Annotated in this window: 56 protein-coding genes and 1 pseudogene (1 of these 57 only partly in view); 12 read left to right on the top strand and 45 right to left on the bottom strand. The window is 55.7% G+C overall.

The features are described from left to right. On the bottom strand, positions 1–763 hold the 5' portion of the coding sequence (locus tag ACQKQA_RS13465) for a putative 2-dehydropantoate 2-reductase (protein WP_427557936.1). Its footprint begins 194 nt before the window's first position; only the first 763 of its 957 coding nucleotides appear in the window; its start codon is at positions 761–763; its stop codon lies beyond the left edge, outside the window. Continuing rightward, positions 763–1,149, bottom strand: coding sequence for a thioredoxin family protein (locus tag ACQKQA_RS13460; protein WP_427557933.1), 387 nt, complete (start codon positions 1,147–1,149; stop codon positions 763–765). The genes ACQKQA_RS13465 and ACQKQA_RS13460 overlap by 1 nt, the downstream gene beginning before the upstream one ends. Between ACQKQA_RS13460 and ACQKQA_RS13455 the strand changes: the two genes are divergently transcribed. Beyond that, positions 1,148–1,591: a PilZ domain-containing protein gene (locus ACQKQA_RS13455; protein WP_427557930.1), complete on the top strand. Its 444-nt coding sequence runs from the start codon at positions 1,148–1,150 to the stop codon at positions 1,589–1,591. The two genes, ACQKQA_RS13460 and ACQKQA_RS13455, sit on opposite strands and share 2 nt — an antisense overlap. Before the next feature lie 132 nt (positions 1,592–1,723). Continuing rightward, positions 1,724–2,800: a 3-deoxy-7-phosphoheptulonate synthase gene (locus ACQKQA_RS13450; RefSeq protein ID WP_427557927.1), complete on the top strand. Its 1,077-nt coding sequence runs from the start codon at positions 1,724–1,726 to the stop codon at positions 2,798–2,800. A gap of 60 nt (positions 2,801–2,860) precedes the next feature. On the opposite strand, the gene ACQKQA_RS13445 is transcribed toward ACQKQA_RS13450, so the two are convergent. Next, positions 2,861–3,142, bottom strand: coding sequence for a GNAT family N-acetyltransferase (locus tag ACQKQA_RS13445; RefSeq protein ID WP_007931380.1), 282 nt, complete (start codon positions 3,140–3,142; stop codon positions 2,861–2,863). Between the two features lie 671 nt (positions 3,143–3,813). On the opposite strand from ACQKQA_RS13445, the gene oprI reads away from it, so the two are divergent. Then, entirely contained in the window at positions 3,814–4,065 is a 252-nt protein-coding gene (oprI, locus tag ACQKQA_RS13440; protein WP_003448337.1) for an outer membrane lipoprotei OprI, read from the top strand. Positions 4,066–4,190: 125 nt separating this feature from the next. On the opposite strand, the gene ACQKQA_RS13435 is transcribed toward oprI, so the two are convergent. The 3 genes from ACQKQA_RS13435 to ACQKQA_RS13425 all read right to left on the bottom strand — a co-directional run bounded on the left by ACQKQA_RS13435 (position 4,191) and on the right by ACQKQA_RS13425 (position 6,232). Continuing rightward, on the bottom strand, positions 4,191–5,159 hold the full coding sequence (locus ACQKQA_RS13435; RefSeq protein ID WP_427557923.1) for a L,D-transpeptidase family protein: 969 nt from the start codon (positions 5,157–5,159) through the stop codon (positions 4,191–4,193). 117 nt (positions 5,160–5,276) lie between these two features. Further along, complete coding sequence (locus tag ACQKQA_RS13430; protein WP_016967430.1) at positions 5,277–5,570, bottom strand: hypothetical protein; 294 nt, start codon at positions 5,568–5,570, stop codon at positions 5,277–5,279. Between the two features lie 56 nt (positions 5,571–5,626). Then, a complete protein-coding gene (locus tag ACQKQA_RS13425; RefSeq protein WP_427557962.1) occupies positions 5,627–6,232 on the bottom strand; it encodes an arylesterase in 606 nt (201 codons plus the stop codon). A gap of 10 nt (positions 6,233–6,242) precedes the next feature. Between ACQKQA_RS13425 and ACQKQA_RS13420 the strand changes: the two genes are divergently transcribed. Further along, a complete protein-coding gene (locus tag ACQKQA_RS13420; RefSeq protein ID WP_427557919.1) occupies positions 6,243–6,926 on the top strand; it encodes an ABC transporter ATP-binding protein in 684 nt (227 codons plus the stop codon). Beyond that, a complete protein-coding gene (locus tag ACQKQA_RS13415) occupies positions 6,926–9,430 on the top strand; it encodes an ABC transporter permease (RefSeq protein ID WP_427557916.1) in 2,505 nt (834 codons plus the stop codon). Before ACQKQA_RS13420 ends, ACQKQA_RS13415 begins: the two co-directional genes overlap by 1 nt. Positions 9,431–9,446: 16 nt before the next feature. On the opposite strand, the gene greB is transcribed toward ACQKQA_RS13415, so the two are convergent. Then, entirely contained in the window at positions 9,447–9,920 is a 474-nt protein-coding gene (gene greB / locus ACQKQA_RS13410) for a transcription elongation factor GreB (RefSeq protein ID WP_044464323.1), read from the bottom strand. A 558-nt stretch (positions 9,921–10,478) separates the two neighbouring features. Between greB and ACQKQA_RS13405 the strand changes: the two genes are divergently transcribed. Further along, positions 10,479–11,108: a response regulator transcription factor gene (locus tag ACQKQA_RS13405; protein ID WP_007931372.1), complete on the top strand. Its 630-nt coding sequence runs from the start codon at positions 10,479–10,481 to the stop codon at positions 11,106–11,108. A gap of 73 nt (positions 11,109–11,181) precedes the next feature. On the opposite strand, the gene ACQKQA_RS13400 is transcribed toward ACQKQA_RS13405, so the two are convergent. The 3 genes from ACQKQA_RS13400 to ACQKQA_RS13390 form a co-directional block, all read right to left on the bottom strand. After that, a complete protein-coding gene (locus tag ACQKQA_RS13400; protein ID WP_427557912.1) occupies positions 11,182–11,490 on the bottom strand; it encodes a class I SAM-dependent methyltransferase in 309 nt (102 codons plus the stop codon). 245 nt (positions 11,491–11,735) lie between these two features. Beyond that, the gene (locus ACQKQA_RS13395; protein WP_427557909.1) at positions 11,736–12,170 is read right to left on the bottom strand and encodes a DoxX family protein; all 435 of its coding nucleotides are present in this window, start codon (positions 12,168–12,170) and stop codon (positions 11,736–11,738) included. A 102-nt stretch (positions 12,171–12,272) separates the two neighbouring features. Continuing rightward, complete coding sequence (locus ACQKQA_RS13390; protein WP_427557906.1) at positions 12,273–13,694, bottom strand: transglycosylase SLT domain-containing protein; 1,422 nt, start codon at positions 13,692–13,694, stop codon at positions 12,273–12,275. A gap of 236 nt (positions 13,695–13,930) precedes the next feature. On the opposite strand from ACQKQA_RS13390, the gene ACQKQA_RS13385 reads away from it, so the two are divergent. The 3 genes from ACQKQA_RS13385 (at position 13,931) to ACQKQA_RS13375 (ending at position 16,818) form a co-directional block, all read left to right on the top strand. Further along, a complete protein-coding gene (locus ACQKQA_RS13385; protein WP_427557903.1) occupies positions 13,931–14,737 on the top strand; it encodes a TatD family hydrolase in 807 nt (268 codons plus the stop codon). Positions 14,738–14,822: 85 nt separating this feature from the next. Beyond that, complete coding sequence (locus ACQKQA_RS13380) at positions 14,823–16,304, top strand: methyl-accepting chemotaxis protein (protein ID WP_427557900.1); 1,482 nt, start codon at positions 14,823–14,825, stop codon at positions 16,302–16,304. Between the two features lie 151 nt (positions 16,305–16,455). Continuing rightward, positions 16,456–16,818, top strand: coding sequence for a terminase (locus tag ACQKQA_RS13375; protein WP_427557897.1), 363 nt, complete (start codon positions 16,456–16,458; stop codon positions 16,816–16,818). A 7-nt stretch (positions 16,819–16,825) separates the two neighbouring features. On the opposite strand, the gene ACQKQA_RS13370 is transcribed toward ACQKQA_RS13375, so the two are convergent. The 3 genes from ACQKQA_RS13370 to ACQKQA_RS13360 form a co-directional block, all read right to left on the bottom strand. Continuing rightward, a complete protein-coding gene (locus ACQKQA_RS13370) occupies positions 16,826–17,623 on the bottom strand; it encodes an acyl-CoA thioesterase (RefSeq protein WP_427557894.1) in 798 nt (265 codons plus the stop codon). 107 nt (positions 17,624–17,730) lie between these two features. Further along, positions 17,731–18,498 (bottom strand): CHAD domain-containing protein, encoded by a 768-nt coding sequence (locus ACQKQA_RS13365; RefSeq protein WP_427557957.1) that lies wholly within the window; start codon positions 18,496–18,498, stop codon positions 17,731–17,733. 143 nt (positions 18,499–18,641) lie between these two features. After that, a complete protein-coding gene (locus tag ACQKQA_RS13360) occupies positions 18,642–18,920 on the bottom strand; it encodes a hypothetical protein (protein WP_427557891.1) in 279 nt (92 codons plus the stop codon). 254 nt (positions 18,921–19,174) lie between these two features. On the opposite strand from ACQKQA_RS13360, the gene ACQKQA_RS13355 reads away from it, so the two are divergent. Beyond that, entirely contained in the window at positions 19,175–20,215 is a 1,041-nt protein-coding gene (locus ACQKQA_RS13355) for a patatin-like phospholipase family protein (protein WP_427557888.1), read from the top strand. Between the two features lie 25 nt (positions 20,216–20,240). Here the strand turns inward: ACQKQA_RS13355 and ACQKQA_RS13350 are convergent, their stop codons facing one another. The 6 genes from ACQKQA_RS13350 to kdpF all read right to left on the bottom strand — a co-directional run bounded on the left by ACQKQA_RS13350 (position 20,241) and on the right by kdpF (position 28,306). Next, the gene (locus ACQKQA_RS13350; RefSeq protein WP_427557886.1) at positions 20,241–20,936 is read right to left on the bottom strand and encodes a response regulator; all 696 of its coding nucleotides are present in this window, start codon (positions 20,934–20,936) and stop codon (positions 20,241–20,243) included. Between the two features lie 113 nt (positions 20,937–21,049). Further along, entirely contained in the window at positions 21,050–23,701 is a 2,652-nt protein-coding gene (locus ACQKQA_RS13345) for a DUF4118 domain-containing protein (protein ID WP_427557883.1), read from the bottom strand. A 52-nt stretch (positions 23,702–23,753) separates the two neighbouring features. After that, positions 23,754–24,305 (bottom strand): potassium-transporting ATPase subunit KdpC, encoded by a 552-nt coding sequence (kdpC, locus tag ACQKQA_RS13340; RefSeq protein WP_427557880.1) that lies wholly within the window; start codon positions 24,303–24,305, stop codon positions 23,754–23,756. Between the two features lie 83 nt (positions 24,306–24,388). Then, positions 24,389–26,488 carry a potassium-transporting ATPase subunit KdpB gene (kdpB, locus tag ACQKQA_RS13335; RefSeq protein ID WP_427557877.1) on the bottom strand — a complete coding sequence of 700 codons (2,100 nt, stop codon included), beginning with the start codon at positions 26,486–26,488 and terminating at the stop codon, positions 24,389–24,391. Positions 26,489–26,498: 10 nt separating this feature from the next. Beyond that, positions 26,499–28,208 (bottom strand): potassium-transporting ATPase subunit KdpA, encoded by a 1,710-nt coding sequence (gene kdpA / locus ACQKQA_RS13330; protein WP_427557874.1) that lies wholly within the window; start codon positions 28,206–28,208, stop codon positions 26,499–26,501. Positions 28,209–28,216: 8 nt separating this feature from the next. Beyond that, positions 28,217–28,306: a K(+)-transporting ATPase subunit F gene (kdpF, locus tag ACQKQA_RS13325; protein WP_007899818.1), complete on the bottom strand. Its 90-nt coding sequence runs from the start codon at positions 28,304–28,306 to the stop codon at positions 28,217–28,219. Positions 28,307–28,681: 375 nt separating this feature from the next. On the opposite strand from kdpF, the gene ACQKQA_RS13320 reads away from it, so the two are divergent. Next, complete coding sequence (locus ACQKQA_RS13320) at positions 28,682–28,849, top strand: DUF2897 family protein (RefSeq protein ID WP_307948177.1); 168 nt, start codon at positions 28,682–28,684, stop codon at positions 28,847–28,849. A gap of 67 nt (positions 28,850–28,916) precedes the next feature. On the opposite strand, the gene ACQKQA_RS13315 is transcribed toward ACQKQA_RS13320, so the two are convergent. Both ACQKQA_RS13315 and ACQKQA_RS13310 read right to left on the bottom strand, forming a co-directional pair. Continuing rightward, positions 28,917–29,768 (bottom strand): urea carboxylase-associated family protein, encoded by an 852-nt coding sequence (locus ACQKQA_RS13315; RefSeq protein WP_427557869.1) that lies wholly within the window; start codon positions 29,766–29,768, stop codon positions 28,917–28,919. 14 nt (positions 29,769–29,782) lie between these two features. After that, positions 29,783–30,436 carry a GntR family transcriptional regulator gene (locus ACQKQA_RS13310; RefSeq protein ID WP_427557866.1) on the bottom strand — a complete coding sequence of 218 codons (654 nt, stop codon included), beginning with the start codon at positions 30,434–30,436 and terminating at the stop codon, positions 29,783–29,785. 197 nt (positions 30,437–30,633) lie between these two features. On the opposite strand from ACQKQA_RS13310, the gene ACQKQA_RS13305 reads away from it, so the two are divergent. After that, on the top strand, positions 30,634–31,200 hold the full coding sequence (locus ACQKQA_RS13305; protein WP_427557863.1) for a TetR/AcrR family transcriptional regulator: 567 nt from the start codon (positions 30,634–30,636) through the stop codon (positions 31,198–31,200). A gap of 25 nt (positions 31,201–31,225) precedes the next feature. Here ACQKQA_RS13305 and ACQKQA_RS13300 read toward each other — a convergent pair whose 3' ends face one another. The 24 genes and pseudogenes from ACQKQA_RS13300 to ACQKQA_RS13185 form a co-directional block, all read right to left on the bottom strand. Then, complete coding sequence (locus ACQKQA_RS13300; RefSeq protein ID WP_427557860.1) at positions 31,226–32,020, bottom strand: SDR family NAD(P)-dependent oxidoreductase; 795 nt, start codon at positions 32,018–32,020, stop codon at positions 31,226–31,228. Between the two features lie 223 nt (positions 32,021–32,243). Then, entirely contained in the window at positions 32,244–32,576 is a 333-nt protein-coding gene (locus tag ACQKQA_RS13295) for a ComEA family DNA-binding protein (protein ID WP_427557857.1), read from the bottom strand. Between the two features lie 110 nt (positions 32,577–32,686). Further along, the gene (locus ACQKQA_RS13290; RefSeq protein WP_427557854.1) at positions 32,687–34,681 is read right to left on the bottom strand and encodes a polysaccharide biosynthesis protein; all 1,995 of its coding nucleotides are present in this window, start codon (positions 34,679–34,681) and stop codon (positions 32,687–32,689) included. 88 nt (positions 34,682–34,769) lie between these two features. Next, positions 34,770–35,801: an MraY family glycosyltransferase gene (locus ACQKQA_RS13285; protein WP_427557851.1), complete on the bottom strand. Its 1,032-nt coding sequence runs from the start codon at positions 35,799–35,801 to the stop codon at positions 34,770–34,772. Further along, positions 35,801–36,763 (bottom strand): UDP-glucose 4-epimerase family protein, encoded by a 963-nt coding sequence (locus ACQKQA_RS13280; RefSeq protein WP_427557848.1) that lies wholly within the window; start codon positions 36,761–36,763, stop codon positions 35,801–35,803. Before ACQKQA_RS13280 ends, ACQKQA_RS13285 begins: the two co-directional genes overlap by 1 nt. After that, positions 36,763–38,016, bottom strand: a complete 1,254-nt coding sequence (locus tag ACQKQA_RS13275) for a glycosyltransferase family 4 protein (RefSeq protein ID WP_427557845.1) — start codon at positions 38,014–38,016, stop codon at positions 36,763–36,765. The genes ACQKQA_RS13280 and ACQKQA_RS13275 overlap by 1 nt, the downstream gene beginning before the upstream one ends. A gap of 14 nt (positions 38,017–38,030) precedes the next feature. After that, entirely contained in the window at positions 38,031–39,161 is a 1,131-nt protein-coding gene (gene wecB / locus ACQKQA_RS13270) for a non-hydrolyzing UDP-N-acetylglucosamine 2-epimerase (protein ID WP_427557842.1), read from the bottom strand. A 26-nt stretch (positions 39,162–39,187) separates the two neighbouring features. Then, positions 39,188–40,300: a UDP-2-acetamido-2,6-beta-L-arabino-hexul-4-ose reductase gene (gene wbjC, locus ACQKQA_RS13265; RefSeq protein WP_427557839.1), complete on the bottom strand. Its 1,113-nt coding sequence runs from the start codon at positions 40,298–40,300 to the stop codon at positions 39,188–39,190. Between the two features lie 2 nt (positions 40,301–40,302). Continuing rightward, positions 40,303–41,337, bottom strand: coding sequence for a polysaccharide biosynthesis protein (locus ACQKQA_RS13260; RefSeq protein WP_427557836.1), 1,035 nt, complete (start codon positions 41,335–41,337; stop codon positions 40,303–40,305). Positions 41,338–41,367: 30 nt separating this feature from the next. Further along, positions 41,368–42,150: an AglZ/HisF2 family acetamidino modification protein gene (locus ACQKQA_RS13255; RefSeq protein WP_427557833.1), complete on the bottom strand. Its 783-nt coding sequence runs from the start codon at positions 42,148–42,150 to the stop codon at positions 41,368–41,370. A 1-nt stretch (position 42,151) separates the two neighbouring features. Then, complete coding sequence (gene hisH / locus ACQKQA_RS13250) at positions 42,152–42,766, bottom strand: imidazole glycerol phosphate synthase subunit HisH (RefSeq protein WP_427557830.1); 615 nt, start codon at positions 42,764–42,766, stop codon at positions 42,152–42,154. Then, the gene (locus ACQKQA_RS13245) at positions 42,763–43,893 is read right to left on the bottom strand and encodes an N-acetyl sugar amidotransferase (RefSeq protein WP_427557955.1); all 1,131 of its coding nucleotides are present in this window, start codon (positions 43,891–43,893) and stop codon (positions 42,763–42,765) included. Before ACQKQA_RS13245 ends, hisH begins: the two co-directional genes overlap by 4 nt. 28 nt (positions 43,894–43,921) lie before the next feature. Continuing rightward, entirely contained in the window at positions 43,922–45,064 is a 1,143-nt protein-coding gene (locus ACQKQA_RS13240) for a glycosyltransferase family 4 protein (RefSeq protein ID WP_427557827.1), read from the bottom strand. Beyond that, positions 45,061–46,284, bottom strand: coding sequence for a glycosyltransferase (locus tag ACQKQA_RS13235; RefSeq protein ID WP_427557824.1), 1,224 nt, complete (start codon positions 46,282–46,284; stop codon positions 45,061–45,063). Before ACQKQA_RS13235 ends, ACQKQA_RS13240 begins: the two co-directional genes overlap by 4 nt. 1 nt (position 46,285) lies before the next feature. Next, a complete protein-coding gene (locus ACQKQA_RS13230) occupies positions 46,286–47,593 on the bottom strand; it encodes a hypothetical protein (RefSeq protein WP_427557821.1) in 1,308 nt (435 codons plus the stop codon). Then, positions 47,583–48,851, bottom strand: coding sequence for a lipopolysaccharide biosynthesis protein (locus ACQKQA_RS13225; RefSeq protein ID WP_427557818.1), 1,269 nt, complete (start codon positions 48,849–48,851; stop codon positions 47,583–47,585). The genes ACQKQA_RS13230 and ACQKQA_RS13225 overlap by 11 nt, the downstream gene beginning before the upstream one ends. 52 nt (positions 48,852–48,903) lie before the next feature. Continuing rightward, complete coding sequence (locus ACQKQA_RS13220) at positions 48,904–50,004, bottom strand: DegT/DnrJ/EryC1/StrS family aminotransferase (protein ID WP_427557815.1); 1,101 nt, start codon at positions 50,002–50,004, stop codon at positions 48,904–48,906. After that, complete coding sequence (locus tag ACQKQA_RS13215) at positions 50,001–50,885, bottom strand: hypothetical protein (protein ID WP_427557812.1); 885 nt, start codon at positions 50,883–50,885, stop codon at positions 50,001–50,003. The genes ACQKQA_RS13220 and ACQKQA_RS13215 overlap by 4 nt, the downstream gene beginning before the upstream one ends. A gap of 23 nt (positions 50,886–50,908) precedes the next feature. Further along, complete coding sequence (gene wbpB, locus ACQKQA_RS13210) at positions 50,909–51,862, bottom strand: UDP-N-acetyl-2-amino-2-deoxy-D-glucuronate oxidase (RefSeq protein ID WP_427557809.1); 954 nt, start codon at positions 51,860–51,862, stop codon at positions 50,909–50,911. 80 nt (positions 51,863–51,942) lie between these two features. Next, positions 51,943–53,256, bottom strand: coding sequence for a UDP-N-acetyl-D-glucosamine 6-dehydrogenase (wbpA, locus tag ACQKQA_RS13205; RefSeq protein WP_427557806.1), 1,314 nt, complete (start codon positions 53,254–53,256; stop codon positions 51,943–51,945). Between the two features lie 669 nt (positions 53,257–53,925). Continuing rightward, a complete protein-coding gene (locus ACQKQA_RS13200) occupies positions 53,926–54,963 on the bottom strand; it encodes an LPS O-antigen chain length determinant protein WzzB (RefSeq protein ID WP_427557803.1) in 1,038 nt (345 codons plus the stop codon). 420 nt (positions 54,964–55,383) lie between these two features. After that, complete coding sequence (gene ihfB / locus ACQKQA_RS13195) at positions 55,384–55,680, bottom strand: integration host factor subunit beta (protein ID WP_201189606.1); 297 nt, start codon at positions 55,678–55,680, stop codon at positions 55,384–55,386. Positions 55,681–55,860: 180 nt separating this feature from the next. Further along, a complete protein-coding gene (locus ACQKQA_RS13190) occupies positions 55,861–56,142 on the bottom strand; it encodes a hypothetical protein (RefSeq protein WP_427557799.1) in 282 nt (93 codons plus the stop codon). Between the two features lie 189 nt (positions 56,143–56,331). After that, a pseudogene (locus ACQKQA_RS13185) lies at positions 56,332–56,793 on the bottom strand (S1 RNA-binding domain-containing protein); the annotation flags it as partial. Between the last annotated feature and the right edge of the window lie 87 nt (positions 56,794–56,880).

Genomic DNA, 56,880 nt, shown 5'->3' with positions numbered 1-56,880 from the left:
GCTCAGCATAGCCGTCCGGCATGCCATGGCCACAGGCCTGGGCCCCCTGCACCACTTCACGCATCAGGGCCAGGATCAGCTCGCGGCTGTCGGCGTCGGCCATCAGCGGCGTGGTGCTGGCCTTGAGCAACACCGACAGGCCGTTATACGGCACATTCCACACCAGCTTCTGCCAGCGCGCCTGCTGCAGGTTGGCCATGGCCTGGGAACCGACACCGGCCTGGCGGAACAGTGCGGCACCCTCTTCTACTATCGCCTGGCGCTGCGACTCGTCCTGCGCCGCCGGCCCGCTGTGATACCCCAGGTTCACCGCGCCCAGCGCCTGGTGCTCGATCACCCCCGGTCCGGCACGGTGCACGCAGATGAAGCACAGCCCGCCCAACAGATGCAGCGAGTCGGGCAGCAGCTCGCGCAAGCTGTCTTCCACATCCAGGCCATTCTGCAGCAACAGCACCTTCGCGCCAGGAGCTGCGGCGCGGAGGATCGCCGGAGCCAACTCGGCATTGCTGGTGGTCTTGGCCCCCACCAGCAGCCAATCGCAGGGCGGCATGTCTTCGGCGTGGGCATAGGCCTGGACCGGGTTCAAGGTCAGGGCGCCGTGTACCGCACTATTAAGCTGCAACCCCCGCTCGGCGACCGCAGCAAACTCGCTGCGCAGCAGGAAATGCACATCCAGGCCGGCTCGCGCCAGCAACATCCCATAGAAACCACCGATCGCTCCGGTACCGATAATGCCGATTCGCGGCGTGTGGACTGCTTCCATCAAGGCAACTCCTCTGGAATTCGATTCAGCGCCTGAGCCAGGTGCTCGCTGAGCTCACCGGCGTTCAGGCGCGACTGTAAGGCCCCATAGAACTCACCGTCGCGCACCACGAACAGTGCCGGCAGGTGAAAGACCTGATAACGCTCGACCGCTCCGCCATTGTTCCCCGCGTCGATCCAGCACAACTGCTCGATCGGCAGATCGAATCCGGGCAACTGCTGCCTGGCCCAGCGACAGCTGGCACAGCCGACGCTGGTGAATACCACCAGCGAAACACCGCTCATCGCCAGCAGTCGTTGATCGATATCGAAATCAGTCAGCTCCGATTCGACCACTATACTGGGGAGAACAATGTCACATAGCCGACACTCGGAGTTCGCGTTCATGGGACGTTTCATTCCTCATCCTGACGATGTTCCGGTTGAGCTGACCTTACGCAAGCACGCCTGCATTTCGCGTCAACGGTTGCACACTATCAGTCTCGGCGGCATGGCTTGCAATTATCACCGCGCCTGGCGCCGCGGCACCGCCCTCGAAGTACGCATCCCCACACTCGGTGAAAACGCCCGGTACAACGGTTACGTCGCCTGGTGCCTGCGACGCAAGCACGGCTATCTGGTGGGAATCGCCTTCATCGACGAACAGACCCTGTTCCGCGCCCGGATGAGCGAGCAGGTCTGCCAGATCGCCCACTACTGCCACCTGCACGAACCCCAGGCCGAGCAACGACAGATCGAGGTCCTAGCCCAGCAATGGGTCGAACAGCACGCCGACGAGTTCTCCCATGACCGGGTTCAGCAGGCTTTTATGCAGCCAGCACTGGATTAAACCCGCCTCTGCCCATTGTCGAGCCCCGGTGTAACGCGCTAAGGTTCGGGCTCCCCGACGCGCTTAAATCCGCTGTGCTCCGCCGCGCGGGGATCGCTGGCGGCCGGCACCCGTGACCTGACGAGTAACACGATGGCTGATTTACCGATCAACGACCTTAACGTCGCCTCCAACGAAACCCTGATCACTCCCGATCAACTCAAGCGTGACATCCCCCTGAGCGACGTCGCCCTGCGCACCGTGACCAAGGGTCGCGAAGTGATCCGCAATATCCTGGACGGCACCGACCACCGCCTGTTCGTCGTCATCGGCCCTTGCTCGATCCACGACGTCAAGGCAGCCCACGAGTATGCCGAGCGCCTGAAAGTCCTGGCCGCCGAAGTCTCCGACACCCTTTATCTGGTGATGCGCGTGTACTTCGAAAAGCCGCGGACCACCGTTGGCTGGAAAGGCTTGATCAACGACCCATACCTGGACGACTCGTTCAAGATCCAGGACGGCCTGCACATCGGTCGCCAGCTGCTGCTGGACCTGGCGGAGATGGGCCTGCCGACCGCCACCGAAGCGCTGGACCCGATCTCCCCGCAGTACCTGCAGGACCTGATCAGCTGGTCGGCGATCGGCGCTCGGACCACCGAATCCCAGACCCACCGCGAAATGGCTTCCGGCCTGTCCTCCGCGGTAGGTTTCAAGAACGGCACCGACGGCGGCCTGACCGTCGCCATCAACGCCCTGCAATCGGTTTCCAGCCCTCACCGCTTCCTCGGCATCAACCAGGAAGGCGGCGTCTCGATCGTCACCACCAAGGGCAACGCCTACGGTCACGTGGTGCTGCGCGGCGGCAATGGCAAGCCGAACTATGACTCGGTCAGCGTCGCCCTGTGCGAGCAGGCGCTGAACAAGGCGAAGATCAAGCCGAACATCATGGTCGACTGCAGCCACGCCAATTCCAACAAGGATCCGGCGCTGCAGCCGCTGGTGATGGAGAACGTGGCCAACCAGATTCTCGAAGGCAACCAGTCGATCATCGGCCTGATGGTCGAAAGCCACTTGAACTGGGGCTGCCAGGCGATTCCCAAGGACCTGGCCGAACTGCAATATGGCGTATCGATCACCGACGCCTGCATCGACTGGGAAAGCACCGAGAAAACCTTGCGCAGCATGCACGCCAAGCTCAAGGACGTCCTGCCGAAACGGGTTCGCAACTGATTCCGTATCGCGGACACAAAAACGCCGGGCCAAGCCCGGCGTTTTTTTTGGTGTCCCCACTCAGAGTTTCGCGGCGTGGCGCTGATGGCGCTCCATGTAGCGCTCCACGTACGAGCACGACGGAATGACCGTGTAGCCCATGCGATCGGCATATTCCAACGCTTGCTCGGTCAGCGCCGCGGCAATGCCACGGCCACGCAGCGCGTTGGGTACGAACGTCCGATAAATATCCAGGGTCTGCTTACCCAGGTCCATATAGGTCAGGTAGGCACGATGACCGTCCACATTGGTCTCGAACTGATGACCAGCCTGGTCATGGTGGATGGACAACGCCTCGCTCATCACTACTCCTCGCGGGTCTGATTCTGACCCCTACCTTACCGATGTTTTTCCGGCGAAGGAACAACTACGCCACCCCGTGCCTATCTGGACACCGAGGAGAGCCTGCCGCTCTCGCATGACCGAGCACGTTTCAAATAGTAAGCACCATTGGCGCCAATGCTCAAGGGACGCTTGTGGCTTAGCTACTGACGCCTGGCCTGTTCGGCCTCGATGCCAGCCCAAACCGACTCCTGATACATGCAAAGCGCTCGTTCGAACTGCTGGGTAATCAACAACCTGAACATCGCCGGGTGTTGAGATTTAAGACGAGCTCACCCATTTAAAGTCACCTCAACATGGACAAAGATACGTGAGGCGCCCCACAGATTCTGAACAAAAGTGTAGACGATTCGATATAGATAGACTTTGGCCTACACTCCGCAAGCGCCGTGCAGAGGGGCTCTGCGACAGGTATGAGGAACAAGCGCAAGCTCCCAACTGGATGGCAAGGTTGTGTATTTTTCATACAACCCGATAAAAAGTTGCTCGAAAAAGATTCAACGCCTAGAATTTTTTTTGCTTCTTGCGCTACGTCAGTTTACTTACTACAAGTAATGGGTAGTATGTACGCCGGCCATTTCATCACTCGGATGAGATAGCTACTTAATAGAAAGTCCTTGAAGGGGAACACGATGAACAACGTTCTGAAATTCTCTGCTCTGGCTCTGGCCGCAGTTCTGGCTACCGGTTGCAGCAGCGTATCCAAAGAAACCGAAGCTCGTCTGACTGCAACTGAAGACGCAGCAGCTCGCGCCCAGGCTCGTGCAGACGAAGCCTACCGTAAAGCTGATGAAGCTCTGGCTGCTGCTCAAAAAGCACAACAGACTGCTGACGAAGCTAACGAGCGCGCTCTGCGTATGCTGGAAAAAGCTAGCCGCAAGTAATAATCCTTCGGGATTGTTATCGAGCCGACCCATGTATTGGGTCGGCTTTTTTATTGCCCGGTTTTCTTCCGGCAATAAAAAACCCGTCGACACCCAGAGGCATCGACGGGTTACTGTTCCTGCCGTTATTGCTGCATATCGATAGGCAGCGCCGACACCACAGGTGCCTTGGTCGGTACGGCGATCTCTACTGGCAAACCGTCTTCGGCCGCCACTACGTCGCGCACCACATCCCAGTTCATCCGCAGGTTATTGGCCAAGTCTTCACGCTTGAGCAGAGCGTTGATCACTGCGGTGTGTTTGTCCACGACCGACGGATTGCCCTTGTCGTCCAGCGGTGTGTGCGCCTCCAGGTAGACTTTGCCGCCGCTGACACCGAACTTATATGGATCGTTGAGGATGCGCACCGATGTTCCCACCGGCACCATGCTCGCCATTTCCAGAACGTTGTTGTTGAACATCCGGAAGCAGCCGTGGCTGGTACGCATGCCGATACCGAACTTCTTGTTCGAACCGTGGATCAGGTAACCCGGAGTCCCCAGGGTGAACTTGAACGGCCCCAACGGGTTATCCGGTCCCGCCGGCACCACGTTTGGCAGCGGGTCACCGTCCGCCGCATGCTCGGCCTTGATCGAGGCCGGCGGAGTCCAGGTCGGATTCGGGGTTTTCGCGACGATGCTGGTATGGGCGATCGGCGACCCCCAGCCTTCCCGGCCGATACCCAGCGGGAAGGTGTACACCACGTTCCGCCCCTTCGGGTAGTAGTACAGGCGATATTCGGCCAGGTTGATCACGATACCTTCGCGAGGGCCCGGCGGCAGGATGAAGCGCGTCGGCAATACCACTTCGGTGCCGGCGCCCGGCAACCACGGATCGACCCCCGGGTTGGCCGCGACCATCTCGTAATAGCCCAGGTCATAGGTCGTGCCCAAGTCGGCAAAGGTGTCTTCGTACTTGGCCTTGATCACCTGCACCTGACCGACGATATCTTCGCCTGGCGGTGGCAGAGGCAGTTCCAATGCGGCAACGGGGCCAGCCACACAAAGTGCGGCGAGCGTCAGGCAACGGGTGACGACAGGAAAGCGCGGCAACATCCGGAAAATCCTTCGCATGATCGACGAATAAAAAAGTGATTGTACACCGGCCCCCTTGGCTGCGGGAGCGACTACCGCCGCAGCGCAAGGAAGCTGCCCGGGCAGAAACTTGCGGTCTTACAGCTCGAAACGCAACTCTGGCCAGATCGGTGGCGTGCCGCGCTTTTGCGATTCGAGGATCGCGCGGCACAAGGGGCACAGGCGCTGGTCCTGGAAAATGGTCCGGTCGACACCCGACCAGCGCGGTTGTGCAGGCAGCAAGGTACCGCACAAGGTGCGATCGGCAGAGCCGCCCAGTTCCAACTGACGTGTCACCAGATGCACCCGGACTTCCTGGCAGGCGAACAGGTCGAGCTGCTCGTCAGGCTCGATCAGTTGGTAGGCAAACAGGGACCAGGCGGGACGCGGCATCGGGGGCTCCAAATCGGGGGCGCAACATTAGCCGAAACACTGCCGGTAGAAAAGCGTCAAAGCAGCGGTTTTAGCGTCGGCCAGACATTTTCCAGCAACTTGCCCTGAGCACCGACCGCAGGGTGGATGCCATCGGCCTGCATCAGCTCGGGATTACCGCCGACCCCCTCCAGAAAAAACGGCACCAGCGCGACGTTCTTCTCGTTCGCCAGCTTGCTGTACACCTCGGCGAAGGCCTGGGTGTAACGCACGCCGTAATTGGGCGGCAGTTGCATGCCCAGCAGCAGCACCTTGGCCCCACTGGCCCTGGAACTGTCGATCATCGAAGCAAGATTTTGTTGCAATTGCGTCGGCAGCTGTCCACGCAGGCCATCGTTGCCGCCCAACTCGAGAATCACCAGCTGTGGCTTATGCTCTGCAAGCAGCGCCGGCAGCCGCGCCTGACCACCTGCGCTGGTGTCTCCGCTGATGGACGCATTGACTACCTTGTCGTTGAACCCCTCGTTCTTGAGCCGCTGTTCCAGTAGCGCCACCCACCCCTGCCGGGTATCCAGGCCGAAAGCCGCGCTGATACTATCGCCAACGATCAGGACTGTACCCGCCGCTGCGTTCTGGGCCATGCACATCAAGGCCAGGCCAGCACTCAAAAACCACACACGCATCGGATTCTCCATGGGCGCAAGCATTCTCAGTGCGCGGAACCTTAGCAAAGTGGTTCCCAGCGCGGAAGGTGAACTGACCATCCTGCATGAACTCAGCCTGGAACTGAATAAAGGCGACAGCCTGGCCATCGTCGGCAGCTCCGGCTCTGGAAAATCCACCCTGCTCGGCCTGCTGGCCGGGCTCGACCTGCCCAGCAGCGGTGAGGTCACTCTGGCCGGTCGCCCCCTGAGCACACTGGACGAAGACCAGCGCGCCCGCATCCGCGCCGAGCATGTGGGCTTCGTCTTCCAGTCGTTCCAACTGCTCGACAGCCTTAACGCCCTGGAAAACGTCATGCTGCCCATGGAGCTGGAGGGCCGCCGGGATGCTCGGGCCCGTGCAACAGAACTGCTCCAGCGCGTCGGGCTCGGGCAACGCTTGAGCCATTCGCCACGCCAGCTTTCCGGTGGCGAGCAACAGCGGGTGGCCATTGCCCGCGCCTTCGCCGCCGAGCCCGACGTGCTGTTCGCCGACGAGCCGACCGGCAACCTCGATAGCCATACCGGCGAACGCATCAGCGACCTGTTGTTCGAGCTGAACAAGGAAAGCGGCACGACGCTGGTACTGGTCACTCATGATGAACGCCTGGCCCATCGTTGCCGGCGCCTGATCCGCCTTGAAGCCGGCCTGCTGGTCGCCCCCCTGGAGCCTTGATGGCACGCCTGCCGCTGTTGCGTCTGTTCAGCCTCGCCGTTCGCCAACTGCTGCGCGATGCCCGCGCCGGAGAACTGCGGGTGCTGTTCTTCGCCCTGGTGGTAGCGGTAGCCGCCAGCACCGCCATCGGTTATTTCGGTGCCCGCCTCAATGGCGCGATGCTGTTGCGCGCCACGGAGTTTCTCGGTGCCGACCTGCTGCTTGAAAGCAGCTCCCCGGCCAGGCCGGAACAGATACAACGCGGCCAGGAACTAGGTCTGCAGCATGCGCAGGTGGTTGAATTTTCCAGCGTGATCGCCACCGACAAGGGCATTCAGCTTTCCAGCATCAAGGCCGCGGACGACGCCTACCCGCTGCGTGGCGAGCTGAAAAGCGCCCCAGCCCCTTACGCGGCAGAAGAAAGCGGCGGTGGCCCGCGCCCCGGCGAAGCCTGGGTCGAAGCCCGACTGCTGACAGCGCTGGACCTGAAAATCGGCGACACCATCGACGTCGGCATGAAGACGCTGCGCCTGAGCCGGGTCCTGACCTACGAACCGGATCGCGCCGGCAACTTCTATAGCCTGACTCCCAGGGTACTGATCAACCTGAGCGACCTGAACGCCACTGGCGTGGTGCAACCGGGCAGCCGGGTCAGTTACAAGGAACTCTGGCGCGGCCCGGAACCGGCCCTGGAAAGCTATCGTCAGTCGATCAAACCGGGGCTGGCGGCGAATCAGCGCCTGCAGGATGCTCGGGACGGCAACCGTCAGATCGGCGGAGCCCTGGGCAAGGCCGAACGCTACCTGAACATGGCCAGCCTGGTGGCGGTGCTGCTGGCAGGGGTCGCGGTCGCCCTGTCCGCTGCGCGCTTCGCCTCCCGACGCTTCGACGCCAGTGCCCTGCTGCGCTGCCTGGGCCTGTCACGCCAGGAAACCATACTGCTGTTCACCCTGCAACTGGCCATGCTCGGCATCCTGGCCAGCCTCGTCGGCGCCCTGCTGGGCTGGCTTGCCCAGCTTGGGCTGTTTTATCTGCTGCATGACCTGCTGCCGGCCGACGTACCTCCCGGCGGATTGCTCCCGGCCATCGCCGGCATCGGCACCGGTCTGGTGGCACTTGGCGGTTTCGCCTTGCCGCCATTGGCGGCGCTGGGCCGTGTCCCGCCACTGCGGGTGCTGCGTCGCGATCTGTTGCCGATCCCTCCAAGCACCTGGATGGTATATGGCGCAGCCTTGCTGGCCCTGGGGCTGATCATGTGGCGCCTGAGCCTGGACCTGCTGCTGACCTTCGCCTTGCTGGGCGGTGGCGTCATCGCGGCCCTGATTCTGGGCGCACTATTGCTGCTGGCTCTACAGAGCCTGCGTCGCCTATTGGCCAAAGCGTCGTTGCCATGGCGCCTGGGATTGGGCCAACTGCTGCGGCATCCATTGGCCGGCGCCGGGCAATCCCTGGCCTTCGGCTTGATTCTGTTGTCGATGGCCTTGATTGCACTGCTACGCGGAGAACTGCTCGATACCTGGCAGAACCAACTGCCCAAAAACGCGCCGAACTACTTTGCCCTGAATATCCTGCCCGCCGACAAGCAGGCCTTCACCGACAAACTGGTGGCGCTTTCCGCACCCTCTGCCCCTTTGTATCCGGTGGTGCCGGGTCGGTTGATCAGCATCAACGGCGAACCGGTCCGGGATATCGTCAGCAAGGATTCCAGTGGTGACCGCGCCGTGCAGCGGGACTTGAGCCTGACCTGGGCGGCGGACCTGCCATCAGGCAATAAAATCACCAGCGGCGCGTGGTGGACACCACAGCCCGAAGGAGATTTGCCAGGGGTCTCGGTGGAGGCCAAGGTGGCCGAAAGCCTGAAACTCAAACTCGGTGACCGGATGACCTTCAGTGTCGGCGGCATCAATCGCGAGGCCAGGGTAACCAGCCTGCGGGAAATCAACTGGGACAACTTCCAGCCCAACTTCTTCATGATCTTTCAGCCAGGCACGCTGCGGGACCTGCCCGCCACTTACCTGACCAGCTTCTATCTGGCCGCCGGCCACGATCAGCAGGTGGTCGAGTTGTCCAGAGCCTTCCCGGCGGTGACCATCCTGCAAGTGGAAGCCTTGCTCGAACAACTGCGCAGTATCCTGGCCCAAGTCACCCTGGCCGTGGAGTACGTACTGTTGTTTGTGCTCGCCGCCGGCATGGCGGTGCTGTTTTCCGGACTGCAGGCGACCCTGGACGAGCGGATTCGCCAGGGCGCCCTGCTACGCGCGTTGGGGGCGGAGCGGCAGTTGCTGGTCAAGGCCCGCCGCATCGAGTTCGGGTTGCTGGGAGCCGTCAGCGGACTACTGGCCGCATTGGGGTCGGAGTTGGTGAGCCTGGTGCTGTATCGGTTTGCCTTCGACCTGCCCTGGCATCCGCATCCCTGGCTGCTGCTCCTGCCCGTTATCGGCGCCTTGCTGGTGGGCGGGGCGGGTGTCTATGGAACCCGCCGAGCCTTGAACGCCAGCCCCCTGACCGTACTGCGCGAGGGGTAACCCCCTCGCACGCCGTCTATTTCACGTATTCGATCTGGTTGATCCACCAGCACATTTCGCCGCCCGGCGTCTGTACCATCGCTTCGTCGCCGACTTCCTTCCTCAACAACGCCCGGGCCATGGGCGAATCGATGGAGATGTAGTCCTTCTGCCCGTAAATCTCGTCATAACCCACGATACGGAAACGCTTGGTTTCACCCTCTTCGTTCTCGATATCGACCCAGGCCCCGAAAAACACTCGGCCTTCCTGTTCTGGCGAATAAGACACCACCTTCATATCTTCGAGGCGCTTGCGCAGGTAGCGCACCCGACGATCGATTTCTCTCAGCAGTTTCTTGTTGTACTGATAATCGGCGTTTTCGCTCCTGTCCCCCAGGGAAGCCGCCCAGGTAACCTTCTGCGTCACATCCGGACGCTTTTCCCGCCACAGGTAATCCAGCTCATTTTTCAGAGCCTCGAAGCCTTCCTGCGTAATGAGCTTGGTACTCAATTGGATACATTCCCCGTGCAGCGCCTTATGGGCTGTTCGCAATATCAGGTGGGAGGAGCCGGTGCCTGTTCTGGCGACGCCGCCCATCTTGCACGGCCCATGATAAATGAACCCGTCCAACCCGTTCTACCTTGCCATAAAGCAAACAGTTAGTTCTTCCTGTATCCGGCAAACTCGTAAAACTCAACACTTACAATCTTTATCACCCCATGACAAATGCCGAACAAAAGACACTAGCAAACTATAAAAAGCCGTCCGATATTCGCCAGTTCATTCAGCGGTATATTTCTTCACACTTGACTTCGCCGCAGCAAAATGGAGGTCGCTTGCCAAGCAAGGTTCAGTAAGGGCCCGTTCAATGACCGGACACCCCTGAAGAATTCACCCCCCCTTACAAACCCTTGAAGCCCCGAGAAACAAGGCTCCTGAATGACTACCCCGAACGTCGGCAGAACATTATTCAGCCCCTACAGCAACTATAAGATTCGTCTGATTTGATTTTCAGAGGGGTCGGATAAGATACATGAAAACAACCACCTGAACATCGAGATACCTTACATGGGAAGTATCATTATCGTCGACGATCATCCATTGATTCGACTTGCCATAAGAACCGTTCTAGAGCCCCACGAACATAACATCGTCGCGGAAGCAGACAATGGTGCCGATGCCGTCCAGCTGGTACGCAAACATCTTCCGGACCTGTTGATCCTGGACTTGAACATCCCCAACCTCGACGGTTTCTCCGTTATTTCCCATATAAAGTCGGCTGGGCTGCCGATAAAGACCCTGGTGCTGACTTCCAGCAACTCCAAGAACTTCGCACTGCGCTGCTTACAAGCCGGTGCAGCTGGCTTTCTGTGCAAGAACGATAATCTGAACGAACTGGCCAACGCGGTAAAAGCCATACTGTCGGGGTATAGCTACTTCCCCGAAGATACAATCAGCACCTTGCAACAGAATACCAATGCCGCCTGCCAGGAAAGTGTCTTGATTGCCCAACTGACCGACCGGGAAATCACGGTGCTGAAACTGCTGGCAAGCGGTCTCAACAATCAGAAAATCGCGGACGCACTATTGATCAGCCATAAGACCGTCAGTACCTATAAGGTCAGGCTGCTAAAACGGTTCAACGTTTCCAATCTGGTCGCACTGGCGGAGTTGGCCAAACGCAACTCCGTGGTTTAAAGCCCTGAGTATGCAGGGAGCCTTTAGCCAGATGTCAGAGGCAGCAGAAAGCCCCAACAGCCTGGTTGATCACTTACCGACGAGTGATCAGCCCCTGCCGAGCCACGCGGGTCAGATGCCTGATGACTTCGGTGGCTTTTTCCGAGCTGGGCGCCTGTATCACCGCCAGGTCAAAACTGTCGTTGGCAAAACGGGCCAGGGATTCACCGTCTTCAATGAACTGAATCAGAAAGGCCGAAGGACCGGCACTGCGACGCGGCCAGCCATCGAGATAACGCAGCAATGTCGGCTGGTGCTTGCCGCCAAGAAGAATTTTTGGATTGCGCTGAATAAGGTTCGCCGTGATCGGCGCAAGACGTACAGGAGGGTGAAGTGCATTCATCGTGTCGTGTCTCTGCCTCAATTTTCTGCCGGGCAGGTGAGAGGCAACACCGAACCAGCGCTTTAGCGGTATTTCGAAGCCGGTTTAAAGCTTCTATCGGCGATGTTCCTGATCACCTGGCGCCCCGCAAGTAGCTGTTTAAATCGGCGCATGAGCAGCAATCCTAGAGAGCCGCTGGGGTAGTGTCAAGAATCCGCGGCAACGAAAAGGCCCGCTATAAGCGGGCCTTTGGGTGTCTATCGAAGTTACTTGGCAATCGCGGCATCAAGGGACAATTTGCCCGCCCCTTCAACCAGCACCGCAATGGTGCCGCCGAGCAGCGCCAGGCCGAACTCATAACCGTTGTTCGCCATGAACAGACCATTACCGATATGTACGGAGAGAATCGCCACCACCAAGGTGAAACTCAAACCCAGTGCAGCCGGACGCGCCAACAGACCGATAATCAGCGCCAGACCGCCAAAGAACTCCGTACCACCGGCCAACAATGCCATCAGATGTCCCGGCGCCAGACCGATGCTTTCCATCCATTGAGCAGTCCCGGCCAATCCGTAACCACCAAACAGGCCGAAGAGTTTTTGCGCGCCGTGAGCGGCGAAAATGATGCCGACAAAAACTCGCAGAACACTCAAGCCATAGCCTGCACGGGTGCTCAGTACGGTTTTGATCAGTGTGCTCATGCTGTGTAGTCCTTTGTAGTGTTGGGTTATGGGTCGCCATATTAATCGTAAAAACCAACACTAAAAGCGCAAAAATAGCGACAAACAAATCGAATTTTTCGATTATTTACGTGTAACGACCTTGCGCGCTTGCGGCTCCAATGATTCCCGCTCACGGTCAAACGCCAAGTAGTATTTGTTGACGCTATTCACGTAGCTGACGGCCCCCATCCCGACCTGCTCCATGGCGATGCGCTCTACCTGGAAGAACCATTGATTGGGATTCAACCCGCGTCGCCGGGCTTCGGTGCGCATCCCCTGCACGCGCTCCGGCCCCATGTTGTAGGCAGCCAGGACGAACGCCATGCGCTCGCGTTCGTTGAGCTTGGGGCTGGCAAAGAACTTGCGCCGGATCAACGCCAGGTACTTGGCTCCGGCCAGCACATTGTTATCGAGGGTTTGCACATTATTGACGCCGACCCTCTGGGCAGCCGACGGGGTGATCTGCATCAGGCCGGTTGGGCCGCTGCCACCTCTGGCGGTGGGCTGCAGCGCCGACTCTTTGAAGGCCAGGGCCGCCAGGTTCAACCAATCCATGCCTTGGGCATCGGCATGCTTCTGCAATACTGGACGCAGTTTTTCCAGGCGCTGGCGATCGGCACCGGTCAGCGGGTTATGCACCTGATACAGGCGCCGATAGATGCGCAAGAACGCGACGTCCTGATCCGCTGGTGCCTTGTAGACCTTCAAGAACCGATCGACGCTGGCCCGCAGCATCGAGGCGTCACGCCGTACGAACCAGTGTTCCTCCCCCGGCTCGCTGATCACCAGTTGCCGATCGAAACGCAGCTTCGGCAGGATCTTGCCCCAGCGCTCGGCAATGGGCTTCTCGACAATGGTCAGGTGAAAGATCCCACCCTGAACCATCTCCAGGACATCTTCGACTGCCAGGCTCGGGTCGACCCACTCGACCTTGATCGGCGCCAGCTTGTGCAATGCCAGTTTCTGATTGATCTGGCTCACCGCATCCCCGGCGGCGCTGCCAGTGCTCAAGGCCAGGGTCTTGCCGGAGAGCTGTTCGGGATGCGTGTAGCGCCGCTCACCCTTGATCCCCACCAGCAGCAACGGCACGTCGCTGGCAACTGGCTCACTGGGGCTTACCGCCTGACCCGGCAGCGCGTCCAGCAGTTCTCCCGGAGCGACCAGATCCCCTTCACCGCGCTGTAGCGCACCGAGCAGTTGGTCCTTGGCTTTGGGAATGATCTTGAGGCTGATCTCCTGACCGTCACGGGCATGGCCATTGAGATACTGCTCAAAGGCGCGCAGACGGTGGTATTCGACGCCGATAGCCTGCCCCTGGACTTCACCGGAGCTGTTGCGACTCTGGTTGACCAATACCCGCAGGACCCGGCTACTGCGAATCTCCGCCAGGTCGCGAAGCTTGCCTGTGACCGCCGCTTCCGGTGGACCAGCCAAGCGCGCTACGGCCGGTAGCGGCAGCAGCAACGACAAGCACAACGCTAGCAAAACCGAGGGTCGCGTCATCCGCTCTCCGGGAAGAATACTGTCCGATCTCTATGACATAAGTGAAAAATAGGGCGACAGAAACAGAGCGCCTAGAGCGCTGACAAGATGCGAAAGACTGGCACAACCCCGGCTGGCAAACCAACCGGTACTTTGCTTGCGGCATCAAGAGACAGCTTCAACTCATTGTAGTTCTTGGCTTTTCTTATAAATCTACAGCTCTGATATGCTTTCCGGCCGCAGGCGGAGATAGCACCATGCAACTCATCGATATCGGCGTCAACCTGACCAACTCGAGTTTCGCCGAGAAACATCGCGCAGTACTGGACCGTGCCTATGCCGCCGGCGTGTGCCAATTGGTGCTCACTGGCACCAGTGTCGATGACAGCGAACAGGCGCTCGAACTGTCTCGGCAACTGGACGAGAGCGGTCGCCAACTGTTCTCCACCGCCGGCATTCATCCGCATTGCGCCAGCGACTGGAATGCTGGCAGCGCGCAGCGCCTGCGCAGCCTGCTCAAGGAAACCAGCGTCAAGGCCGTGGGGGAATGCGGCCTGGACTTCAACCGGGACTTCTCCCCCCGCCCGCAGCAGGAAAAAGTGCTGGAAGAACATCTGGCCCTGGCCGTTGAACTGCAACTGCCGGTCTTCCTCCATGAACGTGATGCCAGCCAACGCCTGCTGGAAATAGTCCGCGAGTTTCGTGACCGTTTGCCGGCAGCGGTGGTGCATTGTTTCACTGGCGAACAGCGCGCCCTGTTCAACTGTCTCGACCTCGACCTGCACATCGGCATCACCGGCTGGATCTGCGACGAACGCCGCGGCACACACTTGCACCCGCTGGTCAGGGACATTCCCCGGGGCCGCCTGATGCTCGAAAGCGACGCCCCGTATTTATTGCCTCGCAGCCTGCGACCCAAGCCGAAGAACGGTCGCAACGAACCGGCCTACCTGACTGAAGTGTTGCGTGAAGTGGCCCTGCATCGAGGCGAAAGCCAGGAAGACCTGGCGGCCCATACCACCGCCACTGCCCGCGCCTTTTTCGACTTGCCCGATATTGCTTGATTCACATCAAGATTCAGCCCTCTGCATAGCGGCACACTAATGGCACCTTGCCAATACTGTTCCGCTTAATCAGAGAAGACCTTCCATGGGTGCCTGGCTCAGCAATATCTCATTGAAATACAAGTTCTGGGCGGTCAATGCAGTCGCCTTCGTGACCACCCTGCTACTGGTCCTGTACGCCGTCCAACTGGAACAACAAGCCCGTAGCCAAGCCTCACAGAACGCCTCCCAGGCCCAAGCGAATCTCCTCGGTGCCTGGCCCTCCGGGCAAGCGTTGCCCAGTGCCGGGAACCTGCTGAACTTCACTGCCGGCCAGATCCCCACCCTCGACGAACGCCCCCTGCCGGAACTGAGCCATGCCTCTGGATGGGTAGCACTCAATGACATGCCGCTGTTCGGCGACAACCCACTGATCGGCGCACAAGTGCTATCCCGGGCCGATGGCCAACAGGTCGCGGTGCTGGCCCATGGGCCGAGCCTGCGCCAGGTCTTCGGCGAGCGCTTCAGCCAATACGCGGTGGCCGTGTTCATTCTGATGCTGGCGATGCTCGGCGCTTCGCAACTGCTGATCCGCTTTCTGCTAAGCCAACTGAACACCCTCAAGGATGTGATGCTGCATGTGGAAAAGACTGGCGACCTGTCGGCCCGCGTGCCCCTGTCGTGCACCGACGAGGTCGGCCAGATGGCCGGAGCCTTCAACGCGATGCAAGCCGGTTACCAGCGGGTGGTCAACACAGTCGCCAACACCGCCCGGCAACTGGACATCGGTGCCGCGCGCCTGGCCTCGAGCATGAACGATGTACGTCACGGCATGCTGGGCCAGCAAAGCGAAACCGATCAGGCCGCGACGGCGATCAACGAAATGTCCGCCACCGTCCATCACATCGCCCAGCACGCCGGCGCCACCCGGGACCGCTCGCAAGCCGCCGATACCCTCGCCGGCAGTGGCCAGGAAGTGGTGAGCCGCGTGCAGAAATCCATCTCCGGGCTCTCCACCGGCGTGCAACAGACCGCCGAAATGATCCAGCGCCTGGCCGAGGACAGCCAGAAGATCAACGGTGTGGTCAATGTGATTCACAGCATTGCCGAACAGACCAACCTGCTGGCACTCAACGCCGCGATCGAAGCCGCGCGCGCCGGTGAAATGGGCCGGGGGTTCGCGGTGGTCGCCGATGAGGTGCGCAACCTGGCCAAACGGGTACAGACCTCCACCGACGAAATCACCCGGATGGTCGCGGCCTTGCAGGCCGGCACCCGCGACGCGGTGGACTTCATGCAGGAAAGCTCGTTCAAGGCGGACGATTGTGTACAGCAGGCCCAGGAGGCCGGTGAAGCGCTGGCGGAAATCACTGCGGCCGTGGCGCAGATGCGCGAAAGCAATACCCAGATTGCCGTGGCGGCCGAGCAGCAGAGCCATGTGGCGGAAGAAATGAATCGCGCCGTGGTGAGTATCCGTGACGTGACCGAAAACACCGTGCAACAGACCGTCGACTCGGCCACCACCAGCAATGAACTGGCGACCCTGGCCGGAGAGTTGAGCAAGGCTATCGGCCAGTTGAAGCTTTAAACCGCGGACGACCTGCGTTCCGACAGCCGTCGACCTGTTGGAGCGCAAGCCCCCCCAGCCTATCGCCCTTATAGCCAGCCTTGATTCGCCCGGCCCCGGCCAGGGACCTATCCTTGATACATAAGCTTCTTATGAATCAAGGATCCGCATCATGGGCAAACGTCACCCCAACCTCCCCGCCTGGCAATGGCGCTCCTACCCGCACAACCACCGCAACCCGACCAACCTGGTGTTGCACCTGATTGCCGTGCCGCTGTTCATCGTCGGTTTTCTGCTGCTGGTTTCAGGGGTATTCGGCCTGGACTTCACCAATATCGCCATCGGCGTGGTCGGCCTACTGGCCGCCCTGGGCCTGCAGCGTCACGGCCACAGCCTGGAGGCACAAGCCGCCGAGCCCTTCAGTGACCGCAAAGATGCAGTGCAGCGCCTGCTGGTGGAGCAATTCGTGACCTTTCCACGCTTTGTCCTCAGCGGCGCCTGGTGGCGTGCCTGGCGCGAGCGCCATCGGCACTGAGCGGGTTTCAGCCGAAAATGGTGACCGTCTGGCGGCTCAGGGCGATCAACCGGCCGTCCGCGCTCCAGAGTGCCGCGGCTGCATGCCCGTAACCGTCGCGGGCGTGCTCGATGTTCACCCGATACTTGCACCAGTCCAGGGTGTTCAATTCCAGCAGCGGCTGCACGAACTCAATGGTCCAGGTCAGGGTGCTGCCCGGTGCCGGACGGCTCAGGTGCGGCAGCAAGGCCGGCGGCCAGGCATCGACCAGCGCCAGGATATGCGCCTCGGTCAGCGGCTCTTCCTTCACATCGCCACGCAGGCGTACCCAGCCGCCCATGTCCCGTGACTTGTTGCCGGTGAACGGCATGCCGCCGATGCTCCAGCGCATCGCCAAATGGCGCATGAACTCCGGCAGTACATCCTTGACGTAAGGCAGCTCCTGGCACTCGTCCCAGTGCTTCATGGCAGGTGCTTCCTCGGCGGCGACCGTCACCTCGGACGGACGGGAGGCGCCAAAACTACCCTGGACCAGCGTCACCACCTGACCGTTCTGCATGGCACGCCCCAGCACCTGGCTGACGGCCTTGCCCTCGCGCAGCACCTCGACCTCGAAGCTGACCGCCACCTCGGGGACCACCGGGCCGACAAAGGTGATCGCCAACGAACGCACCGGGCGATCGGCAGGAACTTTTGCGCGCATGGCCTCATATTGCAAAGCCGCCACCATCCCGCCGAAACAGGCCCGCCCCTGCGCCCAGTCGGTCGGAATGGACAGCTCCAATGGGGAATGGCGGACGGCATCGAGCAAATCGGAAAAGCGCATGAGAACCTCTGAGCGAAGGAAGGACCCGAGGATCTTAACCAGCAGCGCCTCGCGATAAAGCACTTATTCCCGCCAAAAAGGCTGGCAGATAAGCCGCCAAACGCCTTTCAGCTACGGAAGCAAGCCGCGCTCAACTTATCGAGCACCCGATCGGCTTGGGCTTCGGCTGTGTGCATGGTCGTGTGCCAGACCGCAACACAAGGCAACAGATCGGACTGTCGTTCGGCCTGGGCCAGCCATTGCCAGCAATCGTGCCAGTCGCCCAGCGCCCCTTGCGCAGCCTTCAAGCGGGAGACCGCCTTGGACGACAGCGTGGCCAGTTCGGGATAAGCCTCGGCGGCGTAACGCACCCGCTTGATCAGCAAGCGCAAACGATGCCGGTCATGGGCCGGATCATGCAGGGCCTGATCCAATGCCTGCCACTGCTTGGCCAGACGCTTTTCGATGCGTTTGCGCAAGCCGCGCAACAGGTCCTGGCGCTGCGCCGCCCGCAGAAAGCGCGGGAAAGCATCGAGCACCAGCAGCAACTGCCTGAGTTCGGCACCCGCTGCCACCGTCCGATACGCGTCGGCCAACCCCGCAGTACGGCGCTCTGCAGCCTGATGGTAATCGTGCTGATGCAGGTAGGCGGCCAGTACCTCACGATCACGTAACGGTGTCGTCAATTGCCCGACCGCTGCGGCGGCGGCTTCCAGTTGCTCGACCCCGGGCAACCCGCGCAGCGCTCGCAGCAGGCTGCGCAAGCGCCGCACCGTGGTGCGCAGATCATGCAGCGCCTCTGTATCGGTCACCCACTGCAATCGTGCCTGGCATGCCAGCAAACGCACCTCAAGCCCCAACACCTGTGCCACCAACCGATCCACCAAGGCTGACATCATTGACCCTCGAAACGAATGACCCGGCACGCAGCACAAAAACTGCGGCCGGGCCCTGGCATGACTACAGGCGCGATGACGGCGCCTGCGAGACGAAAACTGAAGAGCGTTCTTCAGTCTAGCGGTAAACCGCGATACGGCGATCAGCGACCGGCACGCGACTCACGAATATAGAAACGCGCCTTTTCGGCTTTGCGGGCACAGCCCTCGAAGGCTTCGAACTGCTGCTGGGTCTTGGCACCGGTCAACAGCGACAAGGCCTTGGAATAGCTGACTGTACCGGCAAAACCTTCGGCCTTGGCCAGGTCCAGTTCATGCCAGGCCGCATCCAGTTGCGAACCGCAGCTGTCGCGGTAAGCGGTCTTGCCAGCACAACCACCGAGAACCAATGCAATCAACGGCAGACAGATCCAGGCTTTCATCAATGACACCTCAAGATAGGGAAAACAGTCGTGAACGGAAAAAACCATCGTGAACGGTAAGAACCATCGTGAACGATCAAACAACCGTCAATAATAAAAACAGTCGTAGAAGTAAGACAGATCGCCGCCGGAAAAAGTGCCTTGGCCCGCCAACGGAAATTCAGCCGCGCGAGCATACTCCGCCGGTAGTCGGTGATTGAACCGAAACCCTCGATGGGTGCATTGTGGAAACCTGTCTGGTTAAGGATCGGGTCATGAAGAAACGTGTCGCACTGGTCCTGGGCTCTGGTGGCGCCCGGGGTTACGCCCACATCGGGGTGATCGAAGAAATCGAAAGGCGCGGTTACGACATCGCCTGTATCGCGGGATGCTCCATGGGTGCGGTGGTCGGCGGCATCTACGCCGCCGGCAAACTGGACGACTATCGCGACTGGATCGAAAGCCTGGACTACCTGGACGTGCTGCGCCTGGTGGACGTCAGCTTTCGCCTGGGAGCGATACGCGGGGAGAAAGTGTTCGGCCAGATCCGCAAGATCGTCGGCGAAATCAATATCGAAGACCTGCGCATTCCCTATACGGCCGTGGCCACCGACCTGACCAACCAGCAGGAAATCTGGTTCCAGGAAGGTTGCCTGCACCAGGCCATGCGGGCCTCGGCGGCGATCCCCAGCCTGTTCACCCCGGTCATGCAAGGCAAGCGCATGCTGGTGGATGGCGGCCTGCTCAACCCGCTGCCGATCGTGCCGGTGGTATCCAGCCACTGCGACCTGATCATCGCTGTCAACCTCAACTCCACCAACCAGCGCCGTTATCAGTTGCCGGTGATCCAGCGTCCCGCTGCGTTCAAGAGTCGCTTCGACAGCCTGATCAACTCCCTGGGCTCGCACTTGCCCTTTCGCCGCAAGCAAGCCGAACAATTGCTGCTGCTCGAACAGGAAGCGCTGCGCAGCGAGGCCGCCGACGTCGGCACGCCCTGGATCGAATCCGCCGAACCCGAGGCCCAGCAACCGGCCGCGGCTCCGGAAACCGCCGGAGCACCGAAGTCGGCCACCGGCTCGTTCATCATCGACAACGTCGGCCCCGCATCCCTGCTGGACCTGATCAACCAGAGCTTCGAGGTGATGCAGACGTCGCTGGCCCAGTACAAGATCGCTGGCTACCCGCCGGATATCCTGATCAACGTGCCGAAACGGGTCTGCCGCTTCTTCGAGTTCTACAAGGCTCCGGAGCTGATCGCCCTGGGGCAGGAAATTGCCAGCGACACTCTGGACCGCTACGAGAATGACCTGAATTGAGGGAACGCCAGCGATAAGGCCAGCCTCAGCCCTCGCCCTCCAACAACCGGTACCCCACCCCGGCCTCGGTGACGATAAAACGTGGCCGGGTCGGGTCGTCCGCCAGTTTCTGCCGCAGGTGCCCGACCACGATACGCAGATAGTGGCTGTCCTCGGTGTGCGTCGGCCCCCAGATATCCTTGAGCAACTGCTGCTGGGTGATCACCCGCCCCGGGTGCCGCGCCAGTTGCGCCAGCACCGCGTACTCCTTGCGCGTCAGCGCCACCTCGGCACCGTCGAGCAATACCCGGCGATACGCCAGGTCCACAGTCAGTGGGCCGAAGCTCAAGGCCGCTTCCGCGGCTTCGCCGGCGGGCGCCTGGCGCAACAACGCGCGGATGCGCGCCAGGAACTCCTGGATGCCAAAGGGCTTGGTCACGTAATCGTTGGCCCCGCCGTCCAGCGCTTCGACCTTCTGCCCTTCGCTGGCCCGCACCGACAGCACCAGCACCGGTACGCCGGACCACTCGCGAAACTCGCGCAGCACCTGCTGGCCGTCCATGTCCGGCAGGCCCAAGTCGAGCACCAGCAGGTCCGGTTTGTTCAGCGCCGCCTGGGCCAGCCCCTCGTTACCGGTACCGGCTTCGAGCACCTTGTAGCCCTGGGACACCAGGCTGATGCGCAGGAATTTACGAATCTGCGGCTCGTCGTCGATGACCAGGATGGTCGCGCTCTGGCTCATGGTTTCGGTTCAAGACAAATAGGTGGCGCAAGAGTAGCGCAGACGGCGCTCTGTATCGTGAAGAACATGCTCGGCCCTCCTGGCCTCGTTGGGTTGACGCTTTTTACCGGCACTCAGGCCTCTCCTTCAAGTTCGGGTTGCGCCTGCAACGGCAGGCACAAGGTGATGCAGGTACCACGCCCTTCGATGCCCTCGCCCACCGTGATACGCCCGCCATGGGCGCCGACCATGCCCTGACAGATCGCCAGCCCCAGGCCGGTGCCCTGGCCACCGCGATCGCCACGGGCGGCGGTGTAGAACATGTCGAAGATCCGCGGGCGATCCTCCTCCGGAATCCCCGGTCCTTCGTCGCTCACCGCGAACAGCAGTTCACCGTCACGGGTGCCGACAGCGAGCTGCAAACGGCCCCGGGCCGGCGAAAAGCGCGCGGCGTTTTCCAGGACATTGATCAATGCCTGTTCGATCAACGCCGCATGCACATAAAGCAATGGCAGCTCGGCCGGCAACTCGGTGCTGACCTGCAACGGCGCCAGCACCACCCGCAGGCGATTCAGCGCGCTGCCAACGATGTCGGCCGGCGCCACCCAGTCCCGCGCCAGCTTCAACGAGCCATGCCCGAGACGGGTCATGTCCAGCAGATTCTGGATGTAGCGATCCAGGCGCTCGGCCTCGTCGCGCGTGCCTTCGAGCAACTCGCGACGGTCCTCCAGCGGAATCGCTTCCCCCAGCGCCAGCAGGCTGTCGATGCTGCCGCGCATCGAGGTCAGCGGCGTGCGCAGGTCGTGGGAGACCGAGGCCAGCAGCGCACTGCGCAACTGCTCGGTTTCGCCGTGCAGACGCGCCGCTTCCAGATCCTCGGCCAATTGCGCCCGGGCCAGGGCCTGGGCCAGGGGCTGGCTCAGGGCACTCAGCAGGCGACGACGCTGGGCATTCAGCTCCTCGCCTTCCTTCGGGCAGACCCCCAACAACCCCAGCGGGCCCTCGTCGACGGATAGCGGCCACCACCACCAGCGCCCGAACGGCAGGGTGCCGGTGCCCATGCCCGCCGGCTGGTCGTGCTGCCAGGCCCAGTCGGCGGCGGCCCGCTCGGACTCGGAAAACTGCAGCGGCCCTCCGGTCTCGACCTTCCAGCCACCCTGTCCGTCACGATCGACCAGGCACAGCTGCAACTCCTTCCAGCCATTGAGGTGCTGCGCCGCAGCACTGATCACCGCCTGCCGGTCGGTCGCCGCCGTGAGCTTGCGCGACAGGTCCAGCAGTTCGTTGGTTTCTTCCTGGGTGTCGCGCAAGGCCTGCAGCTGCCGACGCTGGCGCGCCGCCAGGTTGCCGGTCAGAGCCGCCATCAGCAGGAAGAACAACAGCGTCAGCACGTCTTCTTCACGCTGGATGGCGAAAGAAAAATTCGGTGGGATAAACAGGAAGTCGTAGGTCAGGAACGACAGGGCCGCGCAGACCAGCGCCGGCCCGAGGCTGCTGCGCACCGCCACCAGCAGCACCGCGGCCAGGAACACCAGGGAGATGTTCGGCAACGCCAACACACTGGCGACCGCCCACGACAGCCCCGTGGCCAGGACCGTCGCCAGCACCGCCAGAGCGTAGTCGAACCAGACCAGCGAGCGCTCCGCCCGCAGGCGCGGTTGCCCGGGTTCGTCCTCACTGTCGAGGACGTTGATTTCCAGGCCCTCGGCATTGCGCAACAGACGCGCCGCCAGGCCGCCACCGAACAACCGGCGGCGCAGGCGTTTACGCGATTGCCCCACCAGCACCAGGCTGGCGCGGCGCTCGGCGGCGTGCTGGATCAGGGTTTTCGCCACCTCGCCGGCCCGCAGCAGGACCACTTCGCCACCGAGGCGCTCAGCCAATTGCTGGGCGCTTTGCAGGCGCTGGCGCGCTTGCTCGTCGGGCACCCGGCCGTCGTCCACATGCACCAGGCTCCAGGGCAGATGCCGACGCCGCGCGACGTGGCTGGCATGGCGCACCAAACGCTCGGCCTGGGCGTCACCGTCGACCCCCACCAGCAAGCGTCCGCGTACCGCCGGCGCGGCCTGCCCGAGCCGGCGATAGCCCTGGGCCAGGTCATCATCGACCTGCGCCGCCGCGGCCTGCATCGCCAGTTCGCGCAGCGCTGTAAGGTTGGTCTGGGTGAAGAACGCATCAATCGCCGCCCGGGCCTGCTCCGGTACGTACACCTTGCCTTCACGCAGACGCTCCAGCAGCTCCCGTGGCGGCAGGTCCACCAGCAGCAGCTCGTAGGCTTCCTGCAGCACCCAGTCGGGCAGAGTTTCCCGGACCTGTACGCCGGTGATGCCACGAACCTGGTCGTTGAGGCTTTCCAGGTGCTGCACGTTGACCGTGGTAAAGACGTCGATGCCGGCCGCCAGCAACTCCTGAATATCCTGCCAGCGCTTGGTGTGCCGGCTGCCCGGGGCGTTGGTGTGGGCCAGTTCGTCCACCAGCACCAGCTTGGGCCTGGCCTTGAGCAGGCCGTCGAGGTCCATCTCTTCGAGCATCACCCCGCGGTATTCGGAACGCACCAGCGGCTGTTGCGGCAAGCCGCCGAGCAAGGCTTCGGTTTCCGCGCGGCCGTGGGTTTCCACCACGCCGGCCAGAACCTTCACGCCCTGGCGCAACTGCGTGTGCGCTGCCTGCAGCATGGCGTAGGTCTTGCCGACCCCCGGGGCGGCGCCAAGGAATACCTTGAGCCGCCCACGACCATCATGGGGCAGATCCGCTAACAAGGCGTCGGCACGCCCGGAGTCACTCATGCGTTTTTCTCTCTGAACTCAAACCATCGACCTACAGACTTGTAGCAGCTGGCTACAGGGCGAGCTTTTCCAGCGCCATGTTCAAGGCCAGCACGTTGACCACGGGCGGGCCTATCAGGGGCTGCTCGATATGCGCATCCACCAGTTGCTGCAGGGTGGCGACCGGCAGGCTACGCGCCGCCGCGACCCGCGCCAGTTGATAGTTAATTGCCGCCGGAGGCAAGTGCGGATCCAGGCCGCTGCCCGAAGTCGTCAACAACGCCAGCGGTACCGGCCCCTGCCCGGGCACCGCCAGCTTGTTGGCGTCGTCGATCACCCGCGTCGCCAGGGCCGGGTTGCTCGGCGCCAGATTGCTCGCACTGCTGGAGACCGTGGCGAACGCACCGGCCGATGGCCGCGGGTGGAACCAGGCATCGCCGGTGAAGTCCTGGGCAATCAGGGCCGAACCACGGACCTTGCCCACGCCATCCTGTACCAGGCTGCCATTGGCTTGCTTGGGAAAGGCCACCTGGGCCACACCGGTGACCACCAGCGGGTAGGCCACGCCGGTAATCAGGGTCATCAACATGATCAGGCTCAAGGCCGGACGCAATACAGTGGACATCATCAATTCCTCGATTCAGTTACTCATCCCCGCGGGGCGAGCGTGCTCGCGATGGGCGCAAGCCCGCTCCAGCAGGACGGCGGTTACACCAGGTGCAAAGCGGTCAGCAGCATGTCGATCAGCTTGATGCCCAGGAACGGCACCAGGATCCCGCCCACGCCATACACCAGCAGGTTGCGGCGCAGCAGATGGGCCGCGCTGGCCGCCTGCACCCGCACCCCGCGCAGGGCCAGCGGAATCAGCACGACGATGATCAGGGCGTTGAACACGATCGCCGAGAGGATCGCGCTCTGCGGGCTGGTCAGTTGCATGACGTTGAGCACGCCGAGCTGTGGATAAATCGCCGCGAACAGCGCCGGCAGGATCGCGAAGTACTTGGCCACGTCGTTGGCGATGGAGAAGGTGGTCAAGGCGCCCCGGGTCACCAGCAGTTCCTTGCCGATCTGCACCACGTCCAGCAGCTTGGTCGGGTCGCTGTCGAGGTCGACCATGTTCGCCGCCTCGCGCGCCGCCTGGGTGCCATCGTTCATCGCCATGCCGACGTCGGCCTGGGCCAGCGCCGGAGCATCGTTGGCACCGTCGCCGCACATGGCGACCAGGCGACCGTCGTTCTGCTCGTGGCGAATGCGCGCCAGTTTTTTCTCCGGCGTGGCTTCGGCCAGCACGTCATCCACCCCGGCCTCCGCGGCGATGGCGGCGGCGGTCAGCGGGTTGTCGCCGGTCACCATCACGGTGCGGATCCCCAGCTTGCGCAGCTCGGCGAAACGCTCACGGATGCCAGGCTTGACCACGTCCTTGAGGTGAATGGCGCCCAGCAGCTTGCCCTCGGCACACACCAGCAGCGGGGTGCCGCCACTCTGGGCGATCTTGTCGATCTCTCGGGACAGCGCCGGCGCCAGATCGCCCCGTTGCAGACCGACGAACGCCAGTACCGAATCCACCGCACCCTTGCGATAGACCCGCCCCTGATAGTCGACACCGGACAGGCGGGTTTCGGCACTGAACGGCACCGCGGTCAATGCATCGGCGCCCGGCTCCGGCTGTGGATAAAGTCCGCGCAGGTATTCGACGATGGATTTGCCTTCCGCCGTGTCGTCCGCCAGCGAGGCGAGCAAGGTGGCCTCGGCCATTTCCTGGGTGCTGACCCCTGGCGCGGCATGGATCGCCGCGCAACGACGGTTACCGAAGGTGATGGTGCCGGTCTTGTCCAGCATCAGCACATGCACGTCCCCCGCCGCTTCCACCGCGCGGCCGGACTTGGCGATCACGTTCAGGCGCACCAGGCGGTCCATCCCGGCGATACCGATGGCCGACAGCAGACCGCCGATGGTGGTCGGGATCAGGGTCACCAGCAACGCCACCAGGAACACCAGCGGCAGGCTGCCATTGGCAAAGTGGGCGAACGGCTGCAGGGTCACGACCACCAGCAGGAAGATCAGGGTCAGGCCGATCAGCAGGATGTCCAGGGCCACTTCGTTCGGGGTCTTCTGGCGCTTGGCGCCTTCCACCAGGGCGATCATGCGGTCGAGGGTCGATTCCCCCGGATTGCTGGTCACCCGCACCAGCAGCCAGTCGGACACCAGCCGCGTGTTGCCGGTCACGGCCGAGCGGTCGCCGCCGGATTCGCGAATGACCGGGGCCGACTCGCCGGTGATCGCCGCTTCGTTGACCGCAGCGATACCCTCGATGACCTCACCGTCGCCCGGGATCATTTCCCCGGCCTCGACCCGCACCACGTCTCCCTTGCGCAGATTGGCGGCGGGGATCACCTGGAAGCTGCCATCGGCCTTTTTCAACCGCGCGCTCAGGCCTTCGCTGCCGGCCTTGAGGCTGTCGGCGCGGGCCTTGCCGCGACCTTCGGCCAGGGCCTCGGCGAAGTTGGCGAAGAGCACGGTGAACCACAGCCAAAGGGCAATCTGCGCGGCGACCAGGGTCGGCACCGCGGTGTCCGGCACAAAGCACAGTACGGTGGTGAAAATCGCGGTCAGCTCGACCACCAGCATCACCGGCGAACGTTTCAGCTGACGCGGGTCGAGCTTGACGAAGGCCTGCACCAGCGCCGGGCGCCACAGAGCCGCGATCGAGGTCTTCTGTTGTTCGGCGGCGGCGTGTTTCGAAGTCGCGCCCTTGTCGCCAGCGATAGGGGTTGCCGCTTTCTTGGAAGCAGAAACGTGCATATTCATCATTCAGTCCTCAGCCCTTCATTCCAAAGGCAGCCATGCTCAGGTGTTCGGCAATCGGGCCCAGCGCCAGGGTCGGCAGGAAGGTCAGGCCGCCCACCAGCAAAATGGTCACCGTCAGCAGCACAACGAACAGCGGGCCATGGGTCGGGAAGCTGTTCTGCCCGGTCGGCGCGGTCTTTTTCAACGCCAGGCTGCCAGCCAGTGCCAGCACCGGCAGGATGTAGCCGAAGCGGCCGATCAACATGCCCAGGCCCAGCATCAGGTTGTGGAACGGGGTGTTGGCGCCAAGGCCGGCAAAGGCCGAACCGTTGTTGGCACTGGCCGAGGTGTAGGCGTACAGCAGTTGGCTGAAGCCATGGGCACCGGGGTTGCTCACCGCACTGACCGGCCCTGGCAAGCTCGCCGCGATAGCGCTCAATACCAGCACACCGACCGGCATCACCATCAGGGTCACTACCAGCAACTGCACTTCCTTGGCCTGCAGCTTCTTGCCCAGGTATTCCGGGGTGCGCCCGATCATCAGTCCGGCGAGGAACACCGCGATCAGCACGTTCAGCAACATGCCGTAGAGGCCTGCGCCGACGCCGCCGAAGATCACTTCGCCGACCATCATGTTGATCAGCGCGACCATGCCGCTCAGCGGGCTGAGGCTGTCATGCATAGCATTGACCGAACCGTTGGAAGCGGCGGTGGTGGTCACCGACCAGAGCACACTGGCCGTGGTACCGAACCGCGACTCCTTGCCTTCGAGCGGTGCGGTCTGCTCGACCGCGACATTGTTCAGGGTCGGGTTGGGCTGGTATTCGGCCCACAGCGAGGTAGCGCCGCCGATCAGGAACAATGCCAGCATGCAGGCGATGATCGCCCGGCTCTGCCGCAGGTCCTTGACGTAGTGGCCGAAGGTGAACACCAGGGCTGCCGGGATCAGGATGATCGAAGCCACTTCGAACAAGTTGCTCCAGGCCGTCGGGTTCTCGAACGGATGCGTCGAGTTGACGCCGAAGAAGCCACCGCCGTTGGTCCCCAGCTGCTTGATCGCGATCTGGCTGGCGGCCGGGCCCAGTGGAATCACCTGATCGGCGCCCTGCAGGGTCACGGCATTGACGTATTGGGCGAAGGTTTGCGGCACGCCCTGCCAGACCAGGAACAGCGCCAGCAGCAGGCACAGCGGCAGCAGGCCGTAGAGGGTGGCACGGGTCATGTCGACCCAGAAGTTGCCCAGGGTCTGCGCCGAGCGCCGGCCGATGCCGCGACACAGGGCAACCAGTACCGCCAGGCCGGTGGCGGCGCTGACGAAGTTCTGCACGGTCAGGCCGGCCATCTGGCTCAGGTAGCTCAGCGATGCTTCACCGCTGTAGGACTGCCAGTTGGTGTTGGTCATGAAACTGACCGCGGTGTTGAACGCCAGCGTCCACTCCTGCCCCGGCAGGTTCTGCGGGTTGAGCGGCAAATGGTCCTGGAACAGCAGGATCGCGAACAGCAGCAGAAAACCCGCCAGGTTGAAGGCGAGCAGCGCCAGGGTGTATTTCTGCCAGCTCTGTTCGCTCTGCGCGTCGACGCCGGAGAGCCGGTAGCAAGTACGCTCGACCGGCCCCAAAAGCGGCGTCAGCCAGGTACGCTGGCCCTCCATCACCTTGTAGTAGAACCGCCCCAGGAAAGGCGCGGGCAGCAGCACCACGGCAAAGAAGCCGAGGATCAGCCAATAGTCATAACTGTGCATAGCCGCTCCTAGTTCCGGTCCGCGCGCAACAGCGCAACCAGCAGATAAATGAACAGCCCCACTGCCAGCAGCAGGGACACCCCGTCCAGAACACTCATGGAATCTCTCCGTCGTACGGCAATCGCCGCGTGTGGAGCATTGTCCGCAGGGAGGCTGTAAAGGAACGAGGGCGAGGGTGTGGGCGAGGCATAAAGAAAGCGTAAAGAATGGCTTTACGCGGGATTTACAGCGGGACATGCACCGCGTTTTCCCTGTAGGGGCAAGCCGACCAGCAGCGCCCCTTGCGCAGCGTATTGACTCGGGACACGGCAAACGTCCCCGCCCAACTGCAGCCACAGAGGTTGATATGAGAGAGGTCAGCAGGACGGTACAGGCCTACAATGGAACCACTGCGAAACGCTATAACTCGAAGTGATATGGCAACTTGATGGGCGAAATGCCTCGCCCGTCGGTAGGCCCTCAAGGAGAACCCTATGCCCTGGTATGCCTGGTTGATTTTGGTCGTTGCAATCGGCTCGATCGTTGGCGGCTTGATGCTGCTGCGCGACACCGCCAACAAAGTGGAACTGACCGAGGAGCAACGCAAGCGCGTGGCCGAACGCAACGCCGAAGCGGACGCCAAGGACGCTCGGGACCGCTGACCGGATCGCCTGATCGAACAGCCCCGTCACTCATAGAGTGGCGGGGCTTTTTATGGCCCCAGCAGCGCTATTTCTCCCAGGCCGCCTTGGCGATATGCAGGCCGTGCAGGCCTTTGTAGGCGGCTCGCTCGGGCTGGCTCCAGCCTTCGAGCAAGGCTTCGTCGAGCCGATAAATCTCCACGCCCAACGGCCGGCAGACGCTGAGCGGGTCCTGGGCATCGGGCCCCCACATGGGCAACGACAGATCGCCGCCCGGGCAGGTCGATAAGGCACACAACAGATCGATTTCGGCAAAGAACTCCAGGTAGTCCCCCTTCTGCGCGGGGCAGGCCTTCATGAAATACATGTCGTCCTGATTGAGCCCGGTGCACTGGAAGATGTTCAGCACATCATGCACATCGAACTCGGTCAGGCCGTGGGGCAGGACCGCGCGCGTCAGGTTGGAGTGGCAGTGATGATGGAAGTCCTCGCCGGTGAGCATCCGGTTCACATAGGGGTCACAGCGGGTGCCGAGCAGATCGTGCAGGCGCCCGCCATGCTCGTCGATGCCATAGCCGGCCAGGCTGTCATCGGTGATGGTCACCAGCGGCCGCAGGAACGGCAGGTTCGACCACAGGCGATCATGGGTACTGACATGCGCGCCCTGCAGCTGCCGGGTGCGCGCCGCCCACAGACGCTCCCGCGGGTCATGGGCATTCCACAGGTTGAAGTCCCCGACCTGGGGGCCGGCCGGAGTGGTCACCCGGAACACATGCCCGGCCGGCACATGCCAGGCCCGACCCGTGCGAATCGGCACCTCGAACTGCTCGATCAGCGTGCGCCCGTCCCTGGTGTCGCGGACCCGCTCGTAAAAGGCCGTGTCCACCTGCAGGGCCGAGCCTTTGCTGACCTGATAAGCCGCGGGATAGTTCTTGTACATGTTGGAACCCTCGATCAGTGGTGGGGTGAGTGGTTGAGAATGTCGAGCAGCAGGCGCTCGGAGTCGTCCAGGTACGCCGCCAGGGTTTCTCCGGCGGCGCGCTTGTCGCCTTCGGCGAGCAAGTCGTGGATCTGCCGGTCCCGAGCCAGCCAGGGCGATTGAAAACGCTGCTCATCCGGGGCGGCACAGAACACCAGGCGCATCTGCGCCACGATGTTGGTAAAGAACTCGTCGAACAAGGGGCTGCGCATCAGCCCGACGATGTGTTGATGAAAGGCCAGGCTGTGGGTGCCCACCGAGCGCCAGTCCTCACGCTCACGGGCAAGTTCACTGGCCTCGATGGCTTCGAGCATTCGGTCGGACTGGTATTCGCACAGCGGTTTGCTGGAGGCAATGGCCTGCAACTCCAAGGTGCGGCGCACTTGAAACAGGTCGCGCACATCGTCGACTCCCAACCTGCGCACCGTGACGCCCTTGTTACGTGCATAGCGGGTCAGCCCCTCCTGGCCCAGGCGATGCAGAGCTTCGCGAATGGTGTTGCGCGAGGCGTTGTAGGCAGACACCAGGTCGTTTTCCACCAGCGCCATGCCCGGCAGCAAGCGCCCGCCGATGATATCGGCGCGCAATTCGAGGGTTATCTGATCGGCCAGGGACAATACGCTGCTCATGAATATCGCCTTGCGATTGTTGAACAATCTATGGATATCCAATAACCACTATTCATGCCAACAACTGCGAGAACGCCGACCAGGCCGCGATTTTGCCAAACACTCAATGGGAGGGACGAGGTTTCGGGCGGTAAAAGTGCCGCCACCTTCCCGGCAACCTTGGGTAAGATGGCCCTCTAGTTGTGGAGATTTTCCCGATGCGTTACTCGCAAGACCATAAAGCCCAAACCCATCAACGCATCATCAAGGAAGCCGCCGAGCGCTTCCGACGCGACGGTATCGGCGCCACAGGCCTGCAACCGCTGATGAAAGCCCTGGGCCTGACCCATGGCGGTTTCTACTCGCACTTCAAGTCCAAGGACGATCTGGTGGAAAAAGCCCTGCAGGCCGCGGCCTTGGAGCTCGACGCTCACTGCGCCATGCTGTTTGCCCAGGAACGGCCGCTGCACGCCTTTATCGACAGCTACCTGTCCGAGTGGCACCAGACATCCCCCGGCCAAGGTTGCCCACTGCCCACCATGTGCTCGGAACTGGGCCTGCGCGGACAAGCCAGCCCCACCACTGACGAAGTCCTCAATGCACGACTCGCGCAGGTAGAGGCAAACCTCGAAGAAGAAAACGCCGCCGATCAGAGCCTGGTGATCCTCTCGACCCTGGTCGGAGCCCTGGTGCTGTCCCGCAGTGTCGAGAATCCGGACCTGGCCAAACGGATACTGGAAGTTACACGCGAGCATCTGAAAAAGCAGGATGGGCAGCCGGAGTGAGCTGCCCTCTCCTGCCTCGGCGCGGTTATTTGTAACGGGCGGCAGCGCTGCTTTTCGACAGATTCGGCCCAAGGGCAAAACGCGCAGCGACGAAAGCGTCCCAGTCGGCCGAGTCAGGCAATGAAGGAATGGTGATCAATTCCCCCTGGTCAAAACCGGCCAGGGCCGCATCCACCATCTCCGTGGCCTCCATGATCATCTCCGCCGGAATGCCCTGAGCGTCGATACCGGCGCGCTCCCAGATCTCGGTGCGAGTCACCCCAGGCAATACCGCCTGAACCTGCACACCCTTGCCACTCAGCTCCGCGGCGAGCGACTGAGTCAGACTCAGGACATAAGCCTTGGTTGCGCTGTAGGTTGCATTGAAGCGCTCGGGAATCAGCGCCACCACCGAGGCGATATTGATGATCGCTCCCCTCCCCGCCGCCGAAAAGCTGGCGGCCGCCGCGGCAGCCAGACGGGTAAGCGCGACCACGTTGAGCTGGATCATCGACTCCAACTGATCCCCATCAGCCCCCGCCAGGCTGCCGTCGGCTGCAATACCGGCATTGTTCAGCAACAGGCTGATGCTCGAGTCGCCGCGCAAGCGCTGCTCGACCTTCAACACATCGGCCTTGAGCGTCAGATCGGCCTTCAATACTTCAACTTGCACCTTGTACTCGGCCTGCAGCCGGGCGGCAGCGCTTTGCAGGCGCTGCTCATTGCGCGCAACCAGCAACAGGTTGTAACCACGGGCAGCCAGCCGCTCAGCGTAGACCGCACCGATACCGGATGAAGCACCGGTAACAAGCGCAACGCCTTTGGACGAAATCGAATTCATGACAGCTCTCCAGAGAAATGCTTGGGAAGTGAAAGGCAAGGAATGGATGCGATGCCTGGGAAGCGGTTTGATTATAGTCATCATCCAATAAAATATTACATCCGTAATTTTATCGAGGCGATAGATGGAATTGAATGGCGCGCCCCTGCGAATGGGGATCCACGCGCCACAAGACCAAAAAACAAGGCCGATCATTGATCGGCCTTGTGGACGGATTGAAACGTCAGTTGACCTTCAACTTTTCACGGTTGCTTTCCAGAATCACCTTGCCGATCCCCTTGACCTCCAGGAGTTCGTCAACCGAAGCAAAAGGTCCGTTGCTCTCACGATACTTGACGATCGCCTGAGCCTTGGCCGCACCGATACCGGACAGCTCACGCTGCAAGACAGCCGCATCGGCAGTGTTCAGATCGATTTTGCCTGCCTGCTCCGACGAAGCTGCCTGCGCCGCCACCGGAGCCTTGGCCTCAGTGTTGACCGCGGGAGCCGCATGGGTAATGGAAGAAAGGCTGGTCATCAGAGCGAAGACCAGGGAGGAGAGATAAGCGATACGCATAAGTGACACTCCATGACATCGATAAGGAAAGCAGCTTTCCGAAGCTGCCCTCCTAACCTAGGTGATGCCACAGGCAAGTCAAAAGCGACTGGGTTACAACGTATGTAGACTCAGGGCTCGAGGCGACGCTGCTGGTAGATCCAGTCGACGATATCGCCATCGGGGGTGTAGCCGCTGACGGTGTCACGCAGCAACTGGCGAACACGTGCATAGTCGTCCTGATCAACTGCGTTGAGTAACTCGGTCAGTTTGATCTTCAATACATCCCAAGACAGGCAATCCTCGTTGGCACTCATGATCATGGGGTGCTGTGTGGCTGCCACGTTGTCACCGATCAGCAACTCTTCGTAAAGCTTTTCACCCGGGCGCAGACCGGTGAACTCGATAGAAATGTCGCCATGCAGGTTTTTTTCCGAACGAACACTCAAGCCGGACAAATGAATCATCTTCTCGGCAAGCTCGACAATCCTCACTGGTTCCCCCATGTCCAGGACAAAAACATCCCCTCCCTGCCCCATGGAACCTGCTTGGATGACCAACTGTGCAGCTTCGGGAATGGTCATGAAGTACCGAGTGATCTTGGGGTGGGTTACTGTCAGAGGACCGCCCGACTTGATCTGCTTGTGAAACAACGGAATGACCGAGCCGGACGATCCCAAGACGTTACCGAACCGCACCATCGTGAAGCGCGTCTTGTTCACACGTGAAACATTGGTCGTTTCACCGAACAGTATTGGCGCCAACTCTCGACTGAGTGCCTGCAATGTCAACTCGGCAAGACGCTTGGTGCTGCCCATTACATTAGTCGGACGTACGGCCTTATCAGTCGAGATCAATACAAAGTTGGCGACACCTGCCTGAAGCGCCGCCTGAGCCGTATTAAGCGTGCCGATCACATTATTGAGCACGCCTTCGGCAATGTTGTGCTCAACCATTGGCACATGCTTGTACGCTGCAGCGTGATATACCGTGTCCACATGCCAGGACTTCATAACATCCAGCAATTTATCTTGGTTCCGTACAGAACCAAGAATAGGCAAAAGGCGAGTCGACAAGGACTCTCGAGCAACTCGTTGTTCCAGTTCAGACAAGATATTGTAGAGATTGAACTCACTGTGTTCAAACAGTAAAAGCGTAGTGGGACGTAGTGTCAGGATCTGGCGGCAGAGTTCAGACCCGATAGATCCTCCAGCTCCCGTAACCAACACGGACTGCCCCTTGATGCAACGCTCGAGCAAATCACCCTGGGCAGGGACCGCATCACGGCCAAGCAAGTCAGCAATGTCTACTTCCTGAATGTCGTCGACCTTGACCCGACCACTGGCCAAGTCCATGAAACCTGGGACGCTACGGACATGTAGTGGGAAACCTTCGAGAAAGCCAAGGATTTCGCGACGACGACCACGGTTGGATGACGGAATAGCAAGGAGAATTTCCTGAGCGCCGGTGTTGTCGATCATCTGCTGGATGTGTTTGGGCTTATACACCTGCAAACCGGAAATAACCCTGCCGGCAATTCCACTATCATCGTCGATAAAAGCGACCGGGCGCATGACCCGCCCCATCCGCAAGGCAGCAACGAGTTGATTACCCGCAGCGCCTGCGCCATAAATAGCGACTTTCGGTAAACCGTCATCCCTATTGGTAAATGGAACGTGCTGCGCAGCACTGAACCAGTCACCCAAAAAGTACTGGCGCATGGCCAAGCGCAATCCCCCGATCATGATCAGGCTCAACCACCAATAGTTGAAAATGATCGAACGAGGAACGACATTCTGGTGATTACTGTACCAATAGACAACAACTCCAAGTACCAGTGATGACAAGCTAACCGCCTTGATGATTGCTATCAGGGCATCGTTTCCAAAGTAGCGCATCACCGCACGGTACATGCCGAAACGAATGAACAACGGGATAGCAACAATAGGCGCCGCTAAGAAAAGCCAGAAATGATTGCTGATAGGGTTGACCATTTCGTCGATGCCAAGACGAACGGCAAACGCCAGCAATAGCGCCACCCATACCAGCAAAATGTCGGCCGAAACTTGAAGAAGTCGCTTCTGGCGTCGCGGTAAATCTAGCAATAGTGTGCGTAACTTATTCATAACTCCGTCAGACACCTTGAACGCTCCCCTATTGACATATTTGACTGGTGTACGTCTCATGGCGCACGCATCATCTCAAGAAAAAACATCAGCTACCGAGCGTCTGGTTTTTCTCAATTTCACCTGCATGAAATTTTACAGCAAGAATTATCAGAGGGATGTACGCGATAATCAAACCCAGCGCACCATCCAGCCCAAAATAGGTAACGCAAAACGCGATAGGCCATAACCAGCCGATATTAATTACTCCGACCGCCAGAGTGACGGGCAGGTGCTTGCGATATTTTCGTGACGCAAACTGATACGCGTGACTGCGATGAGCTTCGTAAACCTTGTCACCGCGTATCAGACGCCGGATCAGGGTGAACGTCGCATCCACAACGAATACTCCTAAAAGTATCAGCCAAACCCAGAGTAATTGTGGCGAAGTCCAGGCGGACTGAATGGATACAACTCCAAGCACCATACCCAAAAAACCGCTCCCCGCATCCCCCATGAAAATGCGTGCAGGTGGGAAGTTCCAGAAAAGAAACCCGCCTACCGCCATAGCTAGTATCAGCGGAGCCCAAATCTGACTCTCGAAACCACTAAGCCAATAGAGCAGACAAGCGCCTAAGCATGCTGACATCGCCTCCACGCTAGCGATGCCATCGATTCCGTCCATGAAGTTGTACAAATTGAGCATCCAGACAAGGTACAAGGCGGCCAATACATAACCCAACCAACCTAAATCCAGACTGACCCCGAACAAAGTTATAGCAGGCAAACCGCCCAACCAGAACAACGCCCAAACCGCAGCGCAAAAATGCCCAAGCAAACGCCAACGAGCAGCAATATGGCCGTGATCGTCCATAAATCCGATCACGGCTACCAGCGCACCAGCACCGCCTATGGCGATCAGCGCTGCTGTAGGTACCAACTGCGCCCAAGCCAAAACTGGCAGTACCAACAAAAATGCGAGGACAATTGCGACTCCCCCTCCTCGAGGAGTGGGTATCGAATGAGAGCTTCGAGAGTTCGGAATATCAACAATGCTGCGGGCCAGGGCATAACGTCGCAATACCGCAGTCAATATCAACGAAGCACCAGCCACTGCCGGAATCAACCACCAATAGATCATTATATTTTACTTTCTCGAAAATATTGTGCAGTAGCTTTCAGCGCGTCATCTACAGAGATCGGTGGAGACCAGCCAAGCAGGGAGCGTGTTTTACTGATATCAACCCGCAACGACCCACACAACCGATTTGATAGAGCCTTTCTGCCCAACAATGTCGCTCCACCGCCTAACACCCAGGAAGGTATTGGCAAAAGGCGCGCCGGCCGTCCAAGAGCAAATGCCATTTTTCGCAGCAGTTGCGTTGTAGAAAGATCTTCGCCATCACTAACCAGAAAGGTCTGATTGGCGGCCGCAGGGTGATCGATGCAGGTGAGGATCAAATCCACCAGATTATCCAGAGCGACCAAACTGCGACTGTTGTGAATTGATCCAAAAGGCAAAGGAACACCTTTATCAAGCCATTGCATCATATTCCGGAAATTAGCTTTCACCCCCGGGCCGTAAACTAATACTGGCCGGATAGTAACAACTTCCATTCCGGTTTCAGCTGCGAGCGCACTAAGTCCCTGCTCGGCCTCCATCTTGGAGATCCCATAGGGATCCACTGGAGCAGGAGCATCCTCCGGTGAATAGGCGGTATTTGGCAGAGTGCCTTCTCCGTTTACCTTGATCGAACTGATAAAGATAAAACGTCGGACGCCGGCAGCTGCGGCATGACGCGCCAGATTCAGCGTACCCTCCACATTGATCTGCCGAAATGCTGCCAAGGGGTCGGCTTCCGTATCATTCATTACATGAACACGAGCTGCCGAATGTATGACAACGTCAACGCCGACAAGACTCTCCTGCCAGTCGGTGGTTCCATCAATATTGTCTACGTGGATCTTCGCAACATGCCCCTCAAGCACATTCGCCCCTTTACGTAAAGCGGCCATAACAGTGAAGTTTTTGGTAAGCAAACGGCTGAGAATTGCTCCGCCAACGAAACCGGTTGCACCGGTTAAAAATACGGATTTCGACATTACTTGACATCCTTTCGTAAAGTCCCGGCACGGAACAGCGCTTCCAAGCGCTCCAAAAGAGTAACTTTCGAAAAGTGACTCAAATAATACGAACGGCCAGCCTGCCCCATCGTTTCGCGCTGAGCAGAATCAGTCATTGCCAATCTAAGGGTAATTTGCGCAAGCCCTTGGGCATCACCAGAGGAACAAGAGAAACCGCAACCAGACTCTTCGATTATTCTCGCGGCCTCACCATTGATCATTCCTAGAACTGGTTTGCTCGACGCCAGATAAGCTTGGACTTTTCCAGGAACAGTTTTCTCGAACACATCGTTGGTTTTTAGCGAAACAAGTAATGCATCGGCACTAGCAAAGATCTCAGGCATGGCGCTTAGTGGGTGTCGCCCCAACAGCTGCACATTTTTCAAGCCTCTTGATTCGACTTGCTCGGCCAACCACTTACTCATGCGCCCGTCCCCTACGATCACCCAGCGTACTGAAGCGCTATTCTTCAATGACTCTGCTGCATCCAAAACTGCCGGCAGGTCTTGTGCTTCGCCCAGGTTTCCAGCGAAAACGACAGTGAAGGTATTATCATCGCGTTCGAGCAAATTCGATGTTTTTTCTGGGGAACCTGAAAAATCATCTTCCGCCCAACTCGGGAAATAAACCAATCGTTCTGGAGAAATTTCTTTGGTGCAGTATTGCTTTACATTGCTTAAGAAACCTTTTGACTGTAAGAGCAAGTAGTCAGCACGATTATAGATCCATGAGACTACTCTCCCAACCATAGCCAACATAGTGGGATGTCGGAGCACCCCGACAGCTCGAAGGGTTTCCGGCCAAAGGTCAAGAATCCAGATATAAACCGGAACTCTTTTCATGCGCCCAATTAAAACCGCAGGAATCGCAGCCATAATTGGAGATACCGCATACACGAAAACAGCATCGAACTTGTTTTTACGAAGCTTCACAACACCTAATGTGGAAGCGCTGATAAAAAAAGAAAGATAGTTCAGTATCAAGCTGATACTTCTTTTGCCACGTGAGACCAGCGGAACTCGGACTATACGTGCACCGAAGTAATTCTTGAAGCCCTCTGGATTGGTTTTATACTCAGAGAAAACCTTGCCTTCAGGATAGTTTGGCCATCCCGTCAAGACAGTTACCTCATGACCTTTTTCCGAAAAATCGCGAACCAAATCATTGATCCGCATATTTTCAGGCCAGAAATACTGAGTAACCACTAAAATCCTTAATTTACTTTCAGTCATTCCCACAGCTCAACTCAGTATTTTTTCCAAACTACTCGATTTACATAGTCAAGATAGCTGTGAACAATCCTCACTACTTTATCGGCCACATTGGGCATACTGTAGTCTGCCACCAGCCTCAAACTGCGTATTTCACCTCGGCTTTGACCATCCAGCACCTGCAGGGCTTGCATCACTCGCTCGATTTCGAGGCCAACCATCATCACAGCGGCTTCTTCCATGCCCTCTGGACGCTCATGCGCCTCCCGGATATTCAATGCAGGGAAATTGAGAATTGACGACTCTTCATTGATTGTACCACTATCAGAGAGTACTGCTTTTGACTCAAGCTGCAACTTGTTGTAATCCATGAAACCAAGCGGTTTTAGCAGGCGAACATTCTTGTGAAACTTTATCCCCATGGCATCGACACGTTTCTGTGTCCGTGGATGAGTGGAGACAATTACCGGATAGTCATAGTGTGCCGCGACTGTATTCAGTACTTGGACGAGCTTGCCAAAATTAGTATCTGAGTCAATATTCTCTTCACGGTGCGCACTGACGACAAAAAACTTGCTCTTCTCAAGCCCGAGTCGCTCCAGCACATCCGACGAGTCGATGCCCTCACGGTAGTAGCTAAGCACTTCAAACATCGGGCTACCGGTCTTGATAACCCTATCTGGCGACAACCCTTCACGTAGCAGGTAGTCACGCGCGATGGTGCTGTAGGTCAAATTAATATCTGCTGTGTGATCCACAATACGTCGGTTGATTTCTTCGGGCACACGCATGTCGAAACATCGGTTACCAGCCTCCATGTGGAAGGTTGGAATCTTGCGACGCTTAGCTGGAATGACGGCCATGCAGCTATTGGTATCGCCCAAGACCAGTAGCGCGTCCGGCATAATTTCTGCTAGTACACGGTCGACCGAAATGATGACATTCCCTATCGTTTCTGCGCCCGTCGTGCCGGCAGCACTCAGAAAGTGATCCGGCTTACGGATACCAAGATCCTGAAAGAAAATCTCATTCAGTTCGTAATCATAATTCTGACCTGTGTGTACCAAGACATGATCACAGTGTTCGTCCAGTGCCGAAATGACACGTGATAGGCGAATAATTTCGGGACGTGTCCCAACAACAGTCACTACTTTCAACTTCTTCATCACAATCCTCTACCTAATCATCAGCCTCAAGGGCTCAGTGGCAACGCGAAGGTATCCGGATGTTCGCGGTCAAAAATCTCATTGGCCCACAGCATCACAATCATTTCGTCGCTGCCGACATTGGTGATGTCATGTGTCCAGCCGGGGACAGTTTCTACAATCACCGGCTGCTCACCTGTAGTTTGCAGTTCGTAAAATTCGCCCGAAATGATCTGACGAAAGCGAAAGCGAGCGTGGCCCTTGATGACAAGAAACTTCTCGGTCTTGGTGTGATGATAATGACCACCACGAGTAATCCCTGGGTGAGCGGTAAAATAGGAAAACTGGCCTGCAGTGGGTGTCTTCAGCATTTCCACAAATACGCCACGAGGGTCGCCGTACTTGGGAACTTCGTAGGTAAAAGACTCTGGGGGCAGGTAACTGAGATAAGTCGAGTACAGCGCTCTGGTCAAGCCTGTTCCAACAGCCTCGCTGATCAGTGTCGAACGACTGTCACGGAACGCTTGTATTTTCTCCGCTACAGCACCGACGGTCGTGGAGTACACAGGTTGAACCTGTGCATGACGGTCTGGAGGGGTGCGACCGTCCAGAATGTCGATGAAATGCCGTATCACATCATCGACATAGACCAAATTGATCGCTGCCCGTTCATCATGAACACTGATGGGTAAACCACGTGAAATATTATGGCAGAACGTCGCTACCGCCGAATTATAGTTCGGCCTGGCCCACTTCCCAAAAACATTGGGAAGGCGAAAAACATGCAGATCAATCGCATGCTTGTCTGCCAGATCATTGAGTGCCTGCTCTGCCGCTAGCTTGCTGACACCGTAAGGATTGTCACAGTCGGCCTGCGTAGACGATGTATATACAACCGATAGCTTGCGCCCACTAGCAGCTACAGCATCACAGAGCAACTGCGTGAGATCACTGTTGCCACTCTTGAACTCTGCTGGATCCTGAGGGCGATTTACCCCAGCCAGATGGAAGACACAATCAGCCTCAGCAACCAGCGTCTTAAGCAATGCACTGTCGTCGTTTCGGCCGAAACGCAAAATCTCGATATCACTGCGCTCACGCAAATGGGCTTCAAGATTCTTGCCAATAAAGCCGTTTATACCGGTAATCAGGACCTTCATCTTCACTCCTCTGGCGTAGCATATTCGCCACGCTGGATAGCTCGGATAAAATCCAGCTTAAGTAACAATTTTTGCATGCCCGCGACATCAAGACGTTCGGTGTTATGGGAATTATAATCTTCCATCCGGGAGATTTTTTCCTCACCTTGCTCGACAAATTTACTGTAATTCAGGTCTCGAAGATCGGGTGGAACGCGGAAGTACTCCCCCATGTCCTCAGCACAAGCCATTTCTTCGCGACTCAACAGCGCTTCATACAATTTCTCGCCGTGCCTGGTGCCAATAATCTGAATAGGATGCTCAGACTTCCCAACCATCTGAGTTAAGGCTCGCGCCAGTGTCTCGACAGTGGCCGCCGGGGCCTTCTGAACAAACAAATCGCCGTTGTTGCCATGCTCGAACGCATACAAAACCAGATCGACTGCATCGGCCAGAGTCATCATGAAACGTGTCATGTTCGGATCGGTGATCGACAGCGGAATTCCCGCCCGGATCTGCTCAATGAACAATGGAATCACCGAACCACGGGAAGCCATGACGTTTCCATAACGGGTGCCACAGATAACTGTTTTCGTATCATCAACATTGCGGGACTTCGCGACCATGACCTTTTCCATCATGGCTTTTGAAATTCCCATTGCATTAATGGGATAAACCGCCTTGTCGGTGCTCAGGCAAACAACCCGCCGAACCCCATTTTGAATGGCTGCTTCGAGAACATTATCGGTGCCAATAACATTCGTCTTTACTGCTTCCATCGGATGGAACTCGCAAGACGGGACCTGCTTCAATGCCGCCGCGTGAAAGATGTAGTCCACCCCTCGAGTCGCGTTGAGGATGCTCTGATAATCTCGTACGTCACCAATATAGAATTTCAGCTTGCTGTTGACATAGCGCTTGCGCATGTCATCTTGCTTTTTCTCATCACGGCTGAATATCCTAATTTCAGCAATATCCGTATCAAGAAAGCGCTTGAGTACCGCGTTGCCAAAGGAACCCGTGCCGCCAGAAATGAGAAGTTTTTTTCCACTGAACATAATGAGTCCTGAATCTGATGCGAGCTGGTATCAGCTCGATCGCAAGGCTGAGTAGACGACATCAGCCTTCTGCTGATCGCTCGGATAACTGATGAGAACGGCTCTATAAGGGCCTTTGAAAACGAAGAAGCTACCAGCAGCCACACCGACCACGCCGCATTTGGCGACGACGCTGTGCATGTCTTCAAGAGAACCGCCACCGCCTAAAACAGTGATCGGTATATTGACCGTTTCCCGAAGCTTTGCGGCCAGGGTGAGATCATACCCCTTCATCCGCCCGTCATTTTCGATGGCGTTGATAACAATCTCACCGGCACCCAACTGCTGCAGTTCTAACGCGACTTCCAGAACGCCGCGCTTGGTATTACGCGTGCCGTTATGGGTCCAGACATCCTGGCTTTTGCTAAGCATGCGCGGCTTGTGATCAAGGACCACAACGACGCTCTGGCGGCCGATCTCTTCGGCAATCCTGGTAATCAGCATCGGGTCATCTAGCGCTGCAGAGCTGATCGCGACTTTTTCTACCCCCAGGCTGATGATTTTTTTAGCCTGCTCAGCCGTGCGGATACCGCCACCGTAGCAAAGAGGCATGCGGCACTCAGCAGCCAGATTGGCGATTTGCTTGTAATTGGGCTCAACGCCTTTTACCGAGGCATCAATGTCCAATACGATCAGCTCATCGGCCTCTTTTTCATTAAAGATTTTCACTGCATTGATCGGGTCCCCTACGTACTTGGGGTCCTTGAAGCGGACGGTTTTCACCAGACCGCCATCCTGAATCAACAAGCATGGAATGATTCTGGGCCTGAGCATCTCAAAGTTCCGCGAAGTTTTTCAAAAGGGCCGCCCCAAAGTGATGGCTCTTTTCGGGATGGAACTGCACGCCAAACACATTACCTTCGGCGACAGCACAGACAAAGTCCTGACCATAGGACGCAGAGGCAATACTGCCGCCGCCCCCTTCACAATCGAAAAAGAAAGAGTGCAGAAAGTAAAATCTTGCATCCTCTTCCAGGCCTTTAAAAAGCGGTACATCCGGCCAAGGGCGTACATCGTTCCAGCCCATATGCGGCAATGGAATTCCCTTGAGTTCGGGTACATCCGCAAATGCCTTCACTCGGCCCTTGACCCAGCCAAGCCCCGGCAACAGACCTTCATCACTGGCGGACGCAAGTATCTGCATGCCAACACAAATCCCAAGAACCGGAACACCTTGCTCTCGCACCAACCTTTCAAGGGTCGGACGCATGCCCGAAGCGTCGAGACGCTCCATCGCATGATCGAAAGCGCCAACGCCCGGGAGGATCAATCGCGTCGCACCTTCAAAGTCTGCCGGCTGCCTTGCTATCGTCACTGGAATATTCAGGCGTTTGTAGACATTGACGAACGCCTGAATATTACCCAATCCGTAATCGATGATAGTGATCATCTGAACAGTCTTCTCTCCAATCCCAAGGCGCTCATTACACGCGAACCGACACCAATGAGGAAGCGCTTGTTGCGGTAATCGCGGTAGGTTTTATTTTCGCCGTCGAAAATTTCCTGAAGCTGCTCCACAGAAAGATCAAGCTTGTTCGCCACATACTCAAACTCGCCCTTGAGAAACTGTTCATCCAGTTCAGGTCTGGAAATTCTCTCCAAAGCATCTTCGCGAGTCAGCTGACCTGTCATGATCAAGCTGGAGAAGTGAGCTCGTCGCTTCTCGTAACCAAATTTACGAGGCATCCAATAGTCTTCGTAAAAACGGGTAAAACGAGACTCATGGTGCTTGTGCTGGAATTTCTTCCAACCATATAGCTGTTCCAAGGTTGCCTCGGCATCCTTTTTGATGTAAGGAACGAGATTCAGCGGTTTGACAACCTCCATACCCAGGATCCGCTGATAAAAAATCTTATAAATTAAAATATCGGTCAAAGGGAAGCTATTGAGCTTGCGCTTGCCGAAACGTCCGTGAATGTCTTTAAAAAGGGTCTTATCGATTCCTGGATAACCGCCCCATTCTTCAGGCTCACGACAACATTCCGTAGAAAAATTCCCTCCGGTCAGTACATACTTGATTCGATGTTCACGCGCAAATTTATAAAGACCCGAGAAAAAAGCCGCATCCTGTGGCAGGTCCTGATCCGAGATCTGCGAACGGAAAAAAGACACTTGTAGGTCCTTCATCTCCTCCCAGTTGATCACATTCGTGTACAAATCAAGACCCAGCCCATCGACCAGTTTTTCGATATTGCCCACCGCCTGATCAGTGTTCCAACCGGCATCAACGTGAAAGAGTAACGGCCGCAGCCCCATCTTTACCTTGGCAACATAGGCTGCATAGGAGCTATCCAACCCTCCGCTCAGACCAATAATGCAATCGAAATCCTTGCCACGGCCATGGGCTTTGATCTTCTCGGCCAAAGCCATCAATTCGGCTTCTCCGCGCTGATCCGTGTGCCAATTAGGCAGAATACTAGTGCGGTAGTTATTGCAATACTCACACACCCCTGAATCATCAAACTTAATGTGAGGATCACTGGTGTCCATGATGCAACTGGAACAAATTTGATACATAATTTTCCCTTCCACCAAGAGTCACACCTTAAACATATAGGCGCGCTGCAAGAATTTTATAATCCAACAAGGACCGGGCAAGCTCGAAAGAACACTCACTCATATCATTCAACAATACCGGATTGGCTGCTATCCGCTCAAAAACCGTTACAAAATCAGCAGCTTCCTTTACCCAAAAGCCGTTTCCGTTCACATAAGGCTCGTGGCTTGGGTAAGGATAAAGCGCCACCGGTGCACCACAGCAAATTGCATTCTGCATGGTTGCCGATTGTGTGCCCGGCTGAAAATAGAGATTGGCTGAGCTCAAATACTTTATGAGCTCTTCTGCTGGCTTCCACCCTGCGAAGACTATCCGCGGATCCGCATCAATCAACGGACGCAGTGTTGCCAACTGGTCTGAAGGGATCGAGCCAACGATCAGAAGCTTCAAGTGGTCTGCTGCAACAGATGAGAAAGCATGAATAATATGCTCTGTTCGCTTGCCTGGTTCTAATTTTCCAGAATGGACGATTATTATATCTTCCTCTGAAAGGAGGTGCCTCGCTCTGATCTCCTTGGAGAATTTTTCTTTCTCCTCATAGGTAACGACCTGACCACCCAACGGATAAAATTCGAGTTCAGTCTTTCGCAGACCGTACATTGCCTGCAAAAAATGGCTCGTCTCATAAGAAAGATAAAGAAATTTATCAACAAATGGCTTTACACGTTCAACTATCAACCGATTAAATATACGATACTGAAAAAAACGAGAAATCCAATTTTTCCCAGAATTATGAAAATCCTCATGACTGTCTATATACAATCGAACACCCGGAGTGTTTTTCTTATACTTTGCGACTGTCAACATCTCCCAACCTGCCACACCATGAAACAGTATTACATCAGGGCGAATACTTTCGATGAGCATGTACAGCCCACTGACTTTGCGAACTTTAGATGATAAAAAATCGCTCAATAATCGGACATACTTCATTCGCACCAAACGAATACCATTATCAAGAATACGATCCTCTTCGTCTGTAGGCACCAACTCTCCGCTTTTATATTCAAAGCAGTCACTTACCACAACCACCTTATGACCATCCAGCGCATTTTGTAAGGGCAGCAAATTATCTTGATATGTCATACCTTCGGTATAATGCGAAGCTAAGCAAACGTGCAAAATTATCATACTGCTTCCTCGGCAATATACTCATCGGCATAGAGCCTCAGATATGACTCAAACATTTTTTCCTTACTGTATCGTTTCGACGAGAACTCCACACATTCCTGAGCATTACGAAATGAAGAAGAACCGCCCAGAAACTCAGAAAGAGATTTTTTAAGAGCAGCCATATCAGCATATTCAACAAAGTGGCCATACCCTTCGGGAGCAACCTCAACTGGAGCTCCCGAATCAAACCCCAAAACTGGAGTTCCGCATGCCAGACTTTCAACAGTGACAAGAGAGAAGGTTTCTTTCTTACTTGGTAATAACGTCAAAGCAGCCATCGAGTAATAGGCAGCTAACTCAGCCTGATCCGTCAACAGAGGAAGCGCTATTACATTTTCCCCAAAAGATTGAGTAAGATCGCTAACGCCAATCAAGATAAATTTTACTGGCTGCCCCACAAAGAAACTCGCCAGCTCAACAATCCAGCGCCCCCCTTTCCCCTCGGACATGAGATCAGGCGCTACGGCCAATAATACCATTTCGTCCTTCAGGCCATGTCGCGCTTTCAAAAACCCATAATCTTTTATGCAAAATAGCTCCGTATCGATACCATTATAGATAACTTCAATACGCTTCTCTCTTAAAAAAGATTGCGAAACCCTGTCAGCCAACCAAGTAGAAGGGGTAACTATGGTAATATTATCGAACCCTGTAAAAAGCTCTTTTTTTTCATTTTGCATTTCCTTAGAAAAATCAAAAATCAAACTTTTAGGGTATTCTCTTAACTGAGGACAGTTATGGCAGGTAGTTTTCCAACGCTCACAATCATTCGCATGCCCGCAGCGCCCTGTGTACATGAACTCACAATGAAAAGTCCACACAACCTTTATGCGCCTTGCTTTCAAGTAGCCTACAAAGTCAATAATATTTACGTAGTAACCATGCAGTTCGTGCAAATGAACAACATCTGGGGAAAAATCCTCCACCATTTCAATAAGCTTTCTAGTTGCAAAAGGAGAAAAATACCCTACCAACCCAGTTAGCCGAGCCAAGCCGGCATGCGCGATCACCTCCGCATTAGATGCAATTTTTTCTACATCTGAAGCATCACTTTCTACGCCCCGCCCGAAGCACACCAGAACATCATGCCCTTTCTTTTGAAGCCCGACCTTCAAATCATGAACAATTTTTCCAGTGCTTGAATGCTGATAATTAACATCAACTAGTAGAACTCTCACCTTACACCTCTCTGTTTTTAGCGCCAGAGAAAAACTTGAAAAACAAAATAATAAATACCCCACCAAAAGAAAGGAGCATCGTAAAAAAATGCCCATTGGTTAAAACTATAGCCAACGGTAAGGTTACCAAAATAGAAAATCGACCATCCCATCGAGCAGCTAATTTATTCAACACATATATCCACAACGCCAACGCCACAGCTATACATATAACACCAACTGCTCCGGCGGCCGCAACACCATCTCCGGAGAACAAGTTAGCATTATAATTATTTCCAGACGCATTATATATATATTTACCTACAAGAATACCGAGTTGAGGCCATGCCTCATCAGATGCAAAGTACTTCGGCACATCCACAAAGCTCCCTACTCCCTTGACATGACTCCAATAAGTATAGCCGTATCCACCAAAAAGATTCTCATACAAACTAATAGACAGCCCTGGAAGGGCTAATGTTCTAAACAAGAAATAAATAGCCAGCAGCGAAGCAATATTACTTACGGAGTAAAATACAGATGTAAAAAAAACAAATACAGCTAAACCAATATAAATAAATGCAGAATTACGAGCAAGACCGTCGCACTTCCTCAACATAAAAGCAAACGTCATTATAAGGAAAGGCATCAAGAATATCGTACGCTCCGCAGTAATCATGTACATCAGCAAGAACCCCGAAAAGCCCAATGCAAAATACAGCGGTCTTCTCGTACAAATTCCCAGTGCAAAAACTATCGGAGTGAATACGTTTGAAAAATATGTTTTTACATAAGAAATTCCTCCTCCAACACTACTGGTCTCACTCCGCTGGTCATAAACATTTTCGAGCATTACAAAATTCATCGATCCGTGATACTCATAAATCAAAACAAACGCCAGCAGGCACCAACCTAGCAGAATAAAATATCTACCAAAGACCGATATGGAAACCTTGATATTATTTCCCTGCGTCTTATGGCGCGCCACCAATGAAAGCAAAACAAATGCCCCCGTAAGGGCAAACAGAATAGAACTGTAACGATAAAATCCACCCTCAGTGACCAACAGACAAATAACCACCGCCGGCACAAACACCACACAGTGCAAGATCAAAACAATCACAGCCCCGGGCGTTCTCATCTTTAAGGGCAGAAAAGATGCCGTAATAATAATAAGCGCTAAGCCCACAACAACCTCGTAAACCTCAGGCTCAGCGTATGTAAAACCGTAATAACCCCAAACAGGATACAAGTATTCAACATACGCAAATAGCATAGAAGATGCGTACACCAACACCGAAATAACAAATAACAACCGTTCAACCTTCATAGGCTTGCTGCTTCTTATTTAGGAAAAACTTACCACATGCCATATCCAAAAAATACAAAATAGACATTTGACAGGTGAGACCAATCAGATACTCAAAAAACGAATACTCATGAAAAACCGCTAACCCCATAACAACGCCCGCCGTGATCATACGAAGCAAATGTATCAAGGGGAGGTATATATTTATCCTGAGTATGAGACTAACGCGATCCAGGGGAGTACTTATAAATGAAAAGAATGCAGCCACAGAAAACACTCTTGCATACTGCCCTGCACTTTCCCACTGTTCCCCCAGTACCAGAGGGTATATATAACCTGAAAACGCCACAGCCACAGCATAGATCGGAAAACCAAACAACAACAATCGACTTACCGTCTCCCACCACAAAAATCGTATATCCTTACCTTCTTGAAAATTTTGAGCTGCGCGCTGATAGAATACTTGCCCTATTGCCAGACCTAACAAGCCCGAGGGTAAGAATATAGTGCCCATAACCATGGTGAATTGGCCCAGCGTTTGAACTCCATACTGATAAGATATAAAAAATATTGGAGCTGCCCCGCTGACCGTGGAGAATACATGTGACAACACCATTGCATTAGCCCCCTTGGAATGAAGAGTGCGAGGGTGCTCCTGATCACTTTTCTTGCAAACTTCAACAGAAAGCAATTCGAACAACCGCTTTCTCAAATAGCAGATCTTCCCCAAAGCGCTGAAAAGACTAGTTACCACCAGTCCTATCGTACCAAGCGGAGAAAACAACAAACCCGACCCCACATAAGAAACCTTTCCAACAACCTCTGAAGCAGAAGAGTCCTTGAATCGCCCTTCTCGCTGAACATTATGCTGCAAACCCAATGCTATAGAGATAGAAAAAGCAGTGAGAGGTGCAAGAAGCAAATACCCTCCCAGCCCCTCCGCACCAAAAAGGGTAGCTATATCTTTACCGAACAGGTAAGCAATAACTGTAAGTAAAGCACCGGTAAAAAGCCCAAGCTTTATAATCCAGACAAATAACAATCTTGCTTGATATGAATTACTTAACAGCTGAAAAAAGTACTCGTATCGCCAAGTCATTACTCCAGTTAAAAACATAACCACTTGCAAAAATATACCCTGCAATGCAAAGTCTTGCGGATGGTATAGGCGAGCCAAAATAGGAATACCCAACAGTCCTATTACCTGAGCGACACTATTACCTGACGCCTGTAGAACTACATCGCGCCAATACCTTGACAAGGTCAACTTTTGGCTCAATTTCTCGAATCCAAAAAATTCAAAAAAGCGAAATCTGTAGCTCCCAACAAGCTCACTTGACAGACTCCAACGCACTCATTAAAGCGTTCGCTACCTGAGATACATCCTCAAGACTCAAATAAGGATGCATAGGCAAACTAAGCACCTCTTCAGCCACTCGATCGCCAACCGGTAAATGAACGGTAGCATCGCCCACAGCCGGTTGCTTATTAAGTGGAACCGGATAGTGAACAACTGTTGGAATACCCGAGTCCTTGAGGCTGGATTGAATGATAGAGCGATCAGCTACTCGCACCGTATACTGGGCAAAAACAGAAACATTATAAGGCTCAATGTAAGGTGATGTGAGAACGCCAACTTCCGATAAGGCACTAGAGTAACATTCTGCGATTGCCTGACGCTGTTCAACTTCAGCTTGAAATATTTCAAGCTTCGGTAATAAAATCGCGGCCTGGAGAGTATCTAAGCGGCTATTTACACCCACCCGAATATGGTGATACCGGCGTTCCTGGCCATGTCTGGCCACCTGCCGGATAATTTTTGCCAACTCAGCATCATTGGTAAATAGAGCACCACCATCGCCATAGCAACCCAAAGGCTTACTTGGAAAGAAGCTGGCACAACCTATCGTTGTCAAATTACAAGACTTGCGCCCCTTGTATGTTGCGCCAAAACTCTGGGCAGCATCTTCGATAACTGGAATACCATGACGAGCCGCGATAGCGTTAATAGTGTCATAGTCTGCACATTGCCCATACAATGAAACAGGAATAATTGCCTTGGTGCGCGCAGTAATTGCAGCCTCGAGCCGCGAAGGATCCAAGTTGTACGTCCTTGGATCGATATCCACATATACCGGCTTCGCCCCTAGTAGAGCGACTGTTTCTGCAGTTGCAATATAGGTAAATCCCGGAGTTATAACCTCATCACCCGGACCAATGCCCAAAGCCATTTGAGCGATCTGCAACGCGTCGGTGCCATTGGCAACACTGATGCAATATTTTGCGCCCACAAACGCAGCCAGCCTTTCTTCCAACTCGGTAACTTCTGGCCCTAAAATATACTGACCATGATCCAAAACGCGTTGAATAGCGCTGTCAATTTTTTCGCGCAAAATAACTTGCTGCGCTTTAAGATCAATAAACTCCATCATTCTTTCAAACTCTTCTTCAGGTTTCGAATGAACTTCGTGTGCGGCACAGCAAAGTTACCCGTTACTTTTTCTCCGACACCAACATCTTTTACCACTACAGACCCCAAGGTCACAAATGCACCATCACCAATGGAAATACGATTTGATATCGATGCTTTTGGCCCAATCCACACGTTATCACCCAATGTCACATGCCCCGCCAACATAGCTGCAGCTGCAATCAAACAACGCTTCCCCGACTGAACACCATGAGCATAATGGACAAGTGCATCCAGTTTAGTATCGGCACCTATCACTGTATTACGGTAACTGAACCCCTTGATAATAGTATTATTCGGACCGATCTCTGATCGCTCCTCAACAATAACCTCTCCATCATGAGCAACTGTAAGCATCCCTCTTGAGGTTCTTTTGTGTTCAAATCCATTAACACCTAACACAGCGCCCGCGCGTATTACAGCACCTCTTTTAATCGTGACATCCTCCATGATAATCACGCCAGGCTCGATAACCACATCATCTTCAACAATAACACCAACACTCGCAATGGTCGCCGAGTCGTGAATACTTGCAAAAGCAGAGACAACACTAGTACTCCTAACCTTTACTAGAGCAAGATAATTCACAAGAGTGAAAAAGTACCACTTCGGGTCATCAACCACTAATGCACAAATATCCCCTCTCAAGAGTGACTGTTCACCCTCTCTAACAAAAACAGCTTTCACCTTATCATTTGCATTAACAGTAGAAACATATTTGCTGTTATCCATAAAGGTAAGGACTGACTCGAACGCCTTAGAGTCAGCCACACCGACACCGTCAAAGCAAAGAGCATTGGATTCAAATCCAGTAGCCAATTTTATTAAATCAGAGTCAATCATCAAACAACCTCCCCGCTCAGCAACTATTGACTACTCATCGCTAGCACGAAAGGATGTGCCTCACCATCAGATGGTATGCTAATGGCTGCCTGACGAATATGTTCGACAGTTTCCACGCAATGCCTGGCGTCTTCTATGCCATAACCTCTGCCTGCCAAGATTTCTTGGTAGCTTTTTGTATGCAAATCTGTAAACCCTTCAGAAAACTCTATTTCCTGTCCGTTCGCAGTAATAGATCGATAAGTTGGTTTTTTACCTTTTACCGACTCAGGAAGATCGCCTGCGTCAATTGAAAGAAACCAACGCACTCGAGCCTTTTCATACTCAAGGTAACCGGCCGCCTTATACTCACTGACAAAGTGGACATCATTTCGCTGCAGCTTTCCAAAAATAAAATGCAACATATCATAGAAATGCACACCGATATTTGTCGCAACACCAAAAGACTTGCGAGGGTCGCCTTTCCAGCTTTCCATATACCACTTCCCACGAGAAGTTATATAAGTAAGCTCCACATCATACTTCTCGCCACCACCTTCTCTTTCAACTTTCTCTTTAAGATCAAGAATGGCCTGATGGTGCCGTAACTGCAAAATATTATAAACACGCCGACCAGTTTCAAGCTCAACTAACGCCAACTCATCAAGCACCTCAGTACTTGGCACCAAGGGTTTTTCGCAAATAACATCACAACCTAGTCGCAAACCTGCAACTATATGAGAATGATGCAAATAATTTGGCGAACAGACTGCAACATAATCCAAAGACATTGCCGACTCACGCTTCAGACGAAAAGCATGTTCTTGAAAGCGCTCAAACTCGGTAAAAAACTCACTATCAGGCGAAATGCTATCGATAATCCCGACAGAATCGTTGATATCATAGGCAGAAACCAACAAGTTTCCTGTATCTTTAATCGCACGCATATGGCGTGGCGCGATATAACCGGCAGCGCCGATCAGTGCAAACTTTTTCATAGAGAACTGTTCCGTCTTTAAGTTCGACCCCGACCAAAATCAATAATTCTGGTCGGATACATCACTATAAATTAAGTGGGTCAGGCTTTTATTATATTCGGGGCCATTGCTCGATACTTACCACGACTATCGACAATCAACCGCGCCGAAGACTTGATCAATTCATAGTCAAACTTATCATGATCAGTACTTAGAACTACTGCATCAAACTTTTCAATATTCTCAGCACTAAGCGTCTCACTGCTAAGTTTGAAATGGTGCTCTCTCATGACTGGAAAAACCGGCACGTGCGGATCGCTGTAAGCAATAACGCACCCCTTCTCTTCGAGTAGCTCCATGATTTCTACCGAAGGAGATTCGCGCATATCATCAACGTTCTTCTTGTATGCGATCCCCAAGATCAAAACCTTACTACCCTTCAATGCCTTTCCATGCTCATTCAGTCCATCTACGAGTTTGGAGACCACATACTCTGGCATTGCTTGGTTTACCTCCCCGGACAGCTCAATGAACCGAGTGTGCAAACCGTATTCGCGCGCCTTCCAGGTGAGGTAAAACGGATCAATAGGAATACAATGACCGCCAAGTCCCGGGCCAGGGTAGTACGCAGTGAACCCAAACGGCTTAGTAGCTGCCGCATCTACGACCTCGAAGATATCGATACCCATGCGGTCAGCAACAACTTTCATCTCATTAACCAAACCAATATTCACAGCTCGATGAATATTTTCAAGCAACTTGGTCATCTCGGCGGCTTTTGTTGAACTTACCTGCACGACCTTATCGATAGCCTGCTCGTACAAAGCCACGCCCACCTCAAGGCAATCAGCAGTGTCTCCACCAATGACTTTAGGAATCGTACGCGTCTCGAAATCAGGATTTCCCGGATCTTCGCGCTCAGGCGAATACACCAAGAAGATATCCTTACCGACAGTCAGACCACCTTCCTGAACACGAGGAAGCAATTCTTCTTCTGTAGTCCCTGGATATGTGGTGCTTTCAAGCGAGACAATCTGACCGGCACGAAGATATGGCTTGATCGCATCGGTAGTGTTGATTACGAAACTCATGTCCGGCTCACGATACTTGTTCAGCGGAGTAGGGACACAGAGAATCAAAGCATCGCATTCTGCAGCACGGGCAAAGTCGACAGTTGCTTCAAAACCACTCTTGCGCGCTTCAGAAATTTTGCTGGAGGGAATATGCTCAATGTAGCTTTCCCCTGCATTGAGCTTGACTACCTTACCACTATCAATGTCAATACCCAGTACACGGAAGCCTATAGCGTTGTAACGAAGCATCAACGGCAGGCCTACATAGCCAAGACCGACAATACCAATCAGCGCTTCTTTACTTTTGAACTTGGCGACACTGGCCTGTTTCTGCAGGTGCATCAGGAATACTCCAACTCAGGAAAGGTAAATCTATAAAAACAATTGATTTGGTTGTAGGTCGACTATTGCCTGAGAGATTGCCCCTCCTTCTCCATGCCCTGGCCGCAACACGAATGACTCTCCCCACTTTCCGCCCCTGCCACACCTAAGTGAGCCCACTCATGTGTTGCAAACCACCTCCACCGGCTTGAACCCCACCAGGCGGATACGGTGTAAACGGCCATCAAACCAGCCGTACACGGAAAGCAATCTCATAAAATTCAGGGTGCCGAACCGCTCAAATCTGTGACACAGCATCACAGATGCACCACATCCAAGCAATCAACCCTTACATTATGCAGGAATATACTTGAAGACGCCCACGTGAAAGGACAGAAATACCTTAGCAAATCATCACCCCCCCTTTTTGCCGGACTCAATCCTGACCTCCAGACTGAGGCCCTGCCCTCCCCTCCAGCTCCCTCTCTAGCCCAACAAGACAAAATCCATGACGGATCATGCGAATCCCACCAACACTCCCAAGCCCCCTCGGATATCCATTTTCAGATCAGCCCCCTCCGCTCACCTACAAGCTCCCCACCTGCGAGAAGCACAACTAGATTATCTAGAGTAGAAAAACGAAAACCTTCCCAGCAAAAATTCCAGCACTATCGCTACAATAAACAGAAATCACGACGCCCGTAGGAAATCACGCCCCAAAGCATATACCCCCCCGAAAAACAAACCCAACATCAACCCAGCCAATATCACCATTGCTTTCCGAGGCTTAATAGGGTCCTCTATCTGACTAATAGCGCCATCCATACGATAAACTTCTACCCCCAAAGGCGCAAATGACATTAGTGACCTGTAAAGATCATACTTGGCCTCTTGCCCCCTTAAGGAGATTATAAATGGATCATCCGACTTTCGATTCTCAAGAGCCTGAATTTCCGCCCTAAGCGCTTTAGCCCCCCGCATATAGAGTGGAGTCTCCCGAGAATTAGAGACCTCAACAAACAGCTTTCCCGATACAGAGGGCGAATCCAGAAGACCAATTTCGCTAGCCACCTGCAAAGCTTCTTTCAGCTGGACAATATAATCCGCCCTTTTTTGCTGCCCCCCCTCACGCACAGCGGCAATCTGCTGAGCCAGGTTCATCGCCCTGACTTCAGCTTCGCGAGTTATATTTTTGATTAGCTCGCGCTTAGCCGCCTCTCCAGCACGGATGACGAACTTATCCAGCAGTTCCGCCGACTCAGCAGGGCTATCCCCTTGCATCACGACCTGATATCGCTCTGCAAGGTCTTTCCCAGGCGATGAAATGACCAGTCTCTTAGTGAATTCATTGTACAGCGCCGCCTCCGAACGCTTGCGCCTAGCAACATCCAAAGAAGGCAAATAAATATCATTGAAAAATGATCGACGCACCGACTCAGACTGGAGGTTAAATAAAAAAGTAGAATATATTTCCTTTACAGTAAAATAGGGCAGCTCAGACTCCGAGGTTCGACCATAGTTTAAATTAGAAATATCATCCTGAGTTGGAGGAACAACATACACTTTTGCCTCATAAAGTGGCGCCGCGAAAAACGCATAACACGCTGATAAAAATACAGCCACAAACATAATGCAGGCGATTAATTTTTTTTGCTGCCAAAGTACACAAAAAACCCTCTTAAGATCAATCTCATCAGAATTTGAAAAATCGACGGAACCATTCGACATAAAGAAAACCACTGCTAAATTAATTAATGTTTTTTTTTAAAAAAACCTTTCAGCCACAAGAAAAACCTAACAACGACTTATAACAACGCAAACATTGTAACAACCGACAAAGCCAAGATTGATACATCACATATCCACAAAGAGCTCACCTTCATCATTGCAGTCACCTACATCACTAAGGATATCGCGTACGCTTACGCCTAATAGCAAATCGCAATATCGGACCGACAACCATCCCAAACAACGAAGATAATAGTATTAATGCAGAAATCGGCAAAAGTGGGGCGGACCACCCATAGAGAGACAAAGATACAACCTGCTGATTCTCAAGCACAAAAATCAAAATCGTTAGCGCAGCAACCAACGCCAGCAGAATAAAAATGATGCGAGTAATACCCCCCCCTCCAGACACCTGAGCCATCAGATATCACCCTCTTCATCTTCATTAACCCGATCCCTCAATTCTTTGCCAGGCTTGAAGTGAGGTACAAATTTACCATCGAGGCTCACAGATTGACCGGTCTTCGGATTGCGACCTACACGCGGTGCACGATAGTGCAGAGAGAAGCTGCCAAAGCCCCGGATCTCGATGCGATCTCCGGTTGCCAGGCACTGGGACATTTGCTCGAGCATGGTCTTGATGGCCAGCTCCACATCCTTGGACGAGAGTAGCCCTTGATGGGTGACAATTCGTTCGATCAACTCCGACTTCGTCATATTTTTCCCTTCTTTTTCAAGCAGCTAGACAGCGCTCCAAAGGTTTTAGCACGACCGGCGGGTTTTGAACAGCCCACGTATTGACTTATCTCCTCGCCTTGAGAAGACACCGCAAACAAAGATACTCAGTCGCGCACAAAGCAAAAAACCGACCAATTCGACCTCCTCCGCACCATCCTATTAGTTGCATATGACAAGCATGGTTCGCATGAGATAACCCACAGGATTCCTGCCGAAGGGATAATCCCCCTCTTCATCCTTGGCATCACTGGACCTGGTGATGACCTTGTAGCCATTCCCTCTGCATTCGTGCTCGGCGCGCTTATAGCACTTTTCCCACCCTGACCCAAGGCCGGAACAATCAACCTCAATGCCACTGACACCACGAACCGCATGGGTCTTGGCGTTAGCCGTACACCCCACCAGGATCAGAACAGCAGAAACCACGATGAGATTTTTCATCTACTTCCTTATGCCAGGCACCGCTTGTCATCACTTAGCTTAAGCCCTAAATAGGTAATTGATCCTCCTAGGAAAATAGACACCTCGGAAGCCCTATTGGTTTCCCTCCCTTGATAGGCGTTATCCAAACCCAAATCACAGACACAAAAAAGGGCGACCGAAGTCGCCCTTTTTATGGTCTGACAGAACTTAGTTCTGCTTTTCCATCTGTGCACGCAGCAGGTCGCCCAGAGTGGTAGGACCAGCAGCGATATCCGAAGCAGCTGGCTTGTCGCGCAGGCTCTGGATAGCTTCTTTCTCGTCTTCAACGTCCTTCGACTTGATCGAGAGCTGGATTACACGGCTCTTACGGTCAACGCTGATGATCTTAGCTTCTACTTCTTCGCCTTCTTTCAGAACGTTACGAGCATCTTCGATGCGGTCACGGCTGATTTCGGAGGCTTTCAGAGTCGCTTCGATATCGTTGGCCAGGGTGATGATGGCGCCTTTGGCGTCAACTTCTTTTACAACACCCTTAACGATTGCACCTTTGTCGTTCTCTTGAACGTACTCGGAGAACGGATCGCTTTCCAGTTGCTTGATACCCAGGGAGATACGCTCGCGCTCTGGGTCAACCGACAGGATAACGGTGTCCAGCTCGTCGCCCTTCTTGTGAACCGCGTCATTCATTGACTCTCTCCTTGCTGCTGCCCGGCAATCCATCGGCCAGGCAGGTGTCCTTGATCTGGATGTGCGACA

The organism is Pseudomonas sp. NPDC089530 (assembly GCF_050280705.1).
Classification (GTDB): Bacteria; Pseudomonadota; Gammaproteobacteria; order Pseudomonadales; family Pseudomonadaceae; genus Aquipseudomonas.
The sequence above is the reverse complement of the archived record's forward strand: the minus strand, read 5'-3'. Positions and strand labels throughout refer to the sequence as shown.

Bases quoted from the DNA above. Each gene is read 5' to 3' on its own strand.
- ACQKQA_RS13455 (WP_427557930.1), top strand. From the start codon at position 1,148: ATGGGACGTTTCATTCCTCATCCTGACGATGTTCCGGTTGAGCTGACC.
- ACQKQA_RS13460 (WP_427557933.1), bottom strand. From the start codon at position 1,149: ATGAACGCGAACTCCGAGTGTCGGCTATGTGACATTGTTCTCCCCAGT.
- ACQKQA_RS13450 (WP_427557927.1), top strand. From the start codon at position 1,724: ATGGCTGATTTACCGATCAACGACCTTAACGTCGCCTCCAACGAAACC.
- ACQKQA_RS13445 (WP_007931380.1), bottom strand. From the start codon at position 3,142: ATGAGCGAGGCGTTGTCCATCCACCATGACCAGGCTGGTCATCAGTTC.
- oprI (WP_003448337.1), top strand. From the start codon at position 3,814: ATGAACAACGTTCTGAAATTCTCTGCTCTGGCTCTGGCCGCAGTTCTG.
- ACQKQA_RS13435 (WP_427557923.1), bottom strand. From the start codon at position 5,159: ATGTTGCCGCGCTTTCCTGTCGTCACCCGTTGCCTGACGCTCGCCGCA.
- ACQKQA_RS13430 (WP_016967430.1), bottom strand. From the start codon at position 5,570: ATGCCGCGTCCCGCCTGGTCCCTGTTTGCCTACCAACTGATCGAGCCT.
- ACQKQA_RS13425 (WP_427557962.1), bottom strand. From the start codon at position 6,232: ATGCGTGTGTGGTTTTTGAGTGCTGGCCTGGCCTTGATGTGCATGGCC.
- ACQKQA_RS13420 (WP_427557919.1), top strand. From the start codon at position 6,243: ATGGGCGCAAGCATTCTCAGTGCGCGGAACCTTAGCAAAGTGGTTCCC.
- ACQKQA_RS13415 (WP_427557916.1), top strand. From the start codon at position 6,926: ATGGCACGCCTGCCGCTGTTGCGTCTGTTCAGCCTCGCCGTTCGCCAA.
- ACQKQA_RS13405 (WP_007931372.1), top strand. From the start codon at position 10,479: ATGGGAAGTATCATTATCGTCGACGATCATCCATTGATTCGACTTGCC.
- ACQKQA_RS13400 (WP_427557912.1), bottom strand. From the start codon at position 11,490: ATGAATGCACTTCACCCTCCTGTACGTCTTGCGCCGATCACGGCGAAC.
- ACQKQA_RS13395 (WP_427557909.1), bottom strand. From the start codon at position 12,170: ATGAGCACACTGATCAAAACCGTACTGAGCACCCGTGCAGGCTATGGC.
- ACQKQA_RS13390 (WP_427557906.1), bottom strand. From the start codon at position 13,694: ATGACGCGACCCTCGGTTTTGCTAGCGTTGTGCTTGTCGTTGCTGCTG.
- ACQKQA_RS13385 (WP_427557903.1), top strand. From the start codon at position 13,931: ATGCAACTCATCGATATCGGCGTCAACCTGACCAACTCGAGTTTCGCC.
- ACQKQA_RS13380 (WP_427557900.1), top strand. From the start codon at position 14,823: ATGGGTGCCTGGCTCAGCAATATCTCATTGAAATACAAGTTCTGGGCG.
- ACQKQA_RS13375 (WP_427557897.1), top strand. From the start codon at position 16,456: ATGGGCAAACGTCACCCCAACCTCCCCGCCTGGCAATGGCGCTCCTAC.
- ACQKQA_RS13370 (WP_427557894.1), bottom strand. From the start codon at position 17,623: ATGCGCTTTTCCGATTTGCTCGATGCCGTCCGCCATTCCCCATTGGAG.
- ACQKQA_RS13365 (WP_427557957.1), bottom strand. From the start codon at position 18,498: ATGTCAGCCTTGGTGGATCGGTTGGTGGCACAGGTGTTGGGGCTTGAG.
- ACQKQA_RS13360 (WP_427557891.1), bottom strand. From the start codon at position 18,920: ATGAAAGCCTGGATCTGTCTGCCGTTGATTGCATTGGTTCTCGGTGGT.
- ACQKQA_RS13355 (WP_427557888.1), top strand. From the start codon at position 19,175: ATGAAGAAACGTGTCGCACTGGTCCTGGGCTCTGGTGGCGCCCGGGGT.
- ACQKQA_RS13350 (WP_427557886.1), bottom strand. From the start codon at position 20,936: ATGAGCCAGAGCGCGACCATCCTGGTCATCGACGACGAGCCGCAGATT.
- ACQKQA_RS13345 (WP_427557883.1), bottom strand. From the start codon at position 23,701: ATGAGTGACTCCGGGCGTGCCGACGCCTTGTTAGCGGATCTGCCCCAT.
- kdpC (WP_427557880.1), bottom strand. From the start codon at position 24,305: ATGTCCACTGTATTGCGTCCGGCCTTGAGCCTGATCATGTTGATGACC.
- kdpB (WP_427557877.1), bottom strand. From the start codon at position 26,488: ATGAATATGCACGTTTCTGCTTCCAAGAAAGCGGCAACCCCTATCGCT.
- kdpA (WP_427557874.1), bottom strand. From the start codon at position 28,208: ATGCACAGTTATGACTATTGGCTGATCCTCGGCTTCTTTGCCGTGGTG.
- kdpF (WP_007899818.1), bottom strand. From the start codon at position 28,306: ATGAGTGTTCTGGACGGGGTGTCCCTGCTGCTGGCAGTGGGGCTGTTC.
- ACQKQA_RS13320 (WP_307948177.1), top strand. From the start codon at position 28,682: ATGCCCTGGTATGCCTGGTTGATTTTGGTCGTTGCAATCGGCTCGATC.
- ACQKQA_RS13315 (WP_427557869.1), bottom strand. From the start codon at position 29,768: ATGTACAAGAACTATCCCGCGGCTTATCAGGTCAGCAAAGGCTCGGCC.
- ACQKQA_RS13310 (WP_427557866.1), bottom strand. From the start codon at position 30,436: ATGAGCAGCGTATTGTCCCTGGCCGATCAGATAACCCTCGAATTGCGC.
- ACQKQA_RS13305 (WP_427557863.1), top strand. From the start codon at position 30,634: ATGCGTTACTCGCAAGACCATAAAGCCCAAACCCATCAACGCATCATC.
- ACQKQA_RS13300 (WP_427557860.1), bottom strand. From the start codon at position 32,020: ATGAATTCGATTTCGTCCAAAGGCGTTGCGCTTGTTACCGGTGCTTCA.
- ACQKQA_RS13295 (WP_427557857.1), bottom strand. From the start codon at position 32,576: ATGCGTATCGCTTATCTCTCCTCCCTGGTCTTCGCTCTGATGACCAGC.
- ACQKQA_RS13290 (WP_427557854.1), bottom strand. From the start codon at position 34,681: ATGAATAAGTTACGCACACTATTGCTAGATTTACCGCGACGCCAGAAG.
- ACQKQA_RS13285 (WP_427557851.1), bottom strand. From the start codon at position 35,801: ATGATCTATTGGTGGTTGATTCCGGCAGTGGCTGGTGCTTCGTTGATA.
- ACQKQA_RS13280 (WP_427557848.1), bottom strand. From the start codon at position 36,763: ATGTCGAAATCCGTATTTTTAACCGGTGCAACCGGTTTCGTTGGCGGA.
- ACQKQA_RS13275 (WP_427557845.1), bottom strand. From the start codon at position 38,016: ATGACTGAAAGTAAATTAAGGATTTTAGTGGTTACTCAGTATTTCTGG.
- wecB (WP_427557842.1), bottom strand. From the start codon at position 39,161: ATGAAGAAGTTGAAAGTAGTGACTGTTGTTGGGACACGTCCCGAAATT.
- wbjC (WP_427557839.1), bottom strand. From the start codon at position 40,300: ATGAAGGTCCTGATTACCGGTATAAACGGCTTTATTGGCAAGAATCTT.
- ACQKQA_RS13260 (WP_427557836.1), bottom strand. From the start codon at position 41,337: ATGTTCAGTGGAAAAAAACTTCTCATTTCTGGCGGCACGGGTTCCTTT.
- ACQKQA_RS13255 (WP_427557833.1), bottom strand. From the start codon at position 42,150: ATGCTCAGGCCCAGAATCATTCCATGCTTGTTGATTCAGGATGGCGGT.
- hisH (WP_427557830.1), bottom strand. From the start codon at position 42,766: ATGATCACTATCATCGATTACGGATTGGGTAATATTCAGGCGTTCGTC.
- ACQKQA_RS13245 (WP_427557955.1), bottom strand. From the start codon at position 43,893: ATGTATCAAATTTGTTCCAGTTGCATCATGGACACCAGTGATCCTCAC.
- ACQKQA_RS13240 (WP_427557827.1), bottom strand. From the start codon at position 45,064: ATGATAATTTTGCACGTTTGCTTAGCTTCGCATTATACCGAAGGTATG.
- ACQKQA_RS13230 (WP_427557821.1), bottom strand. From the start codon at position 47,593: ATGAAGGTTGAACGGTTGTTATTTGTTATTTCGGTGTTGGTGTACGCA.
- ACQKQA_RS13220 (WP_427557815.1), bottom strand. From the start codon at position 50,004: ATGATGGAGTTTATTGATCTTAAAGCGCAGCAAGTTATTTTGCGCGAA.
- ACQKQA_RS13215 (WP_427557812.1), bottom strand. From the start codon at position 50,885: ATGATTGACTCTGATTTAATAAAATTGGCTACTGGATTTGAATCCAAT.
- wbpB (WP_427557809.1), bottom strand. From the start codon at position 51,862: ATGAAAAAGTTTGCACTGATCGGCGCTGCCGGTTATATCGCGCCACGC.
- wbpA (WP_427557806.1), bottom strand. From the start codon at position 53,256: ATGCACCTGCAGAAACAGGCCAGTGTCGCCAAGTTCAAAAGTAAAGAA.
- ACQKQA_RS13200 (WP_427557803.1), bottom strand. From the start codon at position 54,963: ATGTCGAATGGTTCCGTCGATTTTTCAAATTCTGATGAGATTGATCTT.
- ihfB (WP_201189606.1), bottom strand. From the start codon at position 55,680: ATGACGAAGTCGGAGTTGATCGAACGAATTGTCACCCATCAAGGGCTA.
- ACQKQA_RS13190 (WP_427557799.1), bottom strand. From the start codon at position 56,142: ATGAAAAATCTCATCGTGGTTTCTGCTGTTCTGATCCTGGTGGGGTGT.